The 57,671-nt window shown below is 54.3% G+C and carries 52 protein-coding genes and 4 pseudogenes (1 of these 56 running past the window's edge); 27 read left to right on the top strand and 29 right to left on the bottom strand.

Annotated features, from left to right (window positions below):
- The 3 genes in view from WNY61_RS16350 to WNY61_RS16340 are tightly spaced (at most 34 nt apart) and all read right to left on the bottom strand, a layout consistent with a single transcriptional unit that may run on beyond the window.
- Positions 1-105: the beginning of a carboxymuconolactone decarboxylase family protein gene (locus tag WNY61_RS16350; RefSeq protein ID WP_342852513.1), read on the bottom strand. The gene continues 444 nt to the left of window position 1, outside the view; the window shows 105 of its 549 coding nt (coding positions 1-105); the start codon lies at positions 103-105; its stop codon lies off the left edge, out of view.
- A gap of 34 nt (positions 106-139) precedes the next feature.
- A complete protein-coding gene (locus WNY61_RS16345) occupies positions 140-907 on the bottom strand; it encodes an alpha/beta fold hydrolase (RefSeq protein WP_342852533.1) in 768 nt (255 codons plus the stop codon).
- A 24-nt stretch (positions 908-931) separates the two neighbouring features.
- The gene (locus WNY61_RS16340) at positions 932-1,438 is read right to left on the bottom strand and encodes a flavin reductase family protein (RefSeq protein WP_342852512.1); all 507 of its coding nucleotides are present in this window, start codon (positions 1,436-1,438) and stop codon (positions 932-934) included.
- Between the two features lie 36 nt (positions 1,439-1,474).
- On the opposite strand from WNY61_RS16340, the gene WNY61_RS16335 reads away from it, so the two are divergent.
- Positions 1,475-2,434, top strand: a complete 960-nt coding sequence (locus WNY61_RS16335; protein WP_342852511.1) for a LysR substrate-binding domain-containing protein — start codon at positions 1,475-1,477, stop codon at positions 2,432-2,434.
- 20 nt (positions 2,435-2,454) lie between these two features.
- Here the strand turns inward: WNY61_RS16335 and WNY61_RS16330 are convergent, their stop codons facing one another.
- Positions 2,455-3,576: an LLM class flavin-dependent oxidoreductase gene (locus WNY61_RS16330; RefSeq protein WP_342852510.1), complete on the bottom strand. Its 1,122-nt coding sequence runs from the start codon at positions 3,574-3,576 to the stop codon at positions 2,455-2,457.
- Positions 3,577-4,006: 430 nt separating this feature from the next.
- On the bottom strand, positions 4,007-4,768 hold the full coding sequence (locus WNY61_RS16325) for an IclR family transcriptional regulator C-terminal domain-containing protein (RefSeq protein WP_342852509.1): 762 nt from the start codon (positions 4,766-4,768) through the stop codon (positions 4,007-4,009).
- 105 nt (positions 4,769-4,873) lie between these two features.
- Here WNY61_RS16325 and WNY61_RS16320 point away from each other — a divergent pair, with 105 nt between their 5' ends.
- The 3 genes from WNY61_RS16320 to pcaF are packed head-to-tail and all read left to right on the top strand — an operon-like array spanning position 4,874 to position 7,484.
- On the top strand, positions 4,874-5,593 hold the full coding sequence (locus tag WNY61_RS16320; RefSeq protein WP_237273759.1) for a 3-oxoacid CoA-transferase subunit A: 720 nt from the start codon (positions 4,874-4,876) through the stop codon (positions 5,591-5,593).
- Positions 5,593-6,288 carry a 3-oxoacid CoA-transferase subunit B gene (locus WNY61_RS16315; protein ID WP_342852508.1) on the top strand — a complete coding sequence of 232 codons (696 nt, stop codon included), beginning with the start codon at positions 5,593-5,595 and terminating at the stop codon, positions 6,286-6,288. Before WNY61_RS16320 ends, WNY61_RS16315 begins: the two co-directional genes overlap by 1 nt.
- Positions 6,285-7,484, top strand: coding sequence for a 3-oxoadipyl-CoA thiolase (gene pcaF, locus WNY61_RS16310; protein ID WP_342852507.1), 1,200 nt, complete (start codon positions 6,285-6,287; stop codon positions 7,482-7,484). Before WNY61_RS16315 ends, pcaF begins: the two co-directional genes overlap by 4 nt.
- Here pcaF and WNY61_RS16305 read toward each other — a convergent pair whose 3' ends face one another.
- Entirely contained in the window at positions 7,485-8,408 is a 924-nt protein-coding gene (locus tag WNY61_RS16305; protein WP_342852506.1) for a LysR substrate-binding domain-containing protein, read from the bottom strand.
- Positions 8,409-8,486: 78 nt separating this feature from the next.
- Here WNY61_RS16305 and pcaD point away from each other — a divergent pair, with 78 nt between their 5' ends.
- From pcaD to WNY61_RS16270, 7 genes and pseudogenes are all read left to right on the top strand, one after another.
- The gene (pcaD, locus tag WNY61_RS16300) at positions 8,487-9,269 is read left to right on the top strand and encodes a 3-oxoadipate enol-lactonase (protein WP_342852505.1); all 783 of its coding nucleotides are present in this window, start codon (positions 8,487-8,489) and stop codon (positions 9,267-9,269) included.
- Positions 9,266-9,652 (top strand): 4-carboxymuconolactone decarboxylase, encoded by a 387-nt coding sequence (gene pcaC, locus WNY61_RS16295; RefSeq protein WP_342852504.1) that lies wholly within the window; start codon positions 9,266-9,268, stop codon positions 9,650-9,652. The genes pcaD and pcaC overlap by 4 nt, the downstream gene beginning before the upstream one ends.
- Positions 9,646-10,389, top strand: coding sequence for a protocatechuate 3,4-dioxygenase subunit beta (pcaH, locus tag WNY61_RS16290; protein WP_342852503.1), 744 nt, complete (start codon positions 9,646-9,648; stop codon positions 10,387-10,389). The genes pcaC and pcaH overlap by 7 nt, the downstream gene beginning before the upstream one ends.
- A gap of 1 nt (position 10,390) precedes the next feature.
- Positions 10,391-10,990, top strand: coding sequence for a protocatechuate 3,4-dioxygenase subunit alpha (gene pcaG, locus WNY61_RS16285; RefSeq protein ID WP_342852502.1), 600 nt, complete (start codon positions 10,391-10,393; stop codon positions 10,988-10,990).
- Between the two features lie 54 nt (positions 10,991-11,044).
- Complete coding sequence (locus WNY61_RS16280) at positions 11,045-12,106, top strand: 3-carboxy-cis,cis-muconate cycloisomerase (RefSeq protein WP_342852501.1); 1,062 nt, start codon at positions 11,045-11,047, stop codon at positions 12,104-12,106.
- Positions 12,107-12,212: 106 nt separating this feature from the next.
- Positions 12,213-12,968 (top strand): annotated as a pseudogene (locus tag WNY61_RS16275) (IS6 family transposase).
- 16 nt (positions 12,969-12,984) lie between these two features.
- Positions 12,985-13,071: pseudogene (locus tag WNY61_RS16270) on the top strand (IS5/IS1182 family transposase); the annotation flags it as partial.
- Positions 13,072-13,080: 9 nt separating this feature from the next.
- Here WNY61_RS16270 and WNY61_RS16265 read toward each other — a convergent pair.
- Genes WNY61_RS16265 through WNY61_RS16245 form a run of 5 tightly spaced genes read right to left on the bottom strand, consistent with a single transcriptional unit; the run spans position 13,081 to position 18,361 of the window.
- Positions 13,081-14,253 (bottom strand): alpha-hydroxy acid oxidase, encoded by a 1,173-nt coding sequence (locus WNY61_RS16265; RefSeq protein ID WP_342852500.1) that lies wholly within the window; start codon positions 14,251-14,253, stop codon positions 13,081-13,083.
- The gene (locus WNY61_RS16260) at positions 14,250-15,380 is read right to left on the bottom strand and encodes a mandelate racemase/muconate lactonizing enzyme family protein (RefSeq protein ID WP_342852499.1); all 1,131 of its coding nucleotides are present in this window, start codon (positions 15,378-15,380) and stop codon (positions 14,250-14,252) included. The genes WNY61_RS16265 and WNY61_RS16260 overlap by 4 nt, the downstream gene beginning before the upstream one ends.
- Positions 15,381-15,384: 4 nt before the next feature.
- The gene (locus WNY61_RS16255) at positions 15,385-16,872 is read right to left on the bottom strand and encodes a tripartite tricarboxylate transporter permease (protein WP_342852498.1); all 1,488 of its coding nucleotides are present in this window, start codon (positions 16,870-16,872) and stop codon (positions 15,385-15,387) included.
- A 7-nt stretch (positions 16,873-16,879) separates the two neighbouring features.
- Entirely contained in the window at positions 16,880-17,338 is a 459-nt protein-coding gene (locus WNY61_RS16250; RefSeq protein ID WP_342852497.1) for a tripartite tricarboxylate transporter TctB family protein, read from the bottom strand.
- A gap of 60 nt (positions 17,339-17,398) precedes the next feature.
- A complete protein-coding gene (locus WNY61_RS16245; RefSeq protein ID WP_342852496.1) occupies positions 17,399-18,361 on the bottom strand; it encodes a tripartite tricarboxylate transporter substrate binding protein in 963 nt (320 codons plus the stop codon).
- Positions 18,362-18,507: 146 nt separating this feature from the next.
- Here WNY61_RS16245 and WNY61_RS16240 point away from each other — a divergent pair, with 146 nt between their 5' ends.
- Positions 18,508-19,683: a LysR family transcriptional regulator gene (locus WNY61_RS16240; RefSeq protein ID WP_342852495.1), complete on the top strand. Its 1,176-nt coding sequence runs from the start codon at positions 18,508-18,510 to the stop codon at positions 19,681-19,683.
- A gap of 26 nt (positions 19,684-19,709) precedes the next feature.
- On the opposite strand, the gene WNY61_RS16235 is transcribed toward WNY61_RS16240, so the two are convergent.
- From WNY61_RS16235 to WNY61_RS16210, 6 genes are all read right to left on the bottom strand, one after another.
- Positions 19,710-21,389, bottom strand: a complete 1,680-nt coding sequence (locus tag WNY61_RS16235; protein WP_342852494.1) for a thiamine pyrophosphate-requiring protein — start codon at positions 21,387-21,389, stop codon at positions 19,710-19,712.
- Entirely contained in the window at positions 21,386-22,309 is a 924-nt protein-coding gene (locus WNY61_RS16230) for a ketopantoate reductase family protein (RefSeq protein ID WP_342852493.1), read from the bottom strand. Before WNY61_RS16230 ends, WNY61_RS16235 begins: the two co-directional genes overlap by 4 nt.
- Positions 22,306-23,790 carry an aldehyde dehydrogenase family protein gene (locus WNY61_RS16225; protein WP_342852492.1) on the bottom strand — a complete coding sequence of 495 codons (1,485 nt, stop codon included), beginning with the start codon at positions 23,788-23,790 and terminating at the stop codon, positions 22,306-22,308. The genes WNY61_RS16230 and WNY61_RS16225 overlap by 4 nt, the downstream gene beginning before the upstream one ends.
- The gene (locus WNY61_RS16220; protein ID WP_342852491.1) at positions 23,787-25,355 is read right to left on the bottom strand and encodes a sulfatase-like hydrolase/transferase; all 1,569 of its coding nucleotides are present in this window, start codon (positions 25,353-25,355) and stop codon (positions 23,787-23,789) included. The genes WNY61_RS16225 and WNY61_RS16220 overlap by 4 nt, the downstream gene beginning before the upstream one ends.
- Positions 25,352-27,271 carry a TRAP transporter fused permease subunit gene (locus WNY61_RS16215; protein WP_342852490.1) on the bottom strand — a complete coding sequence of 640 codons (1,920 nt, stop codon included), beginning with the start codon at positions 27,269-27,271 and terminating at the stop codon, positions 25,352-25,354. The genes WNY61_RS16220 and WNY61_RS16215 overlap by 4 nt, the downstream gene beginning before the upstream one ends.
- 80 nt (positions 27,272-27,351) lie before the next feature.
- Complete coding sequence (locus WNY61_RS16210; protein WP_342852489.1) at positions 27,352-28,353, bottom strand: TAXI family TRAP transporter solute-binding subunit; 1,002 nt, start codon at positions 28,351-28,353, stop codon at positions 27,352-27,354.
- Positions 28,354-28,452: 99 nt separating this feature from the next.
- On the opposite strand from WNY61_RS16210, the gene WNY61_RS16205 reads away from it, so the two are divergent.
- The 3 genes and pseudogenes from WNY61_RS16205 to WNY61_RS16195 form a co-directional block, all read left to right on the top strand.
- A complete protein-coding gene (locus WNY61_RS16205) occupies positions 28,453-29,385 on the top strand; it encodes a LysR family transcriptional regulator (RefSeq protein ID WP_342852488.1) in 933 nt (310 codons plus the stop codon).
- A gap of 35 nt (positions 29,386-29,420) precedes the next feature.
- Positions 29,421-30,104: pseudogene (locus WNY61_RS16200) on the top strand (IS6 family transposase); the annotation flags it as partial.
- Between the two features lie 56 nt (positions 30,105-30,160).
- A pseudogene (locus tag WNY61_RS16195) lies at positions 30,161-30,577 on the top strand (DDE-type integrase/transposase/recombinase); the annotation flags it as partial.
- Between the two features lie 68 nt (positions 30,578-30,645).
- Here WNY61_RS16195 and WNY61_RS16190 read toward each other — a convergent pair.
- From WNY61_RS16190 to pcaG (WNY61_RS16145), 10 genes are all read right to left on the bottom strand, one after another.
- Positions 30,646-31,863, bottom strand: coding sequence for an amino acid aminotransferase (locus tag WNY61_RS16190; protein ID WP_342852487.1), 1,218 nt, complete (start codon positions 31,861-31,863; stop codon positions 30,646-30,648).
- 15 nt (positions 31,864-31,878) lie between these two features.
- A complete protein-coding gene (locus WNY61_RS16185) occupies positions 31,879-33,264 on the bottom strand; it encodes an FAD-binding oxidoreductase (RefSeq protein WP_342852486.1) in 1,386 nt (461 codons plus the stop codon).
- A 24-nt stretch (positions 33,265-33,288) separates the two neighbouring features.
- A complete protein-coding gene (locus tag WNY61_RS16180) occupies positions 33,289-34,806 on the bottom strand; it encodes a tripartite tricarboxylate transporter permease (RefSeq protein WP_342852485.1) in 1,518 nt (505 codons plus the stop codon).
- 11 nt (positions 34,807-34,817) lie between these two features.
- Positions 34,818-35,243, bottom strand: a complete 426-nt coding sequence (locus tag WNY61_RS16175) for a tripartite tricarboxylate transporter TctB family protein (protein WP_342852484.1) — start codon at positions 35,241-35,243, stop codon at positions 34,818-34,820.
- A 56-nt stretch (positions 35,244-35,299) separates the two neighbouring features.
- A complete protein-coding gene (locus tag WNY61_RS16170) occupies positions 35,300-36,247 on the bottom strand; it encodes a tripartite tricarboxylate transporter substrate binding protein (protein ID WP_342852483.1) in 948 nt (315 codons plus the stop codon).
- A gap of 288 nt (positions 36,248-36,535) precedes the next feature.
- Positions 36,536-38,323, bottom strand: a complete 1,788-nt coding sequence (locus WNY61_RS16165; RefSeq protein ID WP_342852482.1) for a SulP family inorganic anion transporter — start codon at positions 38,321-38,323, stop codon at positions 36,536-36,538.
- The gene (locus tag WNY61_RS16160; protein WP_342852481.1) at positions 38,320-39,930 is read right to left on the bottom strand and encodes a sulfatase-like hydrolase/transferase; all 1,611 of its coding nucleotides are present in this window, start codon (positions 39,928-39,930) and stop codon (positions 38,320-38,322) included. Before WNY61_RS16160 ends, WNY61_RS16165 begins: the two co-directional genes overlap by 4 nt.
- 2 nt (positions 39,931-39,932) lie before the next feature.
- Positions 39,933-40,493: a gamma carbonic anhydrase family protein gene (locus WNY61_RS16155; RefSeq protein WP_342852480.1), complete on the bottom strand. Its 561-nt coding sequence runs from the start codon at positions 40,491-40,493 to the stop codon at positions 39,933-39,935.
- Positions 40,490-41,158, bottom strand: coding sequence for a protocatechuate 3,4-dioxygenase subunit beta (locus WNY61_RS16150; RefSeq protein ID WP_342852479.1), 669 nt, complete (start codon positions 41,156-41,158; stop codon positions 40,490-40,492). The genes WNY61_RS16155 and WNY61_RS16150 overlap by 4 nt, the downstream gene beginning before the upstream one ends.
- Positions 41,159-41,168: 10 nt before the next feature.
- Positions 41,169-41,774, bottom strand: a complete 606-nt coding sequence (gene pcaG, locus WNY61_RS16145; protein ID WP_342852478.1) for a protocatechuate 3,4-dioxygenase subunit alpha — start codon at positions 41,772-41,774, stop codon at positions 41,169-41,171.
- Between the two features lie 79 nt (positions 41,775-41,853).
- Here pcaG (WNY61_RS16145) and WNY61_RS16140 point away from each other — a divergent pair, with 79 nt between their 5' ends.
- Complete coding sequence (locus WNY61_RS16140) at positions 41,854-42,645, top strand: IclR family transcriptional regulator (protein WP_342852477.1); 792 nt, start codon at positions 41,854-41,856, stop codon at positions 42,643-42,645.
- 7 nt (positions 42,646-42,652) lie between these two features.
- Here the strand turns inward: WNY61_RS16140 and WNY61_RS16135 are convergent, their stop codons facing one another.
- Together WNY61_RS16135 and WNY61_RS16130 are read right to left on the bottom strand one after the other, a co-directional pair.
- Entirely contained in the window at positions 42,653-43,534 is an 882-nt protein-coding gene (locus WNY61_RS16135) for a 3-keto-5-aminohexanoate cleavage protein (RefSeq protein WP_342852476.1), read from the bottom strand.
- The gene (locus WNY61_RS16130) at positions 43,531-44,871 is read right to left on the bottom strand and encodes an aspartate aminotransferase family protein (protein ID WP_342852475.1); all 1,341 of its coding nucleotides are present in this window, start codon (positions 44,869-44,871) and stop codon (positions 43,531-43,533) included. Before WNY61_RS16130 ends, WNY61_RS16135 begins: the two co-directional genes overlap by 4 nt.
- Positions 44,872-44,971: 100 nt before the next feature.
- On the opposite strand from WNY61_RS16130, the gene WNY61_RS16125 reads away from it, so the two are divergent.
- The 11 genes from WNY61_RS16125 (at position 44,972) to WNY61_RS16075 (ending at position 57,353) form a co-directional block, all read left to right on the top strand.
- Positions 44,972-46,135 carry a CoA transferase gene (locus WNY61_RS16125; protein ID WP_342852474.1) on the top strand — a complete coding sequence of 388 codons (1,164 nt, stop codon included), beginning with the start codon at positions 44,972-44,974 and terminating at the stop codon, positions 46,133-46,135.
- Positions 46,132-47,022: an SMP-30/gluconolactonase/LRE family protein gene (locus WNY61_RS16120; RefSeq protein WP_342852473.1), complete on the top strand. Its 891-nt coding sequence runs from the start codon at positions 46,132-46,134 to the stop codon at positions 47,020-47,022. Before WNY61_RS16125 ends, WNY61_RS16120 begins: the two co-directional genes overlap by 4 nt.
- Positions 47,023-47,029: 7 nt before the next feature.
- Positions 47,030-47,929, top strand: coding sequence for a dihydrodipicolinate synthase family protein (locus tag WNY61_RS16115; RefSeq protein WP_342852472.1), 900 nt, complete (start codon positions 47,030-47,032; stop codon positions 47,927-47,929).
- A 291-nt stretch (positions 47,930-48,220) separates the two neighbouring features.
- Entirely contained in the window at positions 48,221-49,642 is a 1,422-nt protein-coding gene (locus WNY61_RS16110) for an FAD-dependent oxidoreductase (protein ID WP_342852471.1), read from the top strand.
- A complete protein-coding gene (locus WNY61_RS16105) occupies positions 49,639-50,739 on the top strand; it encodes an FAD-binding oxidoreductase (protein WP_342852470.1) in 1,101 nt (366 codons plus the stop codon). The genes WNY61_RS16110 and WNY61_RS16105 overlap by 4 nt, the downstream gene beginning before the upstream one ends.
- A complete protein-coding gene (locus tag WNY61_RS16100; RefSeq protein ID WP_342852469.1) occupies positions 50,736-51,521 on the top strand; it encodes a glucose 1-dehydrogenase in 786 nt (261 codons plus the stop codon). Before WNY61_RS16105 ends, WNY61_RS16100 begins: the two co-directional genes overlap by 4 nt.
- Positions 51,522-51,547: 26 nt before the next feature.
- The gene (locus WNY61_RS16095) at positions 51,548-53,464 is read left to right on the top strand and encodes an acetoacetate--CoA ligase (RefSeq protein ID WP_342852468.1); all 1,917 of its coding nucleotides are present in this window, start codon (positions 51,548-51,550) and stop codon (positions 53,462-53,464) included.
- Positions 53,465-53,622: 158 nt separating this feature from the next.
- A complete protein-coding gene (locus WNY61_RS16090) occupies positions 53,623-54,375 on the top strand; it encodes a universal stress protein (RefSeq protein WP_342852467.1) in 753 nt (250 codons plus the stop codon).
- 23 nt (positions 54,376-54,398) lie between these two features.
- Entirely contained in the window at positions 54,399-55,352 is a 954-nt protein-coding gene (locus tag WNY61_RS16085) for a tripartite tricarboxylate transporter substrate-binding protein (RefSeq protein WP_342852466.1), read from the top strand.
- 55 nt (positions 55,353-55,407) lie between these two features.
- Positions 55,408-55,827 (top strand): tripartite tricarboxylate transporter TctB family protein, encoded by a 420-nt coding sequence (locus tag WNY61_RS16080; RefSeq protein ID WP_342852465.1) that lies wholly within the window; start codon positions 55,408-55,410, stop codon positions 55,825-55,827.
- A gap of 11 nt (positions 55,828-55,838) precedes the next feature.
- Positions 55,839-57,353, top strand: coding sequence for a tripartite tricarboxylate transporter permease (locus WNY61_RS16075; protein WP_342852464.1), 1,515 nt, complete (start codon positions 55,839-55,841; stop codon positions 57,351-57,353).
- The last annotated feature ends 318 nt before the right edge of the window (positions 57,354-57,671 follow it).

Genomic DNA, 57,671 nt, shown 5'->3' with positions numbered 1-57,671 from the left:
CGGTCCGCGTACGCCGCCGCGCGCACCACTCGCGATGCTGGAATATACTGTCTGCTGCGGGCCGCTGAGGCCCTCGTCACTGGTAATCAAACGAATGCGTGCCATTGGTTTTTCCCTTTTATCAACGTAGACGTTCCGATTAGGTTTTTACCGACAGAAAGTCTGAAATGATTGTGCTTGCCATTGCAGGCTGTTCGACGACTGAAATATGCCCAGCTCGGTCGATTTCCTCAAACCTTGCGCCCGGCGTCAACCGCTGCATCTCGCGCATTTCAGGGGGTGGTGCGCCAGCATCTTGGTCACCAACTAAGTACAAAACCGGCACCGCCAATCCATTCAGTCGACGCTTATAGTCCAGTTCTTTTAGCGCTCGGGCGCAACCGACATACCCGTCAATAGTCGTGCTCTCGACCAACCCGCGCATTGCTGCGACAGACGCAGGATCCTTCTTAAATGCGTCAGTAAACCAACGATCAACAGTCGGCCCAGAGATCGCCGCCATGCCGCCAGCACGAACCGCAGAAATTCGCGTCTTCCATGCTTCGCGGTAAGCCTCGGGCGCATCGGCCCGGGCGTCGCAAACCACGAGTCGGCGCAGCCTCTCGCTATGCTCAAGACCAAGGCCCATCCCGATCATGCCCCCCATCGATAATCCGACGAAATCGGCGCGGGCAATCGACAGGTGATCCATTAGCGCAATCACGTCGCCCACTAGGTCCGCCAGCGTGTAGCAGTCGCCATTTGGGGGTGTCGCGCCATGGCCACGGGTATCGTAACGGATGACACGGAATTGAGTCTCTAGTTGCGGGACAATCGCGTCCCACATTGATAGATCTGTCGCCAGACCGTGCGATAAGATGACGGGTTGTCCTTCTGGCTGCCCGCTGACTTTGTAATGTGGGATCACGCGCAAACTTCCTCCTTGAACCAATCAGGCGACACCATTTGACAATCTCCCTTCATGGAAAATCAACGGCTGCCCTGGGAAGTCCACACACTCGGTGACTTCACCAATTACGATCTCATGATCCCCGCCAGAATGAACCGCATGCAGTTGGCATGAGATGTGCGCAATACAGCCGTCCAGCAGCGGCGCCCCATCAGCAGAAAATTGGGGCTGTATCCCTTGGAACCGCCGAGCGGCTTCACCCACAAAGCGATTACACAAATCTTCTTGCCCAGCTTGCAACACGTTCACTGCGAAGTGCCCACTTTTGCGGATTGCTGTTCCTGTAGCACTGCCACGCTTTGGGCAAATCAGTAGAAGACACGGTGTCAATGAAACAGAAGTCAGTGAATTGACCGTCATCCCGTATAGCACGCCCTCACCGGCGGCAGTAATGACGGCAACACCGGTGGCGAACTTGCTCATTGAGCGGCGGAATTCGTTTGGATTGACGCTGGTTACGTGCGTTTTTTCATTTAGAAATTGTGGCATGCGCGCCTCCGAGGGACGTTGAAACCTGTGTTGACGATGACGCTAACCAATATTTATTCTTGCTTCGATGGCCTAAATGAGAAATTTAGTACTTACTTTTTTTCCGAAGTGAGGGCGGCGATGAATAAGTTTATGGCCATTAAGATCTTTGTGCGCGTAGCCGAAGAAGGTGGGTTCACCGCCGCGTCTTCCAAATTGGGGATCTCAGTATCTGCGGTGACAAAGGCGATATCACGGCTAGAAGACGAATTGGACGCGCAGTTATTCACTCGGACGACGCGGCAGATTCGCATCACTGATTACGCTCAAAGTTTCTATGAACGATGTGTAGGTATTTTGGCAGATTTGGAAGACGCGGAGTCAGAACTCCGTCAGGGAACTGGTGCGGCACGGGGCCGGGTGCGAGTGGTTCTACCATTCTCGTTCGGGCGCGTCACCGTACTACCAGAGTTGCCGCGTTTTCACGAGCTTCACCCCCAAATCACACTCGAGATCGATTTCAGCGATGAAAGCGTAGATATGATCGCAAAGGGGTATGATGTAGCGGTGCGAACGGGGACGATCAGTGATTCACGCCTCAGTATGCGCGTGCTCACACGCAATGAGCAGGTGACTGTCGCATCGCCAGGCTATCTGAAGCGGCGAGGAACACCCCAAGTACCTGAAGATCTTGTACGGCACGATTGCATTGTCGGACGGTTCGGATCGCAATGGACATTCTTCAATGATGACCGGGTGCCAAATGTGATCCCGGTGTCTGGTCCGGTTATTATCAACAGCGGAGACGCTCTGCGTGAAGCTGCAGTGGCGGGGCTAGGACTTGCACAGGGCACTTGGTGGCTGTTTCGCAAGGATATCGAGGCAGGGCGCGTGATACCGGTGCTGCAACCATACGCAGCACCGGGAATGCCTGTATCCATTCTTTATTCAGCGAACAGACACACGCCCCGTAAGGTCAGGGCATTTATTGACTTCCTTATTGAAATCAGCAAGTAACTCTTTTCCCCTCTGTTGTCTTAGCCCATGGCTAGATGCGGCTGCTCAGCTGCAATCACCGCATTGACGCGAGGCATTACCTCGTGCGCCATGAGTTCCATCGAGCGTTTCGACAGCGCCGGATCGGCCCAATCCATTCCAGCATATACGATTTCACCGAAATCGCCGATTTCCTCGCGCAGCGCCAAAATTTGGTCAACGACCGAATTGACCGTCCCGCAAATCATCAGGTTGTCCATGATGTAATCGTAGGTGATTTCCTCGTCAGACTGGTTCTTATCGTTTTTCAATACGAAAAGTCGCTTACTGCGGTGTAGCTTTTTACTGATTTGCTCGTAATAGAAACGATACGGGCTATTAGCAGAATCGCGGCCATAGGCGTGCGCCGTGGCCTCGTCATCAGCAACAAAAATGGTGCGTGCGACCCGCCAATCTGCAGGGTCAGCCACCTCGCCGACCTCTTTCTTACCCTCAACGTAGTTTGGCCAATGCGTCTTCACCCATTTTGGCAAAAGAAAATTGGCAGACAGTGGGTGAAAATCACGTTTCCCCATTTGGATGACACCCTTGGAAAAAGGCGCTAAAACCGTACCGACTATTTCTGGGCGGGGAGTCTGCATCGGTTTCGGCAGGTGGCCTACGCCGATATCGAGGTCATAGGTGCGGCGCGTCGATACCTTGAAGCGGTTGTCAGGCAGATCGATATCGTATGGGGCATCTCCCCCCCAAATTTTTAGGATCACATCGATCGATTCCTGGAAGATTTTGTTGCGATCTTCATCAAGAATTCCAAGCGCTTCAGCATCCGTGCTCAGGGCCCCGGCGCTTACTCCCAAAATTAGCCTTCCGCCTGACATATGATCCAGCATTGCAGCGTTGGCGGCTACGAGCACGGGGTGCCACTGGGACAGATTAGAAGTTCCGGTTGCCAGCTTGATCGATTTAGTCTCGCCAACTAGAGAGCTTAGAAACATCATGCTGCTAGTGATGTTTTCATGCACATCGGTCAGATGCTCGCCGATAAAAGCGTCATGAAAGCCCAACTTATCAGCGAGTATGACGGTTTCACGGTCCTCGCGAAGGGTCTCTTCCCAGACCCTGTGCGCAGGGTGCATGGGCATGGTGAAGTATCCAAGCTTCATAGTTGTCTCCTTTTGAACCCCCCTTAGATAGTCGTTGGAGCTTTCGCAGAAAATTTCCTAAGTCTGAAATTCAGAGTTTCCTTTTTATCCGAAGATATGAGTGGTCACTTCAAGCAGTGCCTGTGGTACTTGCTAAACCAGATGTCGCGGATTGGCTGGATTTTGATAGCCCGCTATTGGGCCTGCCAAGCTCAGTAAGCGGCAGGATAAGGCTATCTAAAGCCCTGAGAACGCCGGTGGGTAAGAGGGTATAGGTTGTCGCGCCTGCCGTAAGTACAATCCTAACGAGAATGCACGCATCATGTGCGGATTAGAATGCGGGCCTGATCTAATGTCGCTTTTACAATTAGAGCGATGGTAAAAAGTCTTGCCGGTTCCGGCGCGGAACGGAGTTCCCCCCTGGCAGCGTCAAAAACTCTTGGTATAGAGGCTACCCAAGAATACGGGCAATCCCCGTCTGCACCTTCAACAGCGCGGGCAGGTAACTTTCGACTACTTCCGCCGGGTCCGGCTGCGTTGCTGCCATCCCGGTGTTCAGGGCTGCAACCACGGCACCCTTGCTGTTGAGCACCGGCACCGCGAGCGAGCGCAGGCTGATCTCAACCTCCTGATCGACCATTGCATAGCCGCGCGTCCGCGCCGTTTGTACCTGCGCCATGATGTCCTCTGGGTCCGTCAGACTGAACCGGGTACGAGGGGACAGATCGGACGCCTCAATGACGCGGCGCGCTTCCGCATCTGGCATCGCGGCCAACAGCACCCGCCCCATGGAGGTGCTATGTGCCGGCAGGCGTGATCCGGGCATCAGGCCAATCGACATGACCCGCCGCTGCGACGCGCGGGCGAGATAGACAATCTCGGTCTCGTCAAGAATGGCGACGGAGCAGCTTTGGCTGATTTGTTCGGTCAGTTGATCCAGCCACGGCTGCACGACCTGCGGCAGTTGCAAGCCACCAATGGCCCCGGTGCCAAGGCGCAGGCAGCGATGCGTCAGCGTAAAGAACTTCCCGTCATAGGCAGCGTAGCCTTCGGCATGGAGCGTCAACAGGCACCTGCGCGAGGTGGCACGGTCAAGCCCGGTCAGCGCCGCGACCTCGCTGATCGACAGCTTGGGGCGCTGTGCGTCGAAACATTCGATCACCCGAAGCCCCTTGGCGAGAGAGGAAAGTGTGCTGCTGGATTTGTTCGCCATACGCACATAAAATTACGAATAGTGAACAAATGTCAATATACGCACAAATTTCTGGGTCTGCATACGCCTGACCGCTAGACCCTCGGCAACCTGAGGAGACCAGCAATGGACAAAGCACTTCCTGCCGTGGCCGAGGCCGTGGCCGATATCCCGGATGGGGCGACGGTGATGATCGGAGGGTTTGGCGGCTCTGGCGCGCCGATCGAACTGATCCACGCCCTTATCGACCGCTTCCGCGCCACCGGCAGCCCGACGGCCATCACTGTCATCAACAACAACGCGGGCAACGGCTATTGCGGCATCGCGGCGATGATCAAAGCTGGCATGGTCCGCAAGATGATCTGCTCTTTCCCGCGCAGCTCCAACGCCGAAGCCTTCAATGAAAAGTACCTCGCAGGCGAGATCGAGTTGGACCTCGTCCCCCAGGGGACATTGGCCGAGCGCATCCGCGCCGCCGGTGCCGGCATCCCCGCCTTCTACACGCCGACCTCCTTCGGCACGGAACTTGCCGAAGGCAAACCGACCGAGGAATTTGATGGCAAGATGTATGTCCGCGAAAGATGGCTGAAGGCGGATTACGCGCTGATCAAGGGTCAGGACGGGGATCGCACCGGCAACCTGACCTACCGCATGGCGGGCCGCAATTTTAACCCGCTGATGGCCATGGCGGCAGCAAAAACCATCGCGCAGGTCAGCGTGCTGGGGGAGCCGGGCAGCATCGACCCGCAGGAGGTCATCACCCCGGGCATCTTCGTCGACGCCATCGTGGAAGTGGCAGAACCTCAACAGGAAGAAGTGCTTGTGCGCACAGGAGTGGTTTACTGATGGCGGAGTTCAACATCATGCAGGACAAGCTTTCGAATGCGCAGATCGCATGGCGCGCGGCGCAGGACATCGAAGACGGGTCTTACGTCAACCTCGGCATCGGCTTCCCCGAGATGATTGCCAAGTTCCAGCCCGAAGGCCGCGATGTGACCTATCACACCGAAAACGGGGTTTTGGGTTTCGGTCAGGCCCCGAAAGAGGGCGAAGAGGATTGGGATCTGATCAACGCTGGCAAGAAGCCCATCACACTCAAGCCCGGTGCCGCCTTTTTCCACCATGCCGACAGTTTCGCGATGGTCCGCGGTGGCCATCTCGATCTCGCCGTGCTGGGAGCCTATCAGGTGGCCCAGAATGGCGACCTAGCGAATTGGCGCGTCGGCACTAAAGGCGTGCCTGCTGTGGGCGGCGCGATGGACCTTGTACACGGCGCCAAACGCGTGGCCGTGGTCACCGATCATGTCACCAAGGATGGCGGCCCCAAACTGGTCGAGCGCTGCACCTTCCCGCTCACTGGCTTGGGATGTGTCACCCAAGTCTATACCTCGCTCGCGGTGATCGACATTGAGGACGGCAAACTCATCCTGCGAGAAAAAGTGCCGGGCTTAAGCATGGACGCTCTACAAGCCGTCACCGGAGCCACGCTGCACACCAAAGGCAATGTTGCCGATCTTATCGTACCGGAGGAACTGGCATGATCGACGTCTATATCTGTGACTACATTCGCACCCCCATTGGCCGATATGGCGGGGCGCTGTCCTCTGTCCGGGCCGATGATCTGGGCGCGGTGCCCCTCAAGGCGCTGATTGAACGCAACCCCTCTTTGGACCCTGCGGCGATTGACGAGGTGATTTTCGGCTGCGCCAATCAAGCGGGCGAAGACAACCGCAACGTCGCCCGCATGTCGTTGCTGCTGGCGGGCTACCCCGAGACCGTCCCCGGCACCACAATGAACCGGCTCTGCGGCTCTGGCATGGATGCGGTGATCACGGCCGCGCGGGCGATCAAGGCGGGAGAGGCCGAGGTGATCGTCGCCGGCGGTGTGGAGAGCATGTCACGCGCGCCCTTCGTGATGCCAAAGGCCGAGACCGCCTTCGCTCGGAACAACGAGGTCTTTGACACCACTATCGGCTGGCGTTTCGTCAACAAGATGATGAAGGCACAATACGGCGTCGAGTCAATGCCTGAAACCGCCGAGAACGTGGCCGAGAATTTTAACATAAACCGTGCAGATCAGGATGCCTTCGCCCTGCGGTCCCAGCAAAAAGCGGGTGCCGCCATGGCAAGCGGACGATTGGCGCAAGAGATCGTGCCTGTCTCTATCCCGCAGCGCCGGGGCGATCCCATCCTCGTGTCAGAAGATGAACACGCCCGCCCCTCGACAACCTTGGAGGCGCTGCAAAAGCTCAAACCCTTCGTCAAAGCGGATGGCACGGTGACGGCGGGCAACGCCTCCGGTGTGAATGATGGTGCGGCTGCATTGATCCTCGCTACGAAAGAAGCCGCAGAGAAACATGGGCTGACGCCCATCGCCAAGGTGCTCGGTGGCGCGACTGCCGGGGTCGCACCGCGCATCATGGGCTTTGGTCCCGCGCCTGCGTCCAAGAAGCTGATGGCGCGTCTCGGGCTGAGCCAAGAGAAATTCAGCGTCATCGAACTGAACGAGGCTTTCGCGTCACAAGGTCTCGCCACCTTGCGCGATTTAGGCATCGCAGACGACGATCCACGGGTGAACCCCAACGGTGGGGCAATCAGCCTTGGCCACCCGTTGGGCATGTCAGGAGCTAGGATCACCGGCACGGCCATGCTGGAGCTGAAGCCCGGTGAGAGGTCTCTTTCCACAATGTGCATCGGGGTCGGCCAGGGGATCGCAATTGCGCTCGAAGCTCTGTAATCAGCTTTGTCTCGTCACCGTTAACCGCTGCGCGTGCTGATGCAGCAGCCGTGCAAGGCGATCCGCTGGGCTGTCTGCATCAAAAGTGAACTTTCGTGTCAGACCGATGGCTCCGGTCATATAATCAGAATTCAGCTCGATACTGGTCAAAAGACCGGCGCGCAATTCCCGCTCTACGACGCCACGCGAAATGAACCAGAGCAGATCCGACTGTTCAAGAAGGGTAAGGGCCACGGGCAACGCTACAGTCTCGAACTTCGGTTCCGCCTCGGCGAGGCCGAGGGTCGATAGGTATTGATTAACGTTCTGGCGGATGATCGCGCCTGAGTTAGGCAGGATCAATGGGTAGGTTTCTAAAGCCTTGCGTACCGACCATTCCCGGGCAGGATGATCCGGTCGGCAAACCAGCACGATCGGCTCTTCATAAAGAAATTCAAAGGCTAGACCTGGCATATCTCGGGCCATTGGCATGCGTCCGACCATCAGATCGATCTTGCCCGACCTAAGCATTTTTATGAGGCTGCTATTGGGTCCGGTCACAGTCGTGATCAGTGCATCAGTATACCCCTGAGAAAGCTCGAGCGCCGCTGCCGGGAAAAAACCGCCCGCGACGGTCGGCAAAACTCCGACCTTCACTTGCCCCCCGGCAGCCTCACCCGAGACGCCGCTGACCGCGGCCTCAAGGTTTCGCATTGCCGCTAGTGCGGAGGATTTAAAAGTTTCACCAGCCGCGGTTAGGGCGGTTCGCCTGCCGGCGCGGTCGAAAAGCCTCACGCTTATCAGCGTCTCAAGGTCAGAAATTGTCTTGGATAGAGCTGGTTGTGACACGTTCCGCGCGCGCGCTGCTGCTGAAATGTTGCCGTGCCGAACAACGTCTAAAAACGCTTCGAGATGACGCAATTTAAGGCTAGAAGGTATAGTCATACAGTTATGCTAATTGCACAATTATGTATATTTGCCAAACTTAATTTTATGCCATGTTGAACCTCGAAGGAGGACCTCATGGAAGCTTTGGAATTCGAGTGGGGCAAGATGCACCTGAATGTCCGCAATGGCTCGGGTCCGGCTCTAGTGTTCGTCAATTCTTTGGGCACCGACCTGAGGATGTGGGACGCAGTCATACAGAGATTGTCCGCAACCTGGGTCTGCTTACGAATGGACAAGCGCGGTCATGGATTGTCGGACACTGCACCGGCGTCATACGCCCTGTCAGACCTAGCGACAGATGTGATTGCTGCAATGGATCGCGCCAAGATCACACGGGGGGTGATTGTCGGTTGCTCCGTCGGAGGGCTGATTGCCCAGCAGATTGCCTTGATGGCGCCTGACAGGGTCGTCGCATTAGTCTTGTCCAATACTGCGTCTAAGCTTGGCGCGCCGGAGGCTTGGCGGGATCGAGCGGAGGGCATACGGGAAAACGGGATGGGCCCGATGGCCAATGCTATACTGCCGCGCTGGTTCGGTCCTGAAATGCTTAAGCGTCCCGAAGCGGACCTTTGGCGCAACCTGCTTAGTCGCACCGATGCGCAGGGTTATATCGCCACCTGCGAAGCTATCGCGCAGGCGGATGTGACACCATGTCTGTCCAGGATCCTACAGCCTGCTTTGGTGATAGGCGGCGGTCATGACCAAGCCACACCGCCTGAGACCGTCGAAGCGCTGGCGGAAAACCTGCCCCGCGCTGACTTCGCAATGTTCAAAAACTCGGGCCATCTTCCCGCGATCGAAGAACCCGCGGCCTTTGCTGAAATATTAACCAGATACGTGGAAAGGGTCACACCGTGACAGAGACATACGAGAGGGGGATGAAGGTCCGTCGTGAAGTTTTGGGTGACGCGCACGTCGACCGCGCAGAAGCTGCCAAGTCTGAGATCGATCTACCTTTTCAGTCACTGATCACACAGTCTGCCTGGGGAACGGTTTGGGCATCAGACGGCATTAGCCGCCGTGACCGCTCCATGCTGACAATTGCCCTGCTCGCGGCAACCGGGAATTTTGAAGAAATCCCGATGCATGTGCGCGCAACGGCCAATACAGGCGCGTCAAGGTCGGACGTCACTGAGGCCTTACAGCATGTAGCCATCTACGCTGGCGTTCCCAAGGCGAACCATGCGCTTAAGCTGGTCAAACAAACCTATCAAGAAATGGAGCAGGGTAAGAAATGTTAGAGCGCCACACTCAAAATCACGGCCGCCTGATTCCGCGGGACCGTACAATTCATCCGGTCCCGTGTGATCTGGAATATAAGACAAGCGTGACCCGCTCTCCTAACCTGCCGCTTTTGACGATGGAGAGCAGCCTCTCCGAAGAGACGGGGCCAACCTTCGGTCACAGCCTGCTAGGGGCCTTAGATAACAACCTGATCTTGAACTGGAGCAAGGGTGCTGCCCCCGCCTTGGGCGAACGCATATTGATGCATGGTCGCATCCTTGACGAGAACAACCGTCCCGTACCGAACACTCTGATCGAAATCTGGCAAGCCAACTCGGGTGGGCGTTACCGGCACAAGAAGGACACCTACTTCGCACCACTTGATCCTAACTTCGGGGGGTGCGGGCGTACGATCAGCGACGATAATGGCTATTTCGAGTTCCTGACAATACGTCCGGGTGCCTATCCTTGGCCCAATCGCGGCAATGACTGGCGCCCGATGCACATTCACGCGTCGGTGTTTGGCCACAGCTTTGGCCAACGCCTGATCACCCAGATGTACTTTGAAGGAGACCCTCTGATTGATCATTGCCCGATCGCGGCCACGGTCAAGGATCGCTCGTCACTCGACCGCCTCGTTGCGCCACTTGATTTTGCCAAATCGCGCCCTTTAGATTACCTCGCGTACAAATTCGATATTGTTCTGCGCGGACGCAGGCAAACTCAGTTTGAAAATAAGCCGGAGGGTATGTGAGATGGTCCAGAAACTTGGTTCGCTCTTCGAAACCGCCTCGCAGACGGCCGGTCCCTATGTCCATATCGGCTTAATGCCCACCTACGCTGGCAATGGTGACAGTTTCAAAACCGAAGTCGGCATCGACCCAATCACAGGGAATGTGCAGGGAGAAATCATAGAGATCACCGGCTCTATCTACGACAGCACCGGATGGGCGCTGCGGGACGTGCTGATCGAAAGTTGGCAATGCGACGCAAACGGCATCTTTCCAGGGCAAGCAGGCGCTGATCCGAATTTTACCGGGTTCAGCCGTTTCGCGGCTGATGCTGAGACCGGCGAATTTACCTTACGTACGGTGAAACCGGGCTCATATGTGGGTCTCAGCGGTGTACGAAACGCGCCGCATATTTCTTTGTGGATCGTCTCACGCGGGATCAATATTGGGCTGCATACTCGTATCTACTTTTCGGATTGTGACAACTCCCAAGATCCGCTTCTCAGCCGGATTGAACAAACGCCACGCGTTGACACTTTGATCGCTAATAAGGCGAGCGAGAGCCGATACAGACATGATATTCGGCTCCAAGGCATAGATGAGACTGTTTTTTTAGATGTCTAAACAAGCTATAAATGCGGGGGAGCGCTGTCCGCAAAACCCCCAACGCCAGCCGTCATGACAGTCACTGTTTTCGAAAATCCTTGGCTGAAAGGTCTGTTTTCTGACCCAGAGATGGCCGCTATTCTGTCTCCACAGCGCACCGTGGACCATATGCTCTTCTTCGAGGCGTCATGGTCGCGAGCTTGTGGCAAGGTTGGGCTATTTAACGCCGCGGACGCCGAAGCTGCAGCCCGAGCAATAACCGACGCACAAATTGATCTTGATGATCTGGCCAAGGGAACGGCGCAAGATGGCCTACCAATTCCGAGATTAGTTAAGCAGCTGAAGCTGCTCGCACCAGCGGCGGCGGTCCATCAGGGGGCAACCTCCCAAGACGTTATGGACACTGCGATGGTTTTGTCCATGCGAGAAGCTTCCAATTTGATTGCCGCACGCCTGGATTTAATTTGCACGCTACTCAACGATTTGGAGAACCGTTTTGGAGAGATGCCGCTGATGGGGCGCACCCGAATGCAGGCTGCCACGATGATTACTGTGCGCGACAGGTTGCACACTTGGCGTTCACCGCTGGTCGGGCATATATCCCGGCTGGCCGAGATCCGACCACGTGTTGAGCGCGTTCAGATTGGTGGGGCATCGGGTGATCGGAACTCTCTTGGAGACCGACAAGATAAAGTGGTCGCAGATGTCGCCGCAATGCTTGGTTTAGCACCTACGGCTAAGGCTTGGCATGCGATGCGGGAGGGGATGGCGGAATATGCAGGCTGGTTGTCGCTAGTATCTGGGTCACTTGGAAAGTTCGGGCAAGACCTCGTCCTAATGGCTCAGCAGGGTATTGATGAGGTAGTTTTGTCTGGCACCGGCGGCTCTTCGGCTATGTCGCACAAGAGAAATCCGGTTGCGGCTGAATTGCTCCTCACGTTGGCCCGGTTCAATGCCGTGCAGGTGGGTGCAATGCATCACGCTATGATACACGAACAAGAACGCTCGGGTGCCGCTTGGTCGCTGGAGTGGATGGTGCTGCCTCAAATGTTGATGGCGACAGGCAGGGCTACCGCAACAACCGTCGAAATTTGCAACGGTATCGAGCGAATGGGCAACCCCAGCTCTGCGTAAGCTCATTGGCATCAATCGATGTAAGCGATGGCTGACGTCAGCGCTTATGGGGGGCCTGTTGCGTTAATTGCAGTTCTTAGGGAGATTGTGATTCTTAAGGTCGAACATGCCGCGCAAATCGCCGTTCAAGCATCACCGCTTTCCACGTGAGATCATCCTGTGTGCCGTGCGCTGGTATCTGCGATATCCACTGTCTTACCAGGTTGTTGTCGATCTTCTGGAAGAGCGCGGCATAATAGTCGACCGATCAACCGTGTATCGCTGGGTCCAGAAGTTTGGCCCCGAGCTGACCAAGCGAACGGAAAAGCATCTACGACGGGTCAGCGTCGACTGGCATGTCGATGAGACCTACATCTGTGTCGGCGGCAAGTGGCGCTATCTGTGGAGGGCTGTCGATGCAAACGGTCAGATGATTGACTTCCGCCTGACCGCCCGGCGAGATGCCAAGGCAGCCAGGGCCTTCCTTAACAAAGCGATTGAGCGTGTAAGGCTCCATCGCCTGGTAACTATCGTCACCGATTAAGCCCCGACCTATCGATGTGTCATCCGCGAGATCAATCGGCGGTATGACCCACATTTCGACAGCATCCGGCATATCGACAAGAAGTGGCGCAAAAACCTCATCAAGAGCGATCACAGGGCTATGAAACGGATCCTTGGATACCGTCAGAGCTTTCGATCCTTGCGATCCGCCAAGGCGACCTTAAGCGGACTCGAGACAATACGAACGGTCAAACTCGGTCACATCCATCACAACAACCAAGAGTTGCGGGCGAGATCGCTTTCATTGACAGACTGTTCGACGCCGCCGCTGCATAGCCCTGGCTCCAATGTCGGCATCCGTGCGGTCGTAGGCAACTAACGCAACAGTCCCCTGCAGGCGTGTGGCCACCCGATATGACCGATGCCCGAAGGTCTTCCTTTCGGCGATCGCCCTCGCCGCCCCCGTCATCTACTGGTTATGAATCCTGACCCTAGTGACCCCCAGCTTTTGCCCACTCCCGCAGATTTCGGGAATCATCAATAGAAACAACGCCCATCTGTCGCATCGTTTGAGAAAGTTCCTCTTGCAAAACTTTTGCCACATGGCTGGGCCCTTCCGCTCCGAGCGCCGCCGCGCCATAGAAGAAGGGACGTCCGAGGAAAACAAAATCTGCGCCCAACGTCAGTGCGCGAAATACATCCAAACCACTGCGAACACCGCTATCAAGCATCACCGCCATATCACCCGCAACACTGCGGATTTGGGGCAACATCGAAATCGTTGTTGGCGACGCATCACTCTGGCGACCACCATGGTTTGAAACGATCACCCCGTCAACTCCCACACTGTTGAGATATTTGGCATCATCCGGATGCAATACACCTTTGACGACAAGTTTTCCCGGCCAGCGATCACGAATTTGAGCGAGTTCGTCGGGCAAAATTTGACGACCTACTTGGTCGGTAACAAACTTCATCCGTTCGGCTAGGCTCTGGCCATCCTCCATGTATTTGTGAAACATCTTAAATTCGGCAATACCGTAACGCAAAGTTTGAAGAGACCAATTTGGATTCTGAGCCGCTTGTGCGATGTTTCGGGCCGTAATTTTCGGAACCAATGACAACCCACTTCGCAGCGTACGTTCCCGCCGCGCCGGGCTTGGCACATCAACCGTCACCGTCAACACCTCGACACCAGCCGCAATTGCGCGGTTGATTAGATCAAACCGAATCGATTCAGATTTCGGTGAGTAGAGCTGAAACCACATTTGTCCGTTGGTCTGTTCGGCCATCGTTTCAATGGTTGTGCTGGCAACCGTACTCAGCGAAATCGGAATGTTAAACTCCGCCGCCGCCGCCGCTGTATAATTTTCCGATCTCGGCCAAATCAGCCCACCAAGCCCAACCGGTCCGATGCCAAAAGGAAGGTCATACTTTCGATTGAACAGTGATTTCGAGGTGTCGATTGAGGATATGTCCCGCATATATCTGGGCGTGATTTGGATGTCGTCGAATGCCGATTGGTTTCTGGTCAAAAGTGTTTCGCGCCCGGCACCGTGCTCAAGGTAATCCTGCGCAAATTGCGGTACGCGCCTATGCGCCATTGGAATTAAATCATCGATTGTCGGATATTGCTGCATCAACACACTACGGGTTAGCATCATGAAAGCGCCTTGATGCGTCCCAATCGTTCTTGGTTCAACGTAAAACCAAGTCCCGGGAGCGTCGGTAATGCAAGGCTGCCATCTTTGGCCTCAGGCAAACCGTCAAACAGGCTTTTGCACAACTCAACGGCGATATAGTGCATTTCCACCAAACCACCATTCGCAAGACCAGCATGCAGGTGCATGTTGAAATGCGGCCATGCACCGCCATTGTCTATCCCGACATTAAATGCTTGGGCCATGCCAGCAATCTTGGTGCATTGAGTGTAACCGCCAGTAATGGCAACATTGGGTTGAACGATATCGACAGCCCCTGCGATCATCAGATCACGGAACCGGTACGACAACCCTTCGTTTTGCCCAGCCGCAACAGGAATTGTGGTCCGCTGACGCAAATCCGCAAGCCTACGAACGTCGTTTTGGGTGATTGGTTCTTCGAAAAATTCGATCCGGTACTGTTCAATTTCGCGAGCCAGTTGGATGGCGTGATAGGGATCAAGGTTACAGTTCGCATCGACAAACAATTTGATATTTGGTCCAACTGCTTCGCGAACGCGTGCAACACGCTCCACGTCTTCTTCGATCAGATTATGTAGGGGGCGCGGCTCGTCACGACGCCGCAATCCGCCATCACCAACGGTCATTTTCAGCCCGCGATACCCCTGCTCAACCCAAAGCTTTGCAGCATCCCCGATCACCTCATTGCCAAAGAACCGAAAACCGAATGTTGCATAGACCGGCACAATGCTGCGGGCACCGCCGAGCAATTTCCATACAGGTTGACCAAGGGCTTGGCCTTTGATGTCCCAAAGCGCGATATCCAAGGCCGCAATCGCGTGTAGCGCATAACCGGTTTGACCACGCGGTGCCATCAACCAATAAAGTTTCTCCCAAAGTTTTTCGGTGTTGCAAGGATCTTCACCAACCAACGCTTCGGCAGCGATTTTATTGATTGCCGCGGCCACGACCTCGACCTCGGTAATGGCTGTCAGGCCACAGCCTTTCAGCCCCTCGTCAGTTTCGATTTCGACGACACAGGCTCCCAAATGATTGGTCTGGCGCAAATCGCAGATATCAATTTCAATTGGCACATTCAGGGCATGAGCTACGACTTTGGAAATCTTCATGGTGCTAAGCTCCGATTTTTCGTTTCGCACGCAGTATTTTCACCAGTGGCCAAAACAACGCGATGACAGAGATCGCTATAAATAACAATGGGATAGGTCGGGTGATCAGGGGCATAAAACTCCCGTCGTAAAGTTGCAATCCAGAACGCAGGTTCAGTTCTGCGATCGGGGCCAACACAAAGCCAATCACAAACGGACCATGCGGGATTTTGGTTTTCATCATCAAGAAACCGATTAGCCCAAATGCGAACATCGTCCAGACATCGAACATCCGGTTACTTTGCGAAAAAGCTCCAATCACACAGAAAACAATAATCGCCGGCAGAAGGTATTTCTTGTTCACATACATCAACTTAGAGATGTAGGGCGTTCCGACCAACATAAATGCGAACATGACTATATTGGCAACCAGCGCCGAGGAAATAATACCGTAGGCGACCTCAGGATTTTCTACAAAAAGAAGCGGGCCTGGCGTCAGCCCTTGAATGACCAATGCCCCGAGCAACAGAACATCAACCACGCTGCCGGGAATACCAAGCGTGATCAGCGGCACCAAAGCGCCATTTACTGCGGCGTTGTTCGCGGCCTCTGCTGCAACAATGCCTTCTTCGGACCCGCTTCCAAACTCCTCTGGAGTTTCGGAAAGGCTCAGAGCGGCACTGTAGGAAGCGATGGCCGCAGTTGAGCCGCCGATCCCCGGAAGCACGCCAATCCACGTTCCAATCAACGAAGATCTGATCAAATTCCAACGATGTGCCATGAGATCACGCATGGAAATCCACATGTCACGGGTGCTGCTCTTGGTTTTCTGTACAATTCCATCACGCGCGGTTACGTCGCTAAGAACCTGACTTAGAACAAGCATCCCCAGGATAACGGCGAGCAAACGAAAACCACCATCAAGGTCATGATTACCAAAAGTCAGCCTGACCGAACCTGAGGCTTTGTCTACACCAACGAGACTGACAAGAATGCCAAAGGAGCCTGAAAGCAGGGATTTGCTCAGGCTGCCCCCGCCGATAGCCGAAATTAACAGCAGCGCCAGTAACGCCATGGCAAATATTTCATACGGGCCAAATTGCACCGCCAGCTCTGACAAGGTTGGCGAAAGACCGGCAAGAAATACCCACGAGATCAGGCCGCCACCGAATGACGCGAATATTCCCAGCCCGAGGGCGCGTCCCGGACGGCCTTCTCGGGCCATTGGGTATGCATCGAGCGTGGTCATCATCGCTGCCGGTGTCCCCGGCATTCGCATAAGCGTTGCCGAAATCAAACCGCCACTGGTTGACCCAACATACATCGCTACCAGCATGATAAGCGCGTGGGTTCCGTCCATCAAAAATGTCAGGGGCAGGGCCAGGGCAATAACCATGCCGCCTGTCAGTCCCGGAATTGCACCAACGATGATACCTACCGATACCCCGATGAACAAAAACAGAAATGGCAACGGTGTGAAGATCGCGGCAAATGAAGTGACAAAGTTTTCCATAACTTCCTCAGGGCAAATCTAGAACGAGTATTTCAGTGAAAACATAGGTCAGGCCGAACCCAAGGATCAGCGCAATTGCGGCGGCGACAAGAACTTTACTCCGCTCAAATCGGAACAATCCCGCCGTGAGCACAAACAAAAATGCTGTGGTTGCTATCCGGTAAGGCAGCACTGCAAGATCCATCGCGAGCAGGTAAATGCAAATCAGGCAAACGGTTACCCAAAACCGAGCTCCTAGCGCGTCGCCTAATGTACCTGTAGTAGCCCCTCTGCGCAGGCATCCATAGATCATGTGAAGGGACAGCAACGACAATCCAAACGAAACCGCAAAGGGCACTGCCGCTGGTCCCATTGGTTCTAATGCTGCCCGAGGTAGGCTGAAACTATGCACGCAAAAAGCGATACCGATCAAAAGAAAGACACTCGCGGTAGCAATTTCGAGTCGATCTTGGCCGTTCAGAAACATACTATTCCTCCAGCAATGGGCCAGGGGTGGGCACTCAAACCCACCCCTGACTTGGAGTTGTCAATTGCCCATTGCGGCCTTAACCGCCGGAGCGACCACTTCCAAAGCTTCCAGTTCGGCCTGCAATGCGTCACTGAGTTCTTCGCCGGTCTTGATGACCACCGTGCTACCTGACTTTTCGTGATAGGCTTGCAGTTCTTCGGTTTGCATGACCTTCGCCAACACGTCCCCAAAATAGTCGATGGCTTCCTGCGGCGCCCCGGCCGGAGCATAGAAAACCCGGTTCAAACAGCCGGCAACATCGATGCCAATGTCGCTCGCTGAAGGCATGTCACCGATATCTGTCGGGCGGTCAGCGCCAAGCCAAAGCAAGCTGGTCAGATCATCGCCACCGCGCTTGACCCAGCTCGGCGACATCAATGCAAGGGATGTAAGCCCACCCTTAAGCGAGGCAAAGCGTTTCGCCGAACCGCCGACCTGCACCATGCCGACATCAATGTCAGCTGTTTCCATGATTTGTGCCCAAAGGAAGTGCGAAACACTACCGATCGAATCCGCCACTTTAATGCTACCGGGGGCTTCTTTGGCTTTGGCTACCAAATCATCAAAATTGCTTATGCCGCTCTTTTGACCGGCGGCAACGTAAAGGCAGGACTGTGTCGTCTGACTCACTGGTGTAAAGGCATCAAGGCCAAATTCGATTTTCTCGCTGGCCATCGCGGCAAGCATCGTCGTGTGGATTTGCAAAAACGTATAACCGTCCGCCTTTGCGTCTTTTGCCTGACGTGCACCAATAGTGCCACCTGCACCATCGGCGTTAACGATGACAAGTTTCTGGTCCATCAATTCGTTTTTCTCGATAGCGGCCTGAATGGTGCGAGCCAACGCGTCGCTACCTCCCCCTGCCGCGAACGGAACGATCAGCTTGATTGATTTCTCCGGGTAATCTGCGGAAGCGGGACTTGCGGCCATGAGCACGGTTGTCGCCGCAAATGCGGCAATCATTGATTTGCGAATCTTCATAGTTTCCTCCCAAAAACGACGTGATCAATATTCCTGGAGTACGATACTGTATGTCAGATTGAATGTTTATGGCCTGGATGGAATAGTGCCTGACAACTTGGTTATGACGATAGCAACTCTGTAATGAGTTCATGGGGAATTTCCTGATGCTTTCACTTCAGCAAATACGCATGGTATCAGCCTTGGGACTCAACGGGTCCGCCGGCGTTGCCGCGGATGCACTGGCCGTTTCGACAGCGACATTGCTTCGACATATGAAGGCGGTTGAAGCCCGCTTGGGGTTGAAACTTTTTGGTCGGTCGGGAAGCCTCGCCGTACCAACGTTTTCAGGACGACCCATTGTTGAAAGCTGCATAGCGATTTCCCAGGAAATTGCTGATGTGCAAAAGCAAATTGGGGGGCAACGCGCCGCAAGCTTGGGCAACCACCTGAGCCTGAAGCATTTGAATGTGCTATTAGCGGTAGTTGAAACACAAAATGCCACCGCAGCCGGCGTTGCCTTGGGCATTTCCCAACCGGCGATCAGCAAAACTATTTTGCAACTGGAAACCATCGCCGGGTTATCACTTTTCTTGCGCAATCAAAGCGGGCTTACACCCTCGTCAAAAGCGTTCATTTTGGCCCGAACTGCCCGCAGAATTTTGGCTGATGTTGATGCACTACCGCGGTTGGTTTCTGCTGATCCGGGGTCGTTGTCTGGCCGTTTGATTGTGGGGGTTTCTTCGTTTTCCCAACAAGTATTGGTTGCAGAGTGCTTTCAGGAAATCACGCGGCACCATCGAATGGTGGATTGTCAAAGCTGGAGCGGCAATTACCGTTTGCTATGCATGGCGCTGCGGGGAGGTGAGATTGATTGTTTCGTCGGTATGATGCGTCCGAATTCGACCCCCGATGACTTTCTCGAAACAAAGCTATGCACCGAAGAATTCAAACTTATCACAAGCAAGGAACATCCCCTCGTCCATGACAAACCAACGCTGTCTGACTTGGTCCATAGCCGCTGGATATTGCCGCCCAAAGGCACCCCACCGCGTCGGTTTATTGAACGAGAGTTCAATGCCAAAGGATTATCCCTCCCTCAAAACATTCTACGCGCAGTGCCCTTTGGCGCTGTTAATAGTACAGTCGCACGCTCGGGTGCCATAGGGATAATCAGTGCGTCTGCCAATACGGCAACTACGCTTTCTAGTGAATTACACATTTTGAATGTGGAATTCGAATCCGTGCAATGTGATGTGGCGGTCACGCTTGTACGCGACCCTGTTCGTGCCAATCCAGCACTGGATTTATTTGTGCAACTACTTGCACAAACAGTTCAGTGAAAGCATCTTGTTCGCCAGCAAACTCCTCATTTTTCGCCATCATCCATGCCGACTTTGACGTCAAGCAATACTTGCCGCCGCTCATTGCGGATCACCTTCATGGCACGTTCAAGCGCTGTCGGAAGATCTTCTGCGTTTTCAATGGTTTCTGCATAACACCCGGACGCCGCAGCAATATTGCCATAAGCAGGCGTGGGCATGAACGGCACCATCGGCACATGATTGGCTTTGGATGCGTCACCGTTGGGGTAGATATCCAGTGTTGAAATCCGCACAGCATCCCAACTCCCGTTGTTTAAAACGATTGTCAGAATAGGTAGATTCTGCGCCTGCGCCACCTGATGGCAGGCAATTGGATTGGCAAACATATAGCTGCCATCGCCAACGACACAAACCGTTAACCTATCGCGATTAGCCAGTTGATACCCCAATGCAGCGGGCAGGCCCCAACCAAGACCTCCGGCTTGCGTATTGCCAAACCATTGGTTCGAACCTTTGACATTGAACAATGGCAACGGCCCGCCACGTTCGGCAAAAACAGTCCCATCGCCCAGAATATCAGAGATACATTTGGCGATCCACGGTTTGTTGGCCAGCCCTAACCGGCCTTGCTCGACTTTTGCGGAAATGGCATCGCGAAACCTGGCATGTCGTCCGGAAATTTGCTGCTGTCGGTCAAGGTTCGACTTGCCAGGCAACGCCTTGCGAAGCGCGCGCAACCCAGCAACCGTGTTGCATTGAATGGCCTGAGTGGTCTTGAACCCCCGCACCGGAATGCGCGTGAACATCGGGTCAGGTCCCAGATGAATAACCTCCGCATCCGGCGCGGGGCTTGCCTTGCTTTCGATCCATGCAACGGCGGCATCGACAACCAAAACAACGTCTGCATCCGGTAGATGCGCCACGATATTGCCGCCGACGCTGTTTTCGAAATCAGTGGGCAGAACGTTACGTGTCACAAACACTTCGGTAACCGCGATTGAATTGTCGTGGGCGATCGCCTGTAATTCTGCGCTAACCTCACCGGCGGCATCGCCACGAGAACAAATTATCAACGGGTTCTTGGCGTCGGCTAATGCTTTTGCGGCCTGCTTGATGGCTTCGGGGTTGGGGTATGAGGCGGCTGGGGCAACCTGACAGGGCACTCCGGGCATTTCGGTTTCTTCACATAAAGGTTCGCGCGGTAACGACATATAGACGGCACCAACCGGCTCCATGCGCGCGATCGAACATCCGCGCGATACCAGATCCGCCGCGTTTTCACCGTAACGCAGTTCATAATCCCATTTGACGGCTTCGCGCACGATGCCGGTTTGATCAAACATTTCCTGGCCGTACTGAATCGGCGTGTGGCGACTGCCCATTCGCTGACTTTCGGTCAACGGATTGCGACCGGAAATCATGAATATTGGCACGTCATCAGAGTGGGCATTCAAAAGGCCCATTGCCGCATTCGCCAAACCGACATTGACGTGAACAGCGGCCGCCGCCATGTGACCAGTTGCCAAATAATAGCCATGCGCCATGGAAACGACGACATTTTCATGCGCCGCAGGCACGGCCTGCGGGATCTCGTTACTATTCACTTTGGCAAAGGCTTCAATGATGGGCGCAAAATCCGATCCCGGATTGATGAACAGATAATCCACCCCGTTTGATTTGAGCGAGCGTAACAACGCTTCGCCGGCAGAGACCATATTCGTCATCTTGCATTCTCCTGTTGAACCGATGTTTTGAGTGCGACCAAAACAGCCAGTGTTTTGTTGATTGGTGCCTCAATGCCATGAAGGTCGGCCTGTCGGGCAACTTCGCCACACAAGGCGTCTATTTCAGTAAGACGACCGGCTTCCATATCCTGAAGCATCGATGGTTTATGGGCTTGGTGATTGGCCAAAGCCCGATCCATCTGCGCATAAACCGCATCTAAATTCGCGGAAATTCCGCTTGCATTGGCGACCATAACTGTTTCTTTGGCGACATCTCGCGCCAATGCTACTCCGTCCTTGGAAGCAGATAAAAATTCGATCCGCCCCCCCTGCATCGCAGTTATCGCGTTCATTGCACAATTGAACGCCGCCTTTTGCCAAATGATCTGATCAGTCTGTTCCTGATCTTGCTTCAGGGAAAAACCGGCGCCTTGGATCGCAATATCCGCCGCCTTGACCGCACCCGCCGGTGTCAGGGCGCGAAACACCGCTTTTCCATCCGTTGGAGAAGCGACATGACCCGGCCCTAAAAAGCGACCGGGCATCATTGTGCAGCCATAGCAGGTTTGATCCGGCGGAACCATTTCGGTCACCCGCTCGGCATTTCCAAGGCCATTTTGTAAACTGAGGACCATAGTACCGGCGTCAATATGTTCGCGGACCACTCCAAGAGCCGCATGCGTATGCAGGGTTTTGGTCAACAAGATGATTGCGTCGACCTCCTCCCCGTCTTCAGGGCGACAGGCCGGAACCGAAATAATTTCGCTCGCGTCGGCAATATCCAGCTTTAGACCGTTGTTATTGACCGCATTGATATGTGTATCATTCACATCCCATAACGTCACATCCAGGCCGTTGCGGGCGATCAACCCGCCAACGACTGACCCGAGTGCACCCGCTCCGAGGACCGCGTATTTCATGCGTCACTTTCAAATATGCGCATTGTAACGGTTTGCGGCAGAGACGAAAATTCCAGGCTGTGACGCCCGCCTTGCTCGCCAATGCCCGAACTTCCCGCCCCGGTTAACGGACTAAGAAGATCGCGGATTTGCCACGAATTCACCCATGTATGACCAACACGCAGCTTTGGGGCAACACGCAGGGCGCGGCTGTGATTTTCGGTCCAGATACAAGCGCCGAGACCATATTGCGTGTCATTGGCCAGCGCGATGGCCTCCTCTTCGTCATCAAAGGGGGCGACATGTAAAACAGGCCCAAAGAGTTCCTGCTTCACAAAAGGTGCGTCTTCGGGTGATCCAATTGCAATTGATGGCTGGATGAAGGCACCATTTTCGCGCTCGTCATCAAAGGTCGGGATGCCGCCGCCCGCCACGAATTCGCCGCCATGTTCAGGAACCGTATCAAGAAGCGCCTTGACCTTGTCGCGGTGGGAATGGCTGACCAGTGGTGGAATGTTAAATCCGTCATGATCTCTCTGACCAATTACGATCCCATTGGCAATATTTGCCATCCGTTTAACATATTCGTCAAACCGCGAGCGGTGAACATAGGCGCGTTCGGTGCAAAAACAAATCTGACCACAGTTGAAAAAAGCCGACCGGGTCATGCCTTCGGCAACGGCATCCATGCGGGCATCTTCGAACACCAACGCGGCATTTTTACCGCCCAGCTCCAGCGACACGTCTCGCAAACCTTTGGCTGCAACCTTCATGATCGAAGCGCCAGTACCGCTTTCCCCTGTAAAGGTGATCGCGTCAACCTGTGGGTGAGCGGTCAAAAACGCCCCGGCGGAATCGACCCCAAACCCATGCACCAGCGAAAACGCACCGTCGGGAATATCGGAGGCGGCGATGACCTCAGCCAGAACTGTTGCAGAAGATGGCGTTTCTTCGGAAGGTTTCAAAATCGCCGCATTTCCCATCACAAGCGCGGGCGCGACCTTCATCGCGGCCATCAGCAACGGCACATTCCACGGACAGATACAGGCGATCACACCTTTGGGACGACGGTTTGTGTACCACATTCCTTTAAAGCCCAGCTCGCCTGCGAATTGGGTCGAACGGTTCTCCAAACTGATCGCGGCATCGGCATATCCTCGGAACAGCCGCGCCGCACGAGCGCCGTCAAACTTCGAGGCCTGCCAATAGCTGCGGCCTGTATCGGCCATATCTGCCTCGATCAGATCATCAACCCGCGCGATCAGATTGTCTGCAAAATCATAAATGACGGCAAGGCGCTGCTTCATTGGCAAATCACCCCACTGGTTCGCCTGTGAGCCAATCGAAACCTCGCGCCCCTTGGTAACGGCCTTATCCACCATTTCAGCGGTCGCCTCATGCACCGTGGCAACCAAATCGCCATTGAATGGACTGCGCTTCTCGAATGTTTTCGATGAAGTGACCCAGCGGCCCGCTATGTAATTTTTCAGTTCTTTGGTCATGCTAGCCTCTTTGGCCAAGGACCGCTTTCAATTGCGTCCATCATGGCTTGATTTAGGGTGAATAACATATCTGCCTTGGTCTCGGCGGCCTCGGGAATATCCCAAAGATTATGCGTTTCGTCCGGGTCATTAAGCCTGTCGTACAACTCGCCAAAATCCAACGATTTATACACTGTCATACGGTGTTCATCGGTGATGACATGTCGCATGTTTGGACGCTTCTCAAAGCCGGGGTAGACTTTGTTCTCTTCATGCTCGATCAAGACAACATCGCGCGCTGCAGGACCGCCGGAAAGCTGCTGCAAAAACGACCGCCCCTGCATCCCGTAATACGGTGTCAGACCAACCCGTTCGAGCAGCGTGGCCGCAATATCAACTGAAGCGGCAAGGCCCTCGGCCGCCTTGACCTCCGGACCTTTGGGGTCGGCCCAAATAAACGGGACCCGATTTACGCTGTCATGGGCAAACGGTCCCTTTAGCAGCAAATCAAACGCGCCCATATAATCCCCGTGATCGGCATTGAAAATAATGATCGTGTTGTCAGATTGACCATTTTCTTCCAGCGCTTTCAGGATTTCACCAATTTGATCGTCAATCATTGTGATCATGCCGGCGGTCAAGGCCATCGCCTCTTGCAACTGACGTTTTGGGGCCATAAAGGCCTGCTGCTGGTTATTGGGCACAATGCCCGCATCCATCAATCGCTTCCATTCCACTAGCTGGTCTGGCGGGTTTTTATGGGCCTCAAACGGCAGATCCACGGCGAAATCATCCGGATCATACATATCCCAATATTTACCTGGCGGTGTGAAGGGATGATGCGGGTCCGGGAAGGAGACGAATGCAAAAAACGGTTTTTCCGATTTTGCTCTTTCCCGCAAATAACTCTGCGCCTCGGCCCCGATATATGAGGTCGGATATAGCTCTTCAGGAATACGGGTACGAATAGCCTGCGGGTTTGTATATTCATGGGGCAACTGATTTTTGCGGTCTCTATAGGCTTCCCAATCATTGGTCTGACGACGCAGCCATTGCAGATAATGCCCGCCGCACTCATCCGAATGGTTGGTGACCATGCGCACATGATCAAACCCGTAATATGGTTGTGGAAACTCGTGATATTCGCTGGTTTCATAATTCGACGGGTGTTCGTTTGCGTAATCCGCACCATCGGGTTTCTTCGCCTCAGGCAGCGCCTCGTTTGCGACGTGTTCTTCGTCGCTGCGAATAACAGGTACATTGCCAAACGGTTGTAGATGGCTTTTGCCAATCGTCGCTGTGTGATATCCCGCCGCACGCAATACATCGACAAAGGTGTTGGCATTTTTTGGCAGCGGCAAACCATTATGCCGCAACCCATTCACCGAAGGATACCGGCCCGTAAAAACCGCGCCGCGATTAGGCATACAGACCGGCGTTGTAACGTAAAACTGGGTAAACCGTGTTCCGCACGCAGCTATACTATCGATATTTGGCGTTTTCACCACTGGGTGCCCTGCACAACCCAGCCAGTCAGCCCGATGTTGATCCGTCATAATATAAAGAATATTTGGCCGATCACTCATACTATTCTCTCCTGGCTAGGTAGCAGTTTGCGATGAGCGAAGATCAAAATCACGCAAGCCAACACCGCTGATCCACTGATCGCGAGGTTCGGGTGGATCAACAACAGACCAGCTACGGCCCTCGCAAGCACTTCCCATATTTTCATAGGTGATTTGTCAAACCGTACCGCGACCGAGGACAGCATATAAATGAGCAATGCCAGGCGCAGGGTCATGTACGCAAACGCTCCAATTGAGAAATTTACGCCAGCCTCAGCCACAATGAGCATTTCAGGGTTGAAGGCAAAAAAGAACGGGATTGCGAATATTACGATACCAATCCGCGTAGCCGCGACAGCGGTGCCTATTGCACTACCGCCCGAAATGGACGCTGCCGCAAACGCTGCCATCGCAACCGGTGGCGTAATGGCCGATGCCACACCAAAGTAGAATACAAATAAATGTGCGGCAAGATCTGTAAGGCCAAATGCGGTTAGCGATGGGCCCAAAATGATAACAATGGTGAGATAGGCCGGAAGCGTTGGCATCCCCATTCCAAGGACAAGAGACGCGAGCGCGGCAAACAAAAGCGCCACCAGCAAATTTTCCCCTGCGTGAACGCTGATTACTTTGGCAAACTCCAAAGGCAGGCCCGTTGCGCCCAGAACCGCGATAATAATCCCGATGGTTCCTATCGCCATAAGCAACTTTGCGAATGTCACGCCACCTCGAGAAAAGCTCTCCAGAACGGTAAGGGGGCGTTTGCGCATCTCGGGATTAAGAAAGCTGAGCAGCAGCAGAAGCGTCAGCGCCAGCATCGCCGAACCGGCCGCAGAGAACCCCATGACAAGGCAGGCCACAACAGTGCAGATTGGAGCCACAACCAAGATCAGGTTCACCCAATCCTGCGGCAGGATCGCACTCATTTCAGTCTCGGGTGTTTCACCCATATTCAACGAACGCGCCTCAAAAACAACGGTGGTAAATAATGAAGCGTAATAAGCCATCGCCGGGATGATAGCGGCAATGATGATAACCAAATAATCGACGCCGATGAAATCGGACATCACGAGCGCGGCCGCGCCCATAATCGGAGGCATGATTTGGCCGCCCGTTGATGCCGTGGCTTCGACCCCGCCTGCGAAGGCTGGTGAAAAGCCGCGTCTTTTGATCATCGGGATGGAAATCACCCCGGTTCCAACAACGTTCGAAACCGCCGACCCGGAAATTGTTCCAAACAGAGAAGACGCCAGGATGGCGGTATGCGCCGGCCCGCCGCGAAAACGGCGCATCGCGTGGAAACTCAACTTGATCATCGAGTTCCCTCCGCCGGTGCCTTCAAGAACGGCACCCATAATGATAAAAGGAAACACAGTATTGATGAGGATGGCCAAGATATTGCCCATTACGCCATCGCCGGTATTATACCAAAGCTCCGCTGGTGTATCTTGAACGAAATCCATCCCCGCATGCCCAAAAAGGCCCGGAGCATTTTGGCCGTAGAAGAAATACAGCATGGTCACCGACCCGACAATCGCGAGCGGGGCACCCCAAATGCGCCAGCAGTAGTAGAGAACTACTATGCATGCGAGCACAGTGATCCATGCATGGGAGGCTTCAAAAAAGAATAGGCCAACTTCTTGGATTTCGGTTACTGCAACATTGTAATCCCAAAGGGTATAAAGCCCAACACCAAGCAGCAGAAAGTGGAAGGCGGTGATCCCAATATCCGTTGATTTCGTCGTAATATTCGAAATGGTTAGTGTTGACACTAACATCCCCACGCCAAGAGCAAGTGGATGCAGGATTACGGCGGGGATAACACTCATGGATGGCAAGAAACTAAGATTTGGAACAGCGTTGAGAAAGCCCAACAGCGCGAAAAAGAAACCGATAATAAGGATACTTGTTCTCTGCAAACCTTTATCCGCACTCATGGCTTTCCCCTTACTTTAAAGACAAGCTCTTAGGCAGCTAGTTCAACTCCAGCTTGCCTAGAAGCTTTAGTTTTGAGAAATCAGCGAAGCTCGGCCGGGATTTCCAGACCCTGCTCTTCGTAGTATCTGATCGCTCCAGGATGCAGCCTTGCATTTAATGAAACAGTGGCGTTTTCAAGCGTTAGTGGCTTTAACCCCTGATTGACCGAATGTGCATTGTCGATATTGTCGAACATCGCTTTGGTCAAATCGTAAGCGGTTTGTTCTGCCATATCGACATTCACACCAACAAACATAACAAATGCCGATGCCATAACGTCTTCGTCATTGTTGATCTGGTTTTGATAGGTGCCGGCTGGCAGCACATCTGCTGCACGGCCTGGAACTGCCAAATATTTGACCCAAGCCTCGGTTTCCAAGCTTTCAGCCGGCACACTCAACAAGCGGAATTTTTTCGCAGAGCCAAATTGGTCAATCGCAGCCGAACCTATTGTACCCGACCGCATGAAGACGTCGAATTTACCATCTTCAAAGGCTTGGTTTGCAGCCGACCAAGCGAGTTTGATCGCCTCATAATCCTCACCAGGCTTCATGCCGGTGATAGCTTCGATCATACCTGTGGTTTGCGACGAAAAAGTGCCCGCAGGTGGGCCGACAAAAACGCGTTGCCCACGCAAATCTTCCCAGGTTTCAACACCACTATCGGCATAAGTCATCGCGTGAACATGGCCGCCCAGGAACGAGAACAAAACACGCACATTTCCCGAAGCTTCTATCGCTTGTTCTTTGAGGTTTTGATAGGGGCCACTGCCTGTAATCATCTTGTCATAAGCCCCGGCAGGCATTACGGCGAGGTCGATCGAACCGGTGGCTACTTTCAGGGCGGCTCGCGTCAGCGTCTGATCGATATTGACGCGAACGTTATGATCAGCGGCCGCGTATTTTGAAAGCAACTGCGGCACCAGGGCGCTCAAACCTGCGGCGGATCCGCCTTCAGCTTTGATCGTTTCCGCCAAAGCAGGCCCTGATCCAGTCGTAATGGCCAACAGCGCGGCAGCCAGCGTCATGCGGAACGGTTTCATTCTTTCCCCCCAATATTTTCAGATTCTCTGCAGCGTAACCCACCTTTTGGCATAAATAAAATATTGATAAGTGCATCTTCCATCATAATAATGATACCCATGGACCCCAAACACCTATTCTATCTCTCCGAGATCATTCGCTACGGTTCACTTAGCAGGGCGTCTGAGCATTTGGGCGTCGTTCAGCCGACCTTGACACGAATTGTAAAAGCACTTGAGGATCAGGTCGGCAGCCCACTGCTTGTGCGTGGCCGCTACGGCGTTAGCCCTACCGATATCGGTGACCAGTTGGCGACAACCGGAATGGAAATTGCCAAACAGATTGCCACCGCGTCGGACGCAATCAGCACGTGGAATGCGGGTCTTGGTAGAGAATTGCGGGTGGGGGTTGGCCCGATGCTGGCCGTGAGCATCGCATCGAAGTTTCTCGATGAATACCTCCGTCGAAAACGGCCTTTCGCTTTGGCAATCACAACTGCTACGGCGGGCAAATTAGTGGATCAATTGAATAATGGAGAAATCGATATAGCAATCGCACCATCGCGATTAAACATGCACCAAGAAAAGCTCGTTCAAGAAGTTATTCTGGATGATCACATGGCTGTTTATGCCGGTGCCAAATCAAAGCTTCGAGGCCTAAATAGAGTCATCACGCCCAGCGAGCTTGCTAATGAAGAATGGGCAATCGTTGGGGCGCGATCCAATATCTACGAGGATCAGAATGGCACGTTTGAAATGCTGAGGATACCCCATACCTTGCCTCGAATCAGCTTTTCAGGTGACATTACGATGTGTCTAAGCTTGCTCGAAACATCATTTGTGCTTGTCTGTCTGCCAAAAAGGTTGACCGAATTTACTGGTCGCATTGCCGCGTCACAGCGATTGCAAGTTGATGCAGTGCTACCTCCCAGAAATGTTGCCTTTTGGGCGACCAAGGAGAATTGGCACAAACCTCAAGTCATCCATTTCAGGAACTCGCTTTTAAAGTGGCTGACCTCTGTTAACGATACTGTACGTCATCATGTCATTTGAGGGGGCTGTTGCGTTAATCGCCGTTCAAGCATCACCGCTTTTCACGTGAGATCATCCTGTGTGCCGTGCGCTGGTATCTGCGATATCCACTGTCTTACCAGGATTTTGTCGATCTTCTGGAAGAGCGCGGCATAATAGTCGACCGATCAACCGTGTATCGCTGGGTCCAGAAGTTTCGCCCCGAGCTGACCAAGCGAACGCAAAAGCATCTACGACGGGTCAGCGTCGACTGGCATGTCGATGAGACCTACATCCGTGTCGGCGGCAAGTGGCGCTATCTGTGGAGGGCTGTCGATGCAAACGGTCAGATGATTGACTTCCGCCTGACCGCCCGGCGAGATGCCAAGGCAGCCAGGGCCTTCCTTAACAAAGCGATTGAGCGTGTAAGGCTCCATCGCCTGGTAACTATCGTCACCGATTAAGCCCCGACCTATCGATGTGTCATCCGCGAGATCAATCGGCGGTATGACCCACATTTCGACAGCATCCGGCATATCGACAAGAAGTGGCGCAAAAACCTCATCAAGAGCGATCACGCGGCTATGAAACGGATCCTTGGATACCGTCAGAGCTTTCGATCCTTGCGATCCGCCAAGGCGACCTTAAGCGGGCTCAAGACAATACGAACGATCAAACGCGGTCACGTCCATCACAGACAACCAAGAGTTACGGGCGAGATCGCGTTCATCGAGGGACTATTCGACCCCGCCCCTGCATAGCCTTGGCTTCAATGTCGGCATCCTTGCGGCCGTAGTCAATTAACGCATCAGTCCCGTATCGCGCGGTTGATCGCGAGGGGCAAACCCTTGATTTCATGCTATCAGAGCGCCGTGATACCGCTGCTGCTTGCAGGTTCTTCAAGCGCACCGTTGGCACCAACGGTGTCCCGGACCGTATTGCCATCGATAAGAGCGGTGCCAATTTGGCTGGCCGGCAAAGTCTAAATGTCATCCTCAAATTCACCGGTGTCGGTCGGATCATCGGTATCGTTCAATCCAAATATCTCAACAACATCGTTGAGCAGGACCACCGTTTCATTAAGCGGATCACCCGACCAATGCTCGGGTTCAAAGCGTCCCACTAGGCTGCGGCAACGCTAGCCGGGATCGAAGCGGCGCATATGATCCGCAAGGGTCAGCTTGCTCAAAAAGGCAGTCCGGCATTCAAGCAGTTTGCTGATCTAGCAGCATAGGTGCGTCCAGCGAAGGCCGTTCTTCAACCAAATGGAAACTTTGCGACAGAACCGGATTACGGCCGTTTCTAGCTGTCGGCGGAACGGGCCGCAGTAATGGCCGCGGCCATGCCATCGGCGACGACATCCAGATTTGCGCGGCACAGTCCTGCGATATTGATGCGCCCGTCGCCCGCGATGTAGATTGCTGCGTCCTCTTTGAGGCGTTTGACCACTTCGGGCGAGAACCCCGTGTAGGAAAACATGCCACGCTGTGTGGTGAGAAACCCAGTGCCCAATGTCACCTGCCGCTCGCGCAGTTTCCTCTGCAAAGCGTGGCGCATTTCGGTGATGCGGGCGCGGATTTCGGAGAGCTCTGCCTGCCAATCCTCGCGCAACGCTGGGTCGGACAGAATGGTCGTCACAATCCGCGCGCCGTGGCTCGGCGGCATCGAGTAGTTGGATCGGATCACCGTTTCGATCCCGACCTTAGCTTGTTCCAACTGTTCAGGGCTTTGAGCGATGACGCTGATGGCCCCTGTCCGTTCTCGGTAGATGCCGAAATTTTTGGAGAACGAGTTGGCGATCAGCATCTCGGGCACTGTGTCTGCTATATGGCGCATGCCGCTTGCATCGACGTCCATGCTCTCGGCCAGCCCTTGGTACGCGCAATCCACCAAAGGCAACAGACCGCGTTCTTTGACAAATGCGGTGACAGTTTGCCATTGCTCGAACGACAGATCAACACCTGTCGGATTATGACAGCAGGCGTGCAGCAGCACGACGTCGCCGGGTTTGGTGTTGACTTGCAGATGGTGCATCATCCCTGCGAAATCCAGCCCTTTGTCGGATGCTCGGAAATAGGGGTAAGGCTCAACGGTCAGTCCGGCATCTTTGGCGACGGGGATGTGATTGGCCCAGGTCGGTGTGCTGACCCAGATGCGCTTGCCCTGCTCCATCGTATTGAGAAAATCGCAGGCCACCTTGAGCGCACCGGACCCTCCGGGGGTTTGCATGCTTTGCATGCGCTTCTCGACGATCGGTTTTGCGGCAGCCCCCAGCAAAATCTCCGGCACGAGGGCGCAGAAATCTGTATCTCCTGAAATGCCCACATAGTTCTTTGTGTTTTCACCATCGATCAGCCGCTGCTCGGCTGCCTTAACAGAGCGCATAATCGGTACATGTCCGTCTTCGTCCTTGTAAACGCCGACCACCAGATCAACCTTGTGGTCGCGCTGATCAGCGCGAAAGGTTTGCATCAACGACAATAGGTTATCGACGCCGCGTGTCTGTATGGTTTCAAACATGGTCATTCCTTTGGTTCAGTGGGTCAGTAATTTTCCGGGGTTCATGATGCTTTGGGGGTCCAAGCCTGATTTGATCGTTTCCATCATGGCGTATTCCACAGCGCTTTTTTGTTTGCGCATGCGATCTACAAAGATCGCGCCCACGCCATGTTCCGCAACGATAGAGCCGCCCATGCCCCAAATCAGGGCGTCGATCTGGTCGTAAATTTGGCGCACGATATTGGGATCGGTCTGATCAGGCGGATAGGCGCTATAGTGGATGTTTCCATCCCCCACATGCCCCACCGCATAGCAGAACGTGGCGGGGTCTATGGCTTTGATAACGCCTTCAGCCTGCATCAGAAACGTGACAATCTGGTCGGTTGGCACGGACACATCCCATTTCAGCTGTTGCCCCTTGAAGTACTGGTGCGGGATCATTTGCTCGCGGATTTCCCAAAGGTTCTGTTCCTGCGCGACCGAGCTGGACAGCACCGCGTCTGACAGGATGTCTTGCTCAAATCCGCGCTCAAACACCTGCATCAGCGGGTCTTCCACGCTGTCGTGGCCCGCAAAGCGGACCAGCAGATACCAGTCAGCCTTTGTCTCTAGTGGCCTTTGCAGATCGGGGTAGCGTTCAAGTGCTTTTTCGACACCCAGACTGGGGAGCAGTTCAAAGGCGATCAGACGCTCTCCACCAATCGCGCGAGCCATGTCAAAGAAGTCCGACAGACGCGACATATCGGACAGAACCGCCATCATAGATTGTGTGACGGGCTGTCTAGGGTGCAGCTTGAACACCAGTTTCGTGATGATCCCCAGCGTGCCTTCTGATCCGATGAACAGATGCTTTAGATCATAGCCTGAATTGTCTTTGATCAAGCTGCGCATGCCATTCCAGATCGTGCCATTAGGCAGTACAACTTCCATGCCCAGAACCTGCTCTCGGGTGGTGCCGTACCGTAGCACATTCAAACCACCGCCATTTGTCGCGACAGCGCCGCCAACGCTGGCCGTTCCGCGCGCGCCCCAATCGGGGGCAAAGACGCGATCTTGAGCCAAGGCAGCCTCCTGAAGCGTTTGCATCAGCGTACCGGCCTCAACAGTGGCGGTGTTGGCCCGTGGATTGATGTCGATGACTTGTTGCATGCGTGAAAGCGACAGGATGATGGCTTGCTGACCGGCCAGTGGCACAGCCATGCGGCATACATTTGTGTTGCCGCCTTGTGGAACAATCGCGACTTCGTGGGCGGCGCATAGTTTGACAAGGGCCGCAACGATTTCGGTCGCGTGCGGGCGCGCCACCAAGATACATGGCCCACCAGAGCCCAGAATGTCGGTCGTAAAATGCGCAGCCTCGGACGGCTCAATCCAGCCACCATCGCCCAGACATGCTTTGGCCGCGACAATGAAATCTGTCATCATAACCTTCACTTCTTTGCAGCTTTAATCTTCGACAGACGTCGCCTCGTACGTAGCTTGTGGTCTGCTCAGAAACCAGATGACCGAGACCACAGCGAGGGCAATCAAAGCCAGCGCGATGGGATAGTTGACGATCTGCGTCCAGTCACCGTTCATCAGCGCAAGGCTTTGGGAAAGCGAGATTTCAAAGCGCGAGCCGAGAAAGAAGGCGATGATGAAGATCACGACCGAATATCCGAAGCTGGTCATCAAATAGCCGATTGCCGCGAAGATCAGCATCACGGACACGCCAAACAGACCACCCGTTGCCATCGAAACACCGACGATACACAGCAATAGCGCGGAGGCGAAGATGATGGATTCAGGGGCCGAGACGACCTTGACCCAAAGCTGCAGACCCATTTGCCCGACCCATAGGTTAATGAAGTTGGCCATCAGCATCGCGCCGAACAAACCGTAGATGAGCCGACCCTGGTCCTGAAACAGCAGTGGCCCCGGCTGAATACCATGGATCATGAACGCGCTGATGATCAACGCCGCGCCGACGCTGCCCGGAATGCCCAAGGTCAATAGCGGAATGAGGTTGGCCCCCACAACTGCGGAGTTCGCTGATTCAGCGGCGGCGATCCCGTGCAGGTTGCCTTTGCCGAATGTCTCGGGCTCTTTCGAGGCGCTTTTGGCTGTCGCGTAGGACATGAACGCGGCAGCCGTTGATCCGATACCGGGCAGGGCACCCAAGATCGTGCCAATCACAGCGCCGCGCAACATCGTGAACCGACATGCCCAATATTCGGCAAACGTGACGCGTCGGTCATCGGGGTTGCCCGTGTCCTTAACTATAATCGCCGGCTTCATCTCGCCTCTGATCTGGGACAGGCGACGAATGATTTCGGATATAGCAAGCATCCCGATCGCGACCGATGCAAGGGGCAGGCCGTCATAAAGCTCCCAATAACCGAAAAGCAGCCGTGGCGCGTTGAATTCGGGGTCAGAGCCGACCATTGCACAGAGCAGTCCGAAAGCTGCCGCAATGATACCCTTTGTCAGGGAATTGCCGATCAGGCCTGCCAGAATTGCAAAGGCAAGGATCATCAAAGCGAACACTTCAACAGGGCCCATGCGCAGCGCTAGGATTGCCAGTGGTGCAGATACGGTTATCAGGACGATATCGCTGAACGTGTCGCCGGTGACCGAAGAAAACAGCGCCATCTTGGTGGCCTTCAGCGGCTTGCCCGCTTTGGCAAGGGGATAGCCATCGAGGGCTGTCGCGGCAGCGTCGGGCGTGCCGGGCGTATTCATCAAAACGGCAGGAACGGCACCGCCGACCAGACCGCCTTTGTTGACCCCCACAAGGAAGGCTATGGCGGGCAGCGGATCCAGTCCGAACGTAAAGGGAATGGCAATAGCCATCGCCATAACCGGACCAATACCGGGCACGGCACCGACGAACTGGCCGACGACGACGCCGAACAGAACAAACGAAAGATTCCAAATTGTGAACGCATCGCCAAATCCGGCAAGTATGGTAGCAAAATCAACCATGGTTCATGTCCTTAGGGCAATGGGCGTTCAAGGATTTGGGCGACAAGCACCCAGATTATAACCGGTAGTCCGATCACCCCGATGCCGAGCCAGACCGGCCTGCGCTCGCCAATCAAGAGCATAATGATCAAGGCGATGATCGGGGCAGTATACATAAAGCCGGAATAGGACATTACGAACAGGCCTAACGCGAGTAGGGCAAAATATATCGTCGCAAATATCAAGTCTTGTGTGTTTGGCTTGCATTGGTCCGTGGGCTTGAGCATCAACAGAAGCCCGCAGACGGCCATGATGATTGAAACGGCATTCGGGATAGTGGCTGGAAGGACCCACGACCCACTTCCGTCATCAATCTGTGCGGGGATCACGGCGAAATACAGCAGGGCCCCAAACACAAGAAAGAATACGCCAGTTACACGGTCGGTTATATTCGTCATCAGAGATGCCCCCAAAAAAATGCCCCGCCGATCAGGTGAACGGCAAGGCAGAGTAATTATTCTGAGTACAGAACGCCAATGTTGGCAAGGCCATCGACCATCATCTGACGGGTGCCGTCTGATCCGAGGTTCAGCGTTTCTGTTGTGGCTGCGTTGCGGACAACTTCGGCCACTTCGTCCGATGCAATCGCGTTGGCTAAGGCTTCGGTCAGGGCTGCGACAGCCACGGGGTCCGTGTCTGCTGCCGTGGCGAAGTAGAAGAACGGATCAACATAGGCGTCATATCCGGATTCGCGGAATGTCGGTGTATCGGGTGCATATGTATGGCGGGCGTTATTGGCGCTTGCGATCATTTTGAAGTCACCGGATTCCAGATACTGGATGTGCGTCCCAGCGGAAAAGCCTGCCAGAACCTGACCACCCAAAAGCAGCTTTTGTGTCTCGGCTTCACCTTCTGTCGTAACAAATCGGAACCCAGCGTCTGTCTGACGGTTCACAACTTCCATCAACAAACGTTGGGGTGCGGCGCCAAAGCCGATTGCCAGACCATCATTTGCTTTCGAATGGGCGACCATCTCGTCGATGGTATCGAATGGCGCATCTGCGCGCGCGATCAAGGCAAGCTGCGCACGTGCGGCCGTCCCGAGATAGGCAAAACTATCGAGGTCGAAAGGCAGCTGGTCTGCGCGGCGGTTGAGGTTGATTAAAATGGGCATGTTCACACCCAGACCAATGACATTTCCTGTCGCAGGTCGCTGGGAGATCCCAGTGAACATCGCAAGGCCGCCACCGCCTGTTTTGTTTTCAGCAATGATATTCCAGCCGGTTTGTTCCTTCATTACATTTGCGATGACACGACCCATTGTGTCCGTCGACCCACCGGCACCAAACCCGATTTCAACTGTCAGTACGCCATTCGGCTCCCAGTCTTGTGCATATGCTGCGCCCGAAATGGTCATCGCAACGCCAGCAACCATACTGGCAATCTTTGTTCTGAATTTCATGTTCTTACCTCCCGATGAACATTGGCGGCACTCGTAGAACGACCGCCGTAATCTGATGTCAGAATCGCCCGGCAATCCCTCCTATTTGTTTTATTAACAAAACATTGTTTGATATGCAATGCAAACCTAACGACCATCTAGCCGAAATGTTGCTCACCAACGCAGGTATTGCCAATCCGCAGGGCACATCCCTGTAGATCAGTCGTTCCAAGACCAACCGACGCTCAATTCAGGCCCAGGGCATTCACACCCGCTTGTGTGTTGTCTCGCCAGCAAAGCCGCAACTTCTTACGTAGCTGAGGGTTTTTTGGCGCATTCATGGAATAGGCGCAGTTTGCATGTTGCACAGATATCATCTGACGCTTTTTCAACGGCTGCGGCCAGCGCTTCAGACTTGTGCGGAAATAGATTTCCTTCGCCCAGGCCATCGATGACATGAAAACGTCTTAGCAGCCGTACAACCTCTGGGTTGGCAACCAGCAGATATGTATCAACGCCTTGCGCGCGGGATGTCTGGATCTCCTTTTGCAGAAATGCCGCCCCAGACAGATCAATTTTTCCGACACCAACCAAGTTGATCAATCGCGTCCGGTGTTTGCCGTTTAAGGCCTCGAGTCTGGCAAATTCTGTAGCGACATGCTCGACTGATGCGAAATAGAGCGGGCCATCCATGCGCATCGCGACGATCTGTGGGCATTGATCCAAGTCGTACGCATGCGCATTCATGAAAACGCGCCTGCCCGCCACGTGGGTTGGGGCACCTACAGATACGATCGGATTCGCGCTTTTGTGCAGGAATACCGAAAGCGACAACAGAACGCCGACGAGAATGGCCAGATCCAGTTCCAGAATAATACCTGTCAGAAATGTTCCAAAGACGATGAGCGTTTCGCTGCGGCTGTCTTGAACGATGTGTTTGATCTCGGCGAAATCAATTAACCGCCACGCCACGTAGAGGATCAAGGTCGCCATCGCAGGCACCGGCACGTAGGAGACGAACGGGGCCAAGATAAGAAGTAAAATAAGCAAAAATACTGATGCAGAAATGGCTGCAACTGGCGTTTGAGCGCCACTTTCTGCGTTTAATCCTGAACGGGTGAAAGAGCCTGAACCAGCGTAGGATTGAAAAAAACTGCCGATGATATTGCCCATGCCTTGGCCGATAATCTCTTGGTTGGAATCATAGCTGTCTTGCCTGCGCATCGCAAAACCTTTGCCAATGGATATTGCTTCTAACAGGCCGATAAAGGCCACTGCAAAGGCGCTTGGTAAGAGGTCACGCAGGACAGAGAGGGTGATTTCCGGCGCTACAAAACTTGGGATCACAGATGCGAGTGTCTCAAACATCGCAACACCTTGGTTGGGTGCATCAAGGACGATCCCCATGATTGATCCCGCGGCCAAGGCCAAAACATAGGATGGCAGCCGCTTGTCAACTTTCATGACGCCCAAAAGCACCACCAGAGTCACGATAGAGATGTAGATCGCAGACAGGTTTGTATCGCCCAAATGGTCCCAAACCCGGTGTAAACGTTCCACAACGCCGCCGCCGCGTTCGGTTGCGATCCCCAAAGAACCGCCAAGCTGTGACGCGGCGATCAACATGGCTGCCGCTGCCGTGAACCCCGTGATGACAGAGTGTGAAACAAATGAGATCAGGCCGCCCAATCGCGCCAAACCTGCAGCTAATTGAATGGCGCCAACCATCAGCGTCAGTGTTATTGCTAACCCGATATAGACCGCCGTGCCCGGTTCGGCGAATTCGGAGACCGAGGCGAACATCACTGCCGAAATGGCCGTGGTTGGCCCAGACACCATGATCATCGATGCGCCCCAGAAGGCTGAGATGATTGTCACAACCATCGCCGTGTAAAGCCCGTATTCCGGCGGAAGTCCCGCGATGATGGCAAAGGCCACGCCCTGCGGTAGAACGATTGCGGCGTTGGTGAACCCCGCTGTGAGATCGCCGTGCAAAACTTTTGGGCTCAGCTTGGAAAACCACGGGCGAACCGGTGAGAGCTGGCGCGCAAGCTGGTGGGTCAGGCCCACCATGGACGGCATGGTTTTCTGGGTCACGTGTCCTGCGCGTCTTTCCAAGTCTGAAGTTCGTCTTCGTCCCAAAATCCAAGGTAGACACCATAGGTGGCGTCATCTTTGGACAATACGGTGTCGATCTTGTCATCCGAGATCGTGACGCGTGAATGCTGTCTGCGCGCCCATTTGAACAAAGCCTCGCTGAGGCGCTTAATTTCTTCGCGGTGATCAACGGAGGCCCCGAGGTCGTGGTATTCATCAGGGTCTGTTTCGATATCAAACAACATCGGGCGATGCCCTTCGATCCAGATCATTTTCCAGCGGCCGTCAAAGATCATCGTCAAAGCGCAAGATCTGGCATCGGCGCTAAGATGGCGCAGGTGGGGCCGCGCGGAATAGTCATATTCGGAAATGACGTAGTCGCGGGCTGTCCTCGGTAAATTCCGCGTCGCAGGCAAAAGGGAGCGTCCCTCCAGAATATGATCGGGCACTTCGCCGCCGAGAAAATCAATAAACGTCGGAACAAGATCAATTGCTTCGGTCAGATCGGTTTCAACACGCCCTCGGGTTGCATCGGCTTTGTCTGACGGGTCAATGACGATCAGCGGAACACGTGCCGATTGATCATGAAACAGCTCTTTCTCGCCCAGCCAATGATCACCAAGGTAGTCCCCATGGTCAGAGGTAAACACGATCAGCGTGTCGTCTGTTTGCCCGGACTCTTCGAGATAAGTCATCAAACGGCCAATCTGATCGTCGATCTGCGTGATTAGCCCCATATAGGCGGGGATAACCGTTTCGCGGACATCATCCCGGCTGAAGGCATGGCTATAGCGGTGCTCGAAATACCCAGCGAGCAAAGGGTGCGGGTCTTCCTTTTCACAGGCGTCACGTTTGACGGGTTGGATATCATCCTTGCCATACATGTCATGGTAGGGTGCGGGGACGATGTAGGGCCAATGCGGCTTGATATAGCTAAGGTGCAAGCACCAGCTTTCGTCTTTTGCCTGCTCCATGAACTCAATGGCGCGGGTTGTTGTGTAGGGTGTCTCGGATTCCTTTTCGGCCACAGCAGCAGGTTTGGACGCATGACTTAACAGCCAACCCGAGAGGATTTCCCCATCATCCCCGCGCGCCGAGTTTGCCCATTGATGCCAAGGGTTCGGTCCATCGTAGCCAAGCGCATCAAGGTGTTTGTTATAGTGGCTGGGCTGCTTTTTAGCCCCGTCGGGCACCACGCCATCGTTACGGTCCCAAATCTCAAACCCACATTCGGCCACCAGTGCACCAATCCCGGTTGATGCGTCGATGCCAAGACGCTCCATTCCCTCTTTGTCAGCCGTCATGTGGGTCTTACCACATAGCACTGTGCGCGTGCCTAAGGGCCGCAAATGATCGCCAATTGTCATCTCGCCAACGCGCAAGGGGTGTTCGTTCCAAAGCGCGCCGTGGCTTTGGGTGTAACGTCCGGTGTAAAAGCTCATTCTTGAGGGGCCGCAAATCGGGGACTGCACATAGGTGCGGTCAAATCTAACGCCGCGGGCCGCCAGAGCATCAATATTTGGGGTGCGGATCGATGGATGTCCGGTGCAGCCCAAGTAATCAAAACGCAATTGATCGCACATGATGAACAGGATTTTCTTGGGCATGATTAGAGGCTTTCCATACTCGCGGGCAGAGGCACAAGGCGTGTCTTGAATTGATCTTTGTTCCAGCGGTACTTTTCAGCGGACCGCGCTAGTCCGGCGATGGCCTCTGGGGACAGTTGTTTTTTGATCTTTGCTGGCATGCCCACAACTAGGTTGCCATCGGGTACTTCCATACCTTCGGTCACCAATGCCCCTGCACCGATCAAGCAATTCTTCCCGATACGAGCGCCGTTTAAAACCGTCGCGCCCATTCCGATCAGGGATCCATCGCCAATCGTGCAACCGTGCAGCATTGCTTTGTGGCCGATGGTGCAATTCTCACCGATATGCAGTGCAAAGCCGGGATCGACGTGGCACACGCAATGTTCTTGCAAATTACTGCCGGCACCAACGACGATTGGTTCGTTGTCACCGCGCAGAACGCAGCCCCACCAGATGGAACTGCCGCTGTGCAAGGTCACCTGACCGATGACGCGTGCGTCGGGCGCAATCCAGAAATCCCCGTCGCTTGGAAGCGTGGGGCGGTGATCACCCAACGCATAGAGATTGGACAAGGCGGTCATTCAAAGAACGTGGCATTGCGCCCACCGACGACGATGTCAAATTGGAAACCTTCGTCGACATCCGTATCTGGAGTTGCGTAAGGTTTGCCGATATTACGTTCAAATCCGTCACCCATTAGGATTGCCATTGGATCGCTGGCATTGTTGGGCTCGTTAGGGAAATACATCTGAGTGATCAGTCGCGATGACCCGCCGCTTACCGAAATGTGGATGTGTTTGGGCCGCCAGCGGCCGATATCGGGTCGGGCTAAATAGGCTCCGGGGCTGATCGCCCAAAATCGGTAATTCCCATCATCATCGGTCATAACACGGCCCATGCCAAGATGGTTTTCATCTAGTTGCAAGCCTGAATGGTCTTCCACATGACGATATCGCCCGAAGTGATTGGCGCTCCAGATTTCGAGAAGGCCGTTGCACACTGGCGCGCCACTTTCTGTACGGACGCTGCCTGTGACCTCAATCGCTGTGCCGGTCGCGCGGGGGCGATCTGGCGCAGTCCGTGTCATGTCCCATTCATTTGCGCGGGTCGAAAAGCGTCCAGGGACCACGGGAACAAAGCTCTCGCGGGCGCCCTCTGGGATCAGACGTAAACGATTGCGCGGAGTGCGTTGATCTGATGTATTGTCTGTTGGCCCAATGCCAAGCTGTCTGCCTCGGTCTGCCATGGTGTCCTCCTCAGCTTTCGAAGTCGTCAAAAAAGGGTGTTTCGTTCTGACCTGCCATCACGATGTCGAACAGATAAACTTCAGCGCCATCTACCGTCCGGCCATCATGGCGGGCAATCAGACGCGCTTGGTCGTCGGCGTCCAAGGTCGTCAAGAGTGGGTCGGTCGCATTTTCGCTCTGCCCTTCAAAAAAGACCTGAGTTACAATGCGACTTATCCCGTCAGAGAAAATCGTCAGCGTGATGTTCGGCGCTCGGTTTCCAGCGGCCCCTGGGCGGATCGTGCGAAACGAATATTCACCCGTCGCCGTTCGCTGTCGCCCATAGCCGTTGAACCACGGGTCAATGTCAGGGTCGGCGGCAGTTGTGGGCGTACGGTAAACTCCTTTTGCATTGGCCTGCCAAATTTCCAGAATAGCGCCGTGAGCAAGATCGCCATGACGGTCAAGAACCCGCCCTCTGAGGATGACGTGTTCCCCAGAAGCGCCCGCCACTACGCCGGGGTCGAGGCGAGTGAGATCCTCAAGGCTTTCATCGCGAAAATAAATCGGAAAGTAAGGCCCACTGGTATCTTCATTTGTTGGCAGCAGGGAATTTTTTCCAGTTTCTTGCTTCATCTCAAGTCCTCCATTGTGCAGGGGGTGTTTTGCAGGTAAAACGACATCCAATTGTATTACAGAGCGGGCTGAGCACGTCATGACAGAATCCTCTAATCACAAAATCTATTTTGTACCGGGCCTGCATCGTGGTTTGCGTGTTCTTGAAATCTTGGGTGCGGCGGATGAGCCAATGTCGCTGAGTGACATCGGACGCGCCATGGAATTGAGCCGCTCGTCTACCTTTCGGCTGATCTACACGCTTAACCAAATGGGTTTTCTGAAAGATGGCGAACAAAAAAACACCTATTCGTTGGGCGCGCGGGTTTTGAACCTTGGGTTTGCGTACCTTAACCAACAACCAATCACGAATATCGCGCGTCCGTTCTTGTCTGACTTGCGCGACACCACGGGCGTCAGTGCGCATCTTAGCGTATTGGAAGGCTTTGATGTTCTGTATCTTGGCAGCCATCAGGCACGTACCGGTTTTGTGTCCAACATGGTAACGGGCACGCGTACGCAGGCATACGCATCCGCCATTGGCTGGTGCCTTTTGGGGGCGATGTCTGACGATGAATTGCGTGCCATGTGCAACGATATCGAGATGCCCCCGTTCACGGATAAAACGCCGACTAATTTTGAATCCTTGCGCGCACGTGTGCAAGCGGTCCGCGATACGGGCCATATCTTTTCTCAAGGCTTCCGCGAACCTGGCGGATCGAGTGTCGCTGTCCCTGTTCGCGATAACACCGGACAAGTCGTCGCCTGCGTCAACGTCTCGGGTCCCGACAGCGGTTTCGACTTTGATCGCATTGATAGTTTCTATGTCCCCGAAACCAAAGCTGCGGCACTGCGCATTTCGCGCGAATTGGGATATGCGGGACCAGAGTGACATGCGCCTATCTGGGGGTAATGCCAAGGATGCTGCGTGCCTCATCTGCGCTGGCAATTGAACCGCCAAGGCTGTCGATAATTGAAACTCCTTTCTCAACCAATTGCGCATTTGACTTGCAGTGCTCGCCTTTGGAAATAAAGGCAGTGTCCTCCATGCCGATGCGCACGTGTCCCCCCAAGAGGAAGGCTTGAGCCAGCATTGGAAATGCCATGCGCCCTATCCCGAACGCCGCCCATTCGGTGCCTTGGGGCAATTGGCTGACGAGATAGGCCATGGTTGCAGGGTTGGCAACAGCCCCAAAACGTACGCCCAAAACCATCTGGACCATCAGCGGGGTTTTGATGATGCCCCGCGCAACAAAATCTTTGACCATGTGCAAATCACCGCTATCGAAAATCTCGATCTCAGGTTTCACACCGGCAGCATAGATACGCTCTGCCATGGCCTCCAAGTTCCAGGGCGTGTTGATGACGCTCGCCTGACCTGACCACATGGTGTTGAAATCCAATGTGCAAATTTCGGGCTTCAGTGCTTCGACGTGGGCCACGCGTTTTTCTGGCGCGCACAAGGTTGATCCGGCGTCGGCGATCTTGGGATCTCCTTTGGACGGCACAAACCGCCCGCCTTCACCCGTCGTCAGGTTCAGGATGACATCTTCGTTTTTCTCACGGATACGTTCAACCAATTCACGGTAAAGCGCTAAATCCATTGATCCTTTTGCCGTTTCAAGATTACGCACATGCAGATGTACAATGGATGCACCTGCTTTGGCCGCATCAAGCGCCTGTTCGGCGATTTGCGCAGGGGTCACAGGCAGGTTCGGGCTGATATCCGGCGTCATCAGGTTGCCGGTAACAGCGCAGGTCAGGATCGTTTTGCGGCTCATGGCGCAACCTGTTTCAGGCCGGCATCAATTGCTGTAGAGACAAGATCGACAATCTCAGAAATTTCAGCGGCGGTGGACGTATAGGACGGTGCGAGCAGAATGTGGTCACCGTTGGTTCCATCCGCACATCCTTGGGCGGGGTAACACATCAGACCTTGATCAAGTGCTGCACGTTGAATTTTGGGCGCGAGTTTGCTTGCCACTGTGAAGGGAGATTTGGTGGCTTTGTCGCGCACCAGTTCAACTGTCCAGAACAGCCCGCGTCCACGAATGTTGCCCGAGTTTGGATGCTGCCCAAATCGCGCGTTCAACTCGTTTTGCAATTGTGCGCCGCGTTCAAGGATATTGCTAAGAAGATTCTCTTCTTCGATCACTTTCTGCACGGCAAGCGCGCCCGCCGCAGCAACTGCATGCGACATATATGTATGACCGTTCCAAAGCAGACCGCTGCCCCCTTCGATTGTCGAGATGACCTTTTCGCTGGCCATAACTGCTGCGATTGGCTGGTAGCCTGCACCCAGCCCCTTGGCCATTGTTGTGAGATCAGCGTGAATGCCCTCTTGCTCAAGTGCGAAGGTGGTGCCAGTTCGGCCCATGCCGCACATCACTTCGTCCGCAATATAGAGAACGCCGTATTCATCACAGATCTCGCGGATACGTCTAAAGTATCCCACCGGCGCAGGTTCGGTGCCCAATGATGCTCCGACGACTGGCTCTGCGACAAAGGCCATGACGCTTTCTGGTCCCAAGACCTGAATCCGTTCTTCCAGAAGATTCGCCATGCGGAGGCCAAACGCCACTTGGGTCTCACCTTCCTTACGCATCCGGTAATCATAGGCAGCATCAATATGATCAACATCCATCAGAAGAGGCTGGAATGGCGCACGACGTCCTTCGTGTCCGCCCGTGGCTAGTGCGCCAAGCGTGTTGCCATGATAGCTGGGTTTGCGCGCAATGATTTTGGTGCGCGCAGTTTCGCCCTTCTCCAAATAGTATTGGCGCGCGAGTTTAAGGGCGGCTTCCATCGCCTCTGACCCACTGCCCAGATACATAACACGGCCATTGCCGGTCCCTTTCGGCGCGCGTGTAATGAGATGTTCCGCGAGTTCTTCGGCAGGTTCATTCGTAAAAAAACTCGTGTGGGCGAAAGCGACTTTGTCCATTTGAGCTTTTACGGCTTCGCGGACACGTGTGTTGTCATGCCCAAGACAAGAAACAGCTGCACCCCCGCAGGCATCGAGATACCTTTTGCCCTCTGAATCGATCAGGTAGTTGCCATCTCCTGCAACAACCGTCGGAAGATTAGCGCTTAACGTGCGATGGAGAACATAAGTCATTTCATTAACCGTATTGCATGTGGAACCATGTTTTGTATATTAGACACACTGACGAATTGCAAGAGTCATTTAGTTCAGTATTGCATGAAAGGAGCACCAGTTGAGCGCGCTTGAAAAAATCACCGTTCTTGATGTGACCCATGTGCTTGCTGGGCCGTTTTGCACATACCAATTGGCCTTGCTTGGCGCGGATGTTCTCAAGATCGAAGCGCCCGACGCCCCTGATTGTGCGCGGGGGCGCGGGCCGGATACCGCGGCGAATGCGGCAGGGCTCGGGCTGAACTACCAGACACAAGGCGGCAACAAACGTGCTTTGGCGCTTGACCTGGATGATGAAGCCGGACGGGACATTTTTCGGTCCCTTGTCCGCAAGGCCGACGTTATAGTTGAAAACTATGCAGCAGGCGGTATGGCGCGGCGGGGTTTGGGTTTTGACGCGCTGTCCAAGATCAACCCCGCTTTGATCTATTGTTCTCTAACGGGCTACGGCGATACAGGTCCCGAGGCTGAAACCGGTGCTTATGATAACGTCATTCAAGCGGTAAGTGGCACGATTGCGCAATGTGGTGGCATCAAGCCGGGGGTTTCCTTTGTCGATTATAGTGCCGGATATGCTGCGGCATTTGCTGTGACCTCGGCTTTGGTGCAGCGCGCGCGCACCGGCAAGGGGTGTCATATATCTGTCTCCATGTTGGAAGTTGCGATGCAATTGATGTCGCCCGAAGCCGCAGCCGTACAACACCAATGCAGCGTGACGCGCGAAAAAGAATCGGGCATCCAGAGTTATAGAACAGCGGACGGTCAGTTGATGCTTGGGGTTTTCAGGCCTCACCAGTATCCCAAACTCGCCAAGGTGCTGGCGCAGCTTGAGCATCCTGTTGCGGCATTGGATGTTATCCGTTCTTGGGAAGACGTCTGGGCGATCACGGAAGAAACAAAAACACAGCTGGCTGAAATTTTCCACAAGCGCGTCACGTCAGAATGGTTGCGTGATTTACGTGCTGCCGACCTGCCTGCGGAGCCTGTCAAAACTCTGGCAGAAGCAGTCGAGAACCCACAACTCAAGGTGCGCGGCTACTTTCAACCGAACCCCGACGGGACATCAGAGACGTTACCGCTCACGTCCTTTCGGATGAGCGAAGGTGGCCCTGCGCTCACGAAAGGTCCGCCAAAACACGGGCAACATTCCGTGGATGTGCTGCGCGAGGCGGGTCTGAGTGAAGCACAGATTGCGGATCTTATGGCAAAGGGAGTGATCAAATGATGCGACCTCCTCCACTTATTACCGCGACAAGCTTTGCGCGTTTGCCGGATGCGTTGCGCCATACAGGCGAGCCATCGCCTTGGGCAAAGTTGACCCGCCCTGGCCAGCCAATGCACTCGTTTCTAGAGGCCGCATTCTTTGACGAAGCAAGTAATCTATGGCTGTCTGATGTGCCTTACGGACGGGTATTTCGGGTGTCGCCGAATGGTGCGTGGGAAGTGATGCACCAGATCGACGGAGAGCCACATGCCATGCGCATCGCCCCTGACGGGCGCCATATCGCGGTTGACTACAGTCATGGACTGATCGATCTCACCGACAAGGCCAGCTTTGAAGTCTTGAGCACAGGCTTGCCAGATCAGCCGTTCATGGGTCTTTCAGACATGACCTATGCGCCTGATGGAACCTTGTGGTTCACCGATAGCGGGCGCACATCGCTGAGTGACTCAACGGGCAGGGTCTATTGTTTGCCCAAAGACGGCGAATTGCGACTGGTGTGTGATTGCGTCCCTTATTCAAACGGCATTTGTGTCTCGCCTGCCGGGGCGTGGGTTTATGTCGCTGCGACGCGGGCAAATCAGGTTTGGCGCTTTTCTTCAAAGCTTCCCGAAACTGGGATGCCGATGGTTGGCACATTCTTGAACCTGTCGGGTGGCCTTGGCCCGGACGGGCTGGCGACAAATGACATGGGGTGGCTGGCAGTGGCTCAGGCGCAGGCGGGACGCGCTTACGTGTTTGATGCGCTTGGCTTGGCTTTGGCCGAAGTATTGCTGCCCGAGGGGCTTTGGACCACCTCTGTGACCTTCCATCCCGACAACCCAACCAAGCTCTACATCATCGACGCGCAGTTCGGCGCGATATTCACCTGCGACATCCCTTTCCAATGAGGACGACATGAACAAAGACGACTTACACGGCTACGTGCCCGCAATTGCGACCCCTTTCAGCGACACCGGCGAGATCATGGAGGACGCCTTTGTTGATCTCTTTGAGTTCCTGATCAGCCGAGGTGCGACCTGTATCTGCATCGCGGGCGACAACGGTGAAAGCTGGGCGCTGAATGCACAAGAACGGGGACGCCTTGTGCGTTTGGCCAAGGACACATCGAAAGGCCGAGTGCCCGTGATGATGGGTATCTCTGCGCCAACAATCGACGCGTCCCTTGCTTACGTGCGCGCTGCTGAGGACTACGGTGCAGACGTGCTGCTGTCGATGCCGCAGACCTACGTGCTCAAGGCCTCTGAGGCTGAGTTGATGGCGCGGTTTGAAAAAGTCTCCGCCGCGACAGACAAGCCACTGGTGCTTTATAACTCGCCCCGCCGCATGGGATTTTCTTTGACGATCGATCAGACGGAAACGCTGCTGAACAACCATAACGTTATTGGGATCAAAGAAAGCCAGCGTGATTTCTTTTATCACACGCACTTGTTGGACCGGCTGGGCGACAAAATGTCCGTCATGACGGGCCCGTGTCACTACATCATGCCCGCGTTTGCATTGGGTGCCAAAGGGTTCATCGCGACAGGGCCAGAGTTTACCGACATGCTGCCCTCGGATATGGCCGCCGCTGGGGCAGGGGTGCCAGACGCGGAGTACCGAAAAGCGCATATGCAACTGACCGTGCTGTATGAAATGTTGATGGGCACCGCGACATGGCCTGCGTCGTTCAAGGCGGCGTTGAACCTGATCGGTCTGCCTGCTGGCATCCCCCGCGATCCAGTACTGCCTGCAACTTCAGCCGACATCGACAAGATTAAGCGGACCTTTGATCATCTTGGCATCAGCTACACATGATGCGTCTTGTGCAAGATCAATCGGGCCTGATTGCCCGCACAGAACCCGTGACGTTTACGTTTGACGGGCAATCCTTTGTGGGACATTCGGGCGAGACTGTTCTTAGCGCTTTGATACGTGCGGGCGTCTGGCATTTGCGGGACGCTCCGACAGACGGGGCACCGCGTGGTGCTTTCTGCTGCATGGGCCTGTGCCAGGAATGCTTGGTGCAAGTTGGCGGGGTGCGTACCGAAAGCTGCCGACAGAATGTGTCCGATGGCTTGGCTGTGCAGTCGATGAAACGAGCAACCGATGTCTGAGCAGTACGACATTGCAGTGATCGGGTCGGGACCAGCTGGATCAAATGCGGCTATTACGGCATCCGGTCTTGGCGCAAGGGTTGTTGTTCTTGACGAGCAGTCTTATGCGGGCGGCCAAGTCTGGCGCGCCAAAAGTGCGGCTATTGCGCAGGCGCCAAACACACCCGAGACACTGGCAGGCAACACTCTGCGTGATACGTTGACGGCCAGCAACGCAACCCATCTCGCGGATACCCGTGTCTGGCAAATTGAACGCGAGGGCAAGGGTTGGGCAATCCATATTCTGACCGCTGGCAAAACAATCAAAGTGCTGTCCAAAGCCTTGGTTCTTGCCACAGGCGCGCGCGAATATGTACACCCTATTCCCGGCTGGACGACGCCCGGCGTCATCGGCCTTGCAGGTGCGACAGCGCTGTTCAAACAAGAGCTTACACTGCCGGGCAAAGCCACCGTTGTGTCGGGAACCGGACCGCTGGTATTTTTTGTGGCCAGTGAAATTCGCCGTCTTGGCGGAACTGTTGCGGCAATCGCCACGCCAAACACGCGGCGAGATTGGGCGCGCGCCTTGCCCGCTATGTTGGCCCGTCTTGATTTGATGCGGCGTGGCGCAATCTGGATGGCAGACCTGATACTTGCGCGTGTGCCGATCTATTGGGGGCATGCGGCAAGCGCGGTGCAAGGCCACACGGAGGTCAGCGCCGTGAGCATTAGCAAGTTAGATGCGACAGGTGCACCTGTTGGCAATGCGCGTGACATCCAAGCAGACAGCCTGTGTATGGGAAACGGCTTGATCCCAGCGATTGAGGCGGCGCAACTTGCGGGCGTTTCCATTAAACATCGTCCTGAACTAGGCGGCTGGGTTCCGAATGTGGAAACAGATGGCTCAACGGACATTGAAGGGTTGTTTATTTGCGGGGACGGGGCAGGCATTCGCGGTGTCGCAGCGGCCGAAATACACGGGATCCTGACGGGCCAAACAGCGGCAAGTTATTTAGGAAAAGTGGCAGTCGGCACGCAAAGTTCAATACGCCAAAAATACAGCAAGGCGGCCCGTTTTGGGATGGCGATGACAGCCCTGAGCGTGCCCAAAGCTGGGTATGAAAACCTCTCAACGCCTGACACGATTATTTGCAGATGCGAAAGCCTCACGCAGCAATCCGTGGCAAAGGAAATCGCTTCGGGCGCCCAAAGCGCCAATGCGGTAAAATCCGGGCTGCGCGCGGGAATGGGCCCATGCGGTGGTAAATTTTGCCAGACCGCAATTGCTGCTTTGGTGGCTCGGACAAATGGCGGCTCGGTCGCAGAAGTACCGCCGCCGACACCGCGCCCGCCGTTGCGTCCTGTTCCCACAGCAGCACTGGCTGGTGATTTCGACTATGACGATTTGCCCATTCCAAAGCCTGCACCGCTATGACGGATAGGTTTGACATCGCCATCATTGGCGGCGGCATCATGGGCTGTAGCGCTGCGTTGCGGATGGCCGAGGCTGGCATGCGGCTTATCGTTTTGGACCAGGGCGATCTGGGGCAGGGGGCCTCTGGCGTTAACGCGGGAACGCTGTCGCTCCAAATCAAACGCGTAAAGCTCATGCCTTATGCGTTGCGCGGCCACCATGAGTGGGAAGCAATGGGGGACGCGGTAGGATTTCGAAAAACGGGCGGCTACACGCTGGCCTTTAACGCACGCGAAGAAGCGTTGTTGCATGAGCGTCAGACGCTTAAGGCCGAAGCAGGCGCGCCTATCTCGTTCGTGTCAAACAATGCGCTGCGGAGTGCAGAGCCGAACCTGACCCATCAAGTTAAAGCTGCAAGTTATTGCCCTGAGGATGGATATGCAAACTCCTCTCTCACGGGGCAGTATTACCGTGGTCGCCTGCGGGACGCGGGGATTGAGTATCGTGAAAAATTTGTAGTTACTGCGATTGCTCGGGACAGCCTTGGGTTTTCAGTAACGACATCCCAAGGCACGATTGAAGCGACGCGAATACTACTCGCTGCGGGAGCTTGGCTGAAGCCCGTGGCCGCGATGCTGGATGTTGATCTGCCGGTGCAGGCCCGCATCAATACGGTGTCTGTGACCGAACGGATGCCGCCATTGACATCGCATGTCATTGGGCACGCCACAGGCTTGTTGACGATGAAGCAAAAAGCCAACGGCACCGTTCTCGTTGGCGGTGGCTGGCAAGGACGCGGCACACCCCAAGAGGGACGCGGCGAAGTCACTGCTGAAACGGTCATTCCGAACCTTGCTCTGGCGCAGTTCGCCCTGCCTGATCTAGCAAACGCGCGTGTCTTGCGCAGTTGGACCGGGTTTGAGGCGAATGTACCTGATTTTTACCCGCTTGCCGGGCCTTTGCCGGGTGTCGAGGGCGCCTTCGTGCTCGGTTGTGTGCGCGGTGGCTACACTATTGGACCCTACATCGGGAAACTGATGGGGGACGCCATTCTGGGGCGCGAGCCCGAATTGCCTCTGTTTGATCCGGGGCGTGATTTCAACAAGGAAACGATATGAGCCTGATCTCAACTGACATCTGCCGCTTGGACGGAAAACTTGCCATTATTACTGGGGGCGGCAGCGGCATCGGCGAAGCAACCGCGCGGGTTTTTGCGGACGCAGGGGCCACAGTTGTGGTCACAGGCCGTCGTTTGGAACCATTGCAGCGCGTTGCGGATGAAGTCGGCGGCCACGCCATTGCCTGTGATGTGTCAGATCAGGCGGACGTCAAATCGATGTTTGCTAAGGCGCTCAAGATCATGGGCAAGGTTGATGTTTTGCTCAATAACGCAGGCGGGCCGGGGCCAATTGCACCAGTAGCCGAAGTTGACATGAACGCTTGGATTGGATGTATGAACATCAATCTTGTTGGCGCCATGTACTGTTTGCAAGAAGCCGCAAAAATCATGACCGCGCAAAAGTCCGGTTCCATCATCAACATGTCGTCTTTGATGGGCATCCAAGGGTATCCAATGCGCTCTGCCTACACCGCGTCCAAGTTTGCTCTGATTGGCATTACCGAAGTCATGGCCCGCGAATTGGGTCCTGTGAATGTGCGGGTAAACGCGTTGATGCCGGGTGCTGTGTCGGGTGAAAACATGGACCGCATCCTTAAGCGCCGCTCAGAAGCAGAAGGCCGCCCCGTGGATGAGATTGAGCGGGAAAACTACACCGACGTTGCCGCTCTGAAGCGATGGGTAGCGCCAGAAGAAGTCGGCCGTGCCGCGCTTTATTACGCTTCTGATCTGTCTTCGGCGATTACCGGGGACAAAATGAAAGTAGATTGCGGCCGCTTCTAGAAACAACAGAAAGGAGGGGTTTCGCAATGTCAGAAATACTCTTTGAGCCGTCGGAAACACGGGTCAATGAAACCCAGTTGTCGGCCTTTATGCAATCGAATGGGCCTTTTGAGACCTATGATGCGCTGTGGCAGTGGTCGGTGTCGGAACGAAGCGATTTCTGGGCTGCTGTCTGGCGTGATTGCGGGATTGTAGGGCAAGCAGGGTCAACTGTTTTGCACCAAGGTGCGCACATGATCGAAGATAGCTTCTTTCCTAAGGCACGTTTGAATTATGCCGAGAACTTGCTGGCGCATTCCAATGCTGGAACCGCCCTGATCGCGCACGCTGAAGATGGACATCGACATGAAGTCAGTTGGAGCGCACTTCGCGACCAAGTCTCAATCCTTCAGCAAGCTTTGCGCAATGCCGGTATTACCAAAGGAGATCACGTCGCAGGCGTGATGCCTAACTGCATTGATACGGTTGTCGCCATGCTGGCCGCGACGAGCCTTGGTGCGGTTTGGTCCAGTTGCTCGCCCGATTTTAGATTGCAAACCTTGCTGGATCGCTTTGGTCAGATCGGGCCAAAGATCATCTTTTCTGTCGGTGGGTATCGCTACAACGGCAAAACTCATGATTGCACCGAGAAGCTGAAATCATTGGTGGCCGAGCTGCCCAACCGCCCTCAGCTGGTTCTCTTTACGTATGCGGGCGTCACGCCTGAAGCTGGTTTGTCAGTTGACACATTGTGCGAAAATATTCAGCCAACACCTCTTTCATTTGAGAGCATGGCCTTCGCTGATCCTCTCTTTGTCTTGTTCTCTTCCGGGACAACAGGGCTGCCCAAATGTATCATCCACGGAGTTGGCGGAACTTTATTGCAGCACGCCAAGGAACACAGGCTGCATTGCGACATCACTGCAAATGACCGACTGTTTTTCTACACGACATGCGGCTGGATGATGTGGAACTGGCAAGTCAGCGCGCTTGCGACGGGTGCCACTTTGGTCTTGTTCGACGGGTCGCCGTTTTTCCCGTCATCAAGCAGATTGCCGGACATTTGCGACGCAGAGAAAGTTACCCATTTTGGCACCTCTGCAAAATACATCCAGTCGTGCCAACAGGGAGATCTGCGGCCTTGCGAAACCCATGACTTGGCATCTGTTCGGACCATCCTTTCGACGGGATCACCCTTGTCAGAGCAAGGGTTTCGCTATGTCTATGACGCTTGGAAGCAAGATGTGTGTCTGTCTTCAATTGCGGGTGGCACAGATATTTTGGGGTGCTTTGTTGGAGGGTCTCCCGTCTCACCTGTTTATGCCGGTCAGGTTCAAAAACGCATGTTAGGCATGGATGTTCAGGTGTATCAGGATGACCGCACCAGCATCGTGGATCAGATCGGTGAACTCGTCGCGATCAAGTCACATCCCTCCATGCCCATTGGGTTTGTCGATGATCCACTGAGGAAGCGTTTTATGCGGGCCTATTTTGAACGCTTTGGTGATGTGTGGTGCCAAGGCGACCTTGTCAAACTGACCGCCGAGGGTGACATGTGCTTTTTCGGGCGTTCCGATACGACGCTTAATCCGGGCGGCGTGCGGATCGGCACTGCCGAGATTTACCGTCAATTGGAGCGCGTTCCCGAAGTGCTTGATGCGGTTGCTGTAGGTCTTAAAATCGGGAATGACGAAAGTATCCTGCTGGGTGTTATTCTACGTGAGGATGCGGAGCTGAATGACGCACTGCGCGCAAAAATCCGATCAGAAATCAGGCAGAATACTTCGCCGCGACATGTGCCGGCGACGATCGTCGATGTGCCGGAGATTCCCTACACCCGCTCCGGAAAAATAGCCGAGATTGCGGTAAAGCAAGCCGTGAATGGGCTGAATATTGCGAACACCTCCGCGTTGAGACACGTAGAAAGCCTTAACTTTTTCAAGCGTTTGGAAGTCAGAACGTGAAGTGGATCGTTGTTTTGTATATTATCCATTGTTTTGTATAAAAAACAAATTTATAGTCAGTCAAACGAAGGGGCGGATGTCAGATGGCGATCAGGAACTTACTTGTAGCGTATAACGGGGGCGATGCATCCAACAGTGCGCTACATTTGGCGCTGCTCATGGCCAAGAAGTACGATGCCCATCTCACCGGTATCGTGGCCCACGGAGCATCAAGTGTCACCAAGAACATTCCTAATTGGCTAAGCGCATCCATGCGGACGTCCATTAGTGAAATCACGGAACGCCGCACAAACGAGCTTGCGGAAAAATTTCAGGTGTTTGCGGTCGGAAAAATTGATCCGGATCGGCTGCATTGGATCGATGTTAAGGCCGACCCCGACAAAGCCGTCACTTTTTATTCGCGTCTTTTTGATCTCACTATTTTGGGTCAGTACGAAAACCTAATCGCAGCAGATGAGCTGATGTTGCATCCCGACAGAATTGCATCCGAAAGCGGGCGTCCCATTTTGGTCGCGCCGAAAACGTATGCGGAAACTGAGATCAATGAACATGCCGTCGTTGCATGGGATGGCCGCCGCACCGCGTCGCGAGCGTTTTTTGATGCGATGCAGCTACTAGAGACCAAGCAAAAGGTCTCTGTTGTTACCGTCGGCAAAGAGGGCAGTATCCCGACCTCAAGCGAAATCGATATGCCTACTATTCTGGCCCGTCATGGCGCGGAGGCAGATCACATCTATTTACCATTCAAAGACTCGGTCGCAGAAACGTTGTTAAACCATTGCACCAAATTGGGCGCAGGGCTTTTGGTCATGGGCGCATACGAACACTCGAAATTGTCAGAAGATTTGTTTGGGGGCGTCACAACTTCCGTCATCCAGAAAGCAAACATCCCACTGTTTCTATCACACTAAGTCCACACTTCAGGAGAATATCTATGTACCTCTCAAGAACACTTACGGCGGCCATTGCTGCTGCATCCTTCCTTGTCCCAGCCACGGCATTTGCAGAATGGGTACCAGAAGGCCCCATCACATTGCAAATCGGCTTTGGGTCCGGTGGCGCGACCGACACAATCGGCCGCGCAATCGCGACAGCGATGGAAGAGAGCACCGGCTGGGACGTCATCGTAGAGAACAAACCGGGCGGGGGCGGCATCGCGATGTTTTCGTCCCTCGTGCGTGAAGACGCTGACGGTACAACATTGGGCATGGGCGTAACGATCCCGACGCTGATGAACCTTGCAACGCGCGGTGATACTTTGCCGTTCAAGGCGGATAGCTTTGACTACCTTGCGACTATTGTGCTGGCACCGTTGGCTTTGGTAGCACCTGCCGACGCGCCCTACGACAATGTTGAAGAGCTTGTTACTTGGTCGCAGAACAATGGTGGTGCGTTGATCGGTTTTGACGCTGATCCACAGGCCATGATTATGCGTGCTATTAACAAATCATCCAATGCCGGATTTGAACTTGTCAGCAACCAGAGTGGTGCTGAGATTATTCAAGGCCTTTTGGGCAATCAGTTTCAGGCGGGTTTTGGTGCAGGCGCGCACATCCAGTACATCGAATCTGGCGATCTGAAAATGCTGGCCGTAGCCACGCAAAGCCGTCAAGGGTACTCACCGGACACTGAGTCGTTTGTAGAACAGGGTTTCCCATACTCGGTAGAACCTTATTTCTACATCGCGGCGCCCGATGGGTTGGAAGACGAGGCTAAAGAAGCACTCGCCGCGGCTTTGGATGACGCCATAAACTCATCTGGGATGACCGACATGATCAGCAACATCATGCAGGCAACACCGACAAACCTGGGTCCGCAGGGAACCGAGGACAAGCTGGTGAATGGCTTAGCTGACATCAGCGCGCTGCTGGCGGCATCCAAGGAATAAACAAACGCAGCCGGGCCATTTGATCCGGCTGCAATTTTGACGGGAGAGGAAACATATGTCGGTTGATCGTATCGCGACAGGACTAATCGTACTGCTTGGTATGTTTGCAATTTTCTGGGTCGTTCCGACGCAGATCGAAACAGTGGCCTACGGACGAATTGTTCCCTCAACCGTTCCAACCATTGCGCTTTGGGCCTTGGTTGCAGTCGCGACCATTCAATTTTTCAAAGACAAGGCAACCAGCTCTCTCGACGTTGTTGTTTGTATCCGCGCGGCGGGGATTGTTGCGCTGATCGTAACGGCTGTTTTTTTAATGGAGATGTTTGGTTTTGAATTCGTCGCGCCATTCTTGGCCATAGCCATCATGTTGGCGATCGGCGAGCGGCGCTGGTACTGGCTGTTATTTGGCGGGGTTATCTTACCGCTGGGGATTTGGCTATTGGTTGAGCGCGCGCTTGATCGAACTTTGGCATAAGAGGCGAAATCATGGTTGAGTTCGCTACAATTCTTGCCGGCCTTACCGACGCGTTTACGTTAACAAATATTTTATTCGTACTCGCTGGAGTGCTCGTAGGCCAATTCGTGGGCGCGATGCCTGGTGTTGGCCCAGTGATGACCATGGCCATCGCTATCCCGTTTACATTCGTATTAGATCCGTTGCCTGCCATCGGTTTTCTTGTCGGCGTCAACAAAGGCGGACTGATCGGAGGGGCGATTCCCGCGATCTTAATCAACATACCTGGCACGCCCGATGCTGCTGCCACAGCAATTGATGGCTATCCGCTAACCAAAAAGGGAAAGCCATTGAAGGCCATGAAAATGGCGCTTTATTCATCTGTGACAGGCGATACGTTCAGCGATATTGTTTTGATCACCATCGCGGCGCCACTTGCGATCATTGCGCTCAAAATGGGTCCCGTCGAAATCTTCGCACTCATGGTTTTCGCCTTTTCATTGATTTCCGGCCTCATCGGTAGTTCCGTGACCCGCGGCGTCATCGCCACAATCTTGGGCCTCTTGCTCGCGACTGTTGGTCTGGACCCTGAGCATTCCACGCCACGCATGATCTTTGGCTTCTTTGATCTTTACGACGGATTCCCGATTGCCTCCGTCGCGATCGGCTCACTTGCAGTCTCGGAGATTTTCCTTCGCCTTGCAAAGTTGCGAGGTAATGTAAGGCCCGCGGTCAATATCCCCCGCGACCAAACGCCCGATCAAAAGAACGTTACATTCGCGGAATACTGGGCCTGTAAGTTCGTCTTGTTACGTGGTGCGTTTATCGGCACCGGTATTGGCGCAGTGCCGGGCATGGGCTCTACGGCTGCAGCCTTCATGAGCTACGCATCCACAAAACAATCAGCCAAGGACCCGGAGAGTTTTGGTAAAGGCGATTTACGCGGTATCGCGGCCACTGAATCGGCGAACAGCGCAGTTGCGGGCGCTGATTTCATCCCACTTCTGACATTAGGCATTCCTGGCAGCGCATCTGCGGCTCTTTTGATCAGCGCGTTCCTCATTCAAGGCATCCAACCCGGCCCCTTGCTATTTGAACAACAAGGCCAACTAATTTACGGCCTGTTTGGCGCAATGATGATGGCAAACTTGTGTAACTTCATATGCGGGCTTTTTGGTCTTCGGCTGTGGGCAAAACTGATTTCAGCCCCAGAATCTGTGGTCTTTTCCGCCGCTTTGATTTTGTGCATCGTCGGTGTTTATCTTTCAACGGGCGGTACGTTCGGCGTTTATGTCATGCTCGCCTTTGCGGTGTTTGGGATGTTCTTGAACGCCCTGAATTATCCGGTCGTGGTGTTCATTATCGCATTCTTTTTAGGGCCAAGGTTCGAACTCTCGCTTGGACAAACGGCGACGATCTTGCGCGGTGATCTTACCAATCTTGCAAATCACCCTGTTGCCATTGTGTTGTGCGCCTTGTCCGCATTCTGCGTGTACTATCTGGGTTTTAGAGGTGGCCAGTCACGCAAATCCATTGAAGATCTATAGCTCATTATTGCGTGGCAGAGCTGGCAAAAAAATCGGCCAGCCTGTTTGCCCCAAAGCCGTCAAAAGCGCTGTTAACCCTATATAATTGGGTCTAAAAAGTTGAATTTTGCTCTTCTTTAGCGTTTGATCAAAAATAGATTTAGCATGAGATCGGCTGCCCGTGCGCAGGATGGACGCATCACTATCTCGGGGTGTACATTCTTATCAGGAGGACGACACATTAATTCGCAAACACGAAAACCGGTGTTGTCACGTTAACGGACCTGTGGTTGCTGGTTCATTGATCTGGGCGTAGGCGGTGTCGATGCAGACAAAGAT

It is taken from the genome of Sulfitobacter sp. AS92, assembly GCF_038900015.1.
Classification (GTDB): domain Bacteria; phylum Pseudomonadota; class Alphaproteobacteria; order Rhodobacterales; family Rhodobacteraceae; genus Sulfitobacter.
Note: the sequence above shows the minus strand (reverse complement) of the source record. Positions and strands in the feature narration are given on the sequence as shown.

Coding starts and splice junctions, on each gene's coding strand:
- WNY61_RS16340 (WP_342852512.1), bottom strand. CDS start 1,438: ATGCCACAATTTCTAAATGAAAAAACGCACGTAACCAGCGTCAATCCA.
- WNY61_RS16335 (WP_342852511.1), top strand. CDS start 1,475: ATGACGCTAACCAATATTTATTCTTGCTTCGATGGCCTAAATGAGAAA.
- WNY61_RS16330 (WP_342852510.1), bottom strand. CDS start 3,576: ATGAAGCTTGGATACTTCACCATGCCCATGCACCCTGCGCACAGGGTC.
- WNY61_RS16325 (WP_342852509.1), bottom strand. CDS start 4,768: ATGGCGAACAAATCCAGCAGCACACTTTCCTCTCTCGCCAAGGGGCTT.
- WNY61_RS16320 (WP_237273759.1), top strand. CDS start 4,874: ATGGACAAAGCACTTCCTGCCGTGGCCGAGGCCGTGGCCGATATCCCG.
- WNY61_RS16315 (WP_342852508.1), top strand. CDS start 5,593: ATGGCGGAGTTCAACATCATGCAGGACAAGCTTTCGAATGCGCAGATC.
- pcaF (WP_342852507.1), top strand. CDS start 6,285: ATGATCGACGTCTATATCTGTGACTACATTCGCACCCCCATTGGCCGA.
- WNY61_RS16305 (WP_342852506.1), bottom strand. CDS start 8,408: ATGACTATACCTTCTAGCCTTAAATTGCGTCATCTCGAAGCGTTTTTA.
- pcaD (WP_342852505.1), top strand. CDS start 8,487: ATGGAAGCTTTGGAATTCGAGTGGGGCAAGATGCACCTGAATGTCCGC.
- pcaH (WP_342852503.1), top strand. CDS start 9,646: ATGTTAGAGCGCCACACTCAAAATCACGGCCGCCTGATTCCGCGGGAC.
- pcaG (WP_342852502.1), top strand. CDS start 10,391: ATGGTCCAGAAACTTGGTTCGCTCTTCGAAACCGCCTCGCAGACGGCC.
- WNY61_RS16280 (WP_342852501.1), top strand. CDS start 11,045: ATGACAGTCACTGTTTTCGAAAATCCTTGGCTGAAAGGTCTGTTTTCT.
- WNY61_RS16265 (WP_342852500.1), bottom strand. CDS start 14,253: ATGATGCTAACCCGTAGTGTGTTGATGCAGCAATATCCGACAATCGAT.
- WNY61_RS16260 (WP_342852499.1), bottom strand. CDS start 15,380: ATGAAGATTTCCAAAGTCGTAGCTCATGCCCTGAATGTGCCAATTGAA.
- WNY61_RS16255 (WP_342852498.1), bottom strand. CDS start 16,872: ATGGAAAACTTTGTCACTTCATTTGCCGCGATCTTCACACCGTTGCCA.
- WNY61_RS16250 (WP_342852497.1), bottom strand. CDS start 17,338: ATGTTTCTGAACGGCCAAGATCGACTCGAAATTGCTACCGCGAGTGTC.
- WNY61_RS16245 (WP_342852496.1), bottom strand. CDS start 18,361: ATGAAGATTCGCAAATCAATGATTGCCGCATTTGCGGCGACAACCGTG.
- WNY61_RS16240 (WP_342852495.1), top strand. CDS start 18,508: ATGCTTTCACTTCAGCAAATACGCATGGTATCAGCCTTGGGACTCAAC.
- WNY61_RS16235 (WP_342852494.1), bottom strand. CDS start 21,389: ATGACGAATATGGTCTCTGCCGGCGAAGCGTTGTTACGCTCGCTCAAA.
- WNY61_RS16230 (WP_342852493.1), bottom strand. CDS start 22,309: ATGAAATACGCGGTCCTCGGAGCGGGTGCACTCGGGTCAGTCGTTGGC.
- WNY61_RS16225 (WP_342852492.1), bottom strand. CDS start 23,790: ATGACCAAAGAACTGAAAAATTACATAGCGGGCCGCTGGGTCACTTCA.
- WNY61_RS16220 (WP_342852491.1), bottom strand. CDS start 25,355: ATGAGTGATCGGCCAAATATTCTTTATATTATGACGGATCAACATCGG.
- WNY61_RS16215 (WP_342852490.1), bottom strand. CDS start 27,271: ATGAGTGCGGATAAAGGTTTGCAGAGAACAAGTATCCTTATTATCGGT.
- WNY61_RS16210 (WP_342852489.1), bottom strand. CDS start 28,353: ATGAAACCGTTCCGCATGACGCTGGCTGCCGCGCTGTTGGCCATTACG.
- WNY61_RS16205 (WP_342852488.1), top strand. CDS start 28,453: ATGGACCCCAAACACCTATTCTATCTCTCCGAGATCATTCGCTACGGT.
- WNY61_RS16190 (WP_342852487.1), bottom strand. CDS start 31,863: ATGTTTGAAACCATACAGACACGCGGCGTCGATAACCTATTGTCGTTG.
- WNY61_RS16185 (WP_342852486.1), bottom strand. CDS start 33,264: ATGACAGATTTCATTGTCGCGGCCAAAGCATGTCTGGGCGATGGTGGC.
- WNY61_RS16180 (WP_342852485.1), bottom strand. CDS start 34,806: ATGGTTGATTTTGCTACCATACTTGCCGGATTTGGCGATGCGTTCACA.
- WNY61_RS16175 (WP_342852484.1), bottom strand. CDS start 35,243: ATGACGAATATAACCGACCGTGTAACTGGCGTATTCTTTCTTGTGTTT.
- WNY61_RS16170 (WP_342852483.1), bottom strand. CDS start 36,247: ATGAAATTCAGAACAAAGATTGCCAGTATGGTTGCTGGCGTTGCGATG.
- WNY61_RS16160 (WP_342852481.1), bottom strand. CDS start 39,930: ATGCCCAAGAAAATCCTGTTCATCATGTGCGATCAATTGCGTTTTGAT.
- WNY61_RS16155 (WP_342852480.1), bottom strand. CDS start 40,493: ATGACCGCCTTGTCCAATCTCTATGCGTTGGGTGATCACCGCCCCACG.
- WNY61_RS16150 (WP_342852479.1), bottom strand. CDS start 41,158: ATGGCAGACCGAGGCAGACAGCTTGGCATTGGGCCAACAGACAATACA.
- pcaG (WP_342852478.1), bottom strand. CDS start 41,774: ATGAAGCAAGAAACTGGAAAAAATTCCCTGCTGCCAACAAATGAAGAT.
- WNY61_RS16140 (WP_342852477.1), top strand. CDS start 41,854: ATGACAGAATCCTCTAATCACAAAATCTATTTTGTACCGGGCCTGCAT.
- WNY61_RS16135 (WP_342852476.1), bottom strand. CDS start 43,534: ATGAGCCGCAAAACGATCCTGACCTGCGCTGTTACCGGCAACCTGATG.
- WNY61_RS16130 (WP_342852475.1), bottom strand. CDS start 44,871: ATGACTTATGTTCTCCATCGCACGTTAAGCGCTAATCTTCCGACGGTT.
- WNY61_RS16120 (WP_342852473.1), top strand. CDS start 46,132: ATGATGCGACCTCCTCCACTTATTACCGCGACAAGCTTTGCGCGTTTG.
- WNY61_RS16115 (WP_342852472.1), top strand. CDS start 47,030: ATGAACAAAGACGACTTACACGGCTACGTGCCCGCAATTGCGACCCCT.
- WNY61_RS16110 (WP_342852471.1), top strand. CDS start 48,221: ATGTCTGAGCAGTACGACATTGCAGTGATCGGGTCGGGACCAGCTGGA.
- WNY61_RS16105 (WP_342852470.1), top strand. CDS start 49,639: ATGACGGATAGGTTTGACATCGCCATCATTGGCGGCGGCATCATGGGC.
- WNY61_RS16100 (WP_342852469.1), top strand. CDS start 50,736: ATGAGCCTGATCTCAACTGACATCTGCCGCTTGGACGGAAAACTTGCC.
- WNY61_RS16095 (WP_342852468.1), top strand. CDS start 51,548: ATGTCAGAAATACTCTTTGAGCCGTCGGAAACACGGGTCAATGAAACC.
- WNY61_RS16090 (WP_342852467.1), top strand. CDS start 53,623: ATGGCCAAGAAGTACGATGCCCATCTCACCGGTATCGTGGCCCACGGA.
- WNY61_RS16085 (WP_342852466.1), top strand. CDS start 54,399: ATGTACCTCTCAAGAACACTTACGGCGGCCATTGCTGCTGCATCCTTC.
- WNY61_RS16080 (WP_342852465.1), top strand. CDS start 55,408: ATGTCGGTTGATCGTATCGCGACAGGACTAATCGTACTGCTTGGTATG.
- WNY61_RS16075 (WP_342852464.1), top strand. CDS start 55,839: ATGGTTGAGTTCGCTACAATTCTTGCCGGCCTTACCGACGCGTTTACG.